The sequence below is a fragment of the Nesterenkonia alkaliphila genome (genome assembly GCF_009758175.1).
Classification (GTDB): Bacteria; Actinomycetota; Actinomycetes; order Actinomycetales; family Micrococcaceae; genus Nesterenkonia; species Nesterenkonia alkaliphila.
Map to the genome: position 1 here is coordinate 1 of NZ_WRPM01000064.1, position 40,801 is coordinate 40,801.

At 65.4% G+C, this 40,801-nt stretch carries 41 protein-coding genes and 1 pseudogene; 12 read left to right on the top strand and 30 right to left on the bottom strand.

The genetic code is table 11. The features are described from left to right. Positions 1-357: 357 nt before the first annotated feature. Positions 358-804 (top strand): SgcJ/EcaC family oxidoreductase, encoded by a 447-nt coding sequence (locus tag GNZ21_RS08690; RefSeq protein ID WP_157323365.1) that lies wholly within the window; start codon positions 358-360, stop codon positions 802-804. Between the two features lie 14 nt (positions 805-818). Here the strand turns inward: GNZ21_RS08690 and GNZ21_RS08695 are convergent, their stop codons facing one another. Both GNZ21_RS08695 and GNZ21_RS08700 read right to left on the bottom strand, forming a co-directional pair. Beyond that, on the bottom strand, positions 819-1,325 hold the full coding sequence (locus tag GNZ21_RS08695) for a mycothiol transferase (RefSeq protein ID WP_157323367.1): 507 nt from the start codon (positions 1,323-1,325) through the stop codon (positions 819-821). Between the two features lie 42 nt (positions 1,326-1,367). Next, positions 1,368-2,036, bottom strand: coding sequence for a GyrI-like domain-containing protein (locus GNZ21_RS08700; protein ID WP_157323369.1), 669 nt, complete (start codon positions 2,034-2,036; stop codon positions 1,368-1,370). A gap of 74 nt (positions 2,037-2,110) precedes the next feature. Between GNZ21_RS08700 and GNZ21_RS08705 the strand changes: the two genes are divergently transcribed. Then, positions 2,111-2,824, top strand: a complete 714-nt coding sequence (locus GNZ21_RS08705; RefSeq protein ID WP_157323371.1) for an HAD hydrolase-like protein — start codon at positions 2,111-2,113, stop codon at positions 2,822-2,824. A 96-nt stretch (positions 2,825-2,920) separates the two neighbouring features. Next, positions 2,921-3,787 carry an AraC family transcriptional regulator gene (locus GNZ21_RS08710; protein WP_157323373.1) on the top strand — a complete coding sequence of 289 codons (867 nt, stop codon included), beginning with the start codon at positions 2,921-2,923 and terminating at the stop codon, positions 3,785-3,787. Between the two features lie 9 nt (positions 3,788-3,796). Here GNZ21_RS08710 and GNZ21_RS08715 read toward each other — a convergent pair whose 3' ends face one another. The 13 genes from GNZ21_RS08715 to GNZ21_RS08775 form a co-directional block, all read right to left on the bottom strand. After that, positions 3,797-4,732, bottom strand: coding sequence for an aldo/keto reductase (locus GNZ21_RS08715; RefSeq protein ID WP_373868460.1), 936 nt, complete (start codon positions 4,730-4,732; stop codon positions 3,797-3,799). 152 nt (positions 4,733-4,884) lie between these two features. Continuing rightward, a complete protein-coding gene (locus tag GNZ21_RS08720; RefSeq protein ID WP_157323376.1) occupies positions 4,885-5,730 on the bottom strand; it encodes a YwaF family protein in 846 nt (281 codons plus the stop codon). A 40-nt stretch (positions 5,731-5,770) separates the two neighbouring features. After that, positions 5,771-6,448, bottom strand: coding sequence for a hypothetical protein (locus tag GNZ21_RS08725; protein WP_157323377.1), 678 nt, complete (start codon positions 6,446-6,448; stop codon positions 5,771-5,773). A 5-nt stretch (positions 6,449-6,453) separates the two neighbouring features. After that, the gene (locus tag GNZ21_RS08730; RefSeq protein WP_157323379.1) at positions 6,454-6,984 is read right to left on the bottom strand and encodes a GNAT family N-acetyltransferase; all 531 of its coding nucleotides are present in this window, start codon (positions 6,982-6,984) and stop codon (positions 6,454-6,456) included. Positions 6,985-7,039: 55 nt separating this feature from the next. Then, the gene (locus GNZ21_RS08735) at positions 7,040-8,500 is read right to left on the bottom strand and encodes an L-serine ammonia-lyase (protein WP_157323381.1); all 1,461 of its coding nucleotides are present in this window, start codon (positions 8,498-8,500) and stop codon (positions 7,040-7,042) included. 198 nt (positions 8,501-8,698) lie between these two features. Beyond that, positions 8,699-9,931, bottom strand: coding sequence for an amidohydrolase (locus GNZ21_RS08740; RefSeq protein WP_157323383.1), 1,233 nt, complete (start codon positions 9,929-9,931; stop codon positions 8,699-8,701). A 10-nt stretch (positions 9,932-9,941) separates the two neighbouring features. Beyond that, positions 9,942-12,359 carry an ATP-binding cassette domain-containing protein gene (locus GNZ21_RS08745; protein WP_157323385.1) on the bottom strand — a complete coding sequence of 806 codons (2,418 nt, stop codon included), beginning with the start codon at positions 12,357-12,359 and terminating at the stop codon, positions 9,942-9,944. Positions 12,360-12,399: 40 nt separating this feature from the next. Further along, entirely contained in the window at positions 12,400-12,753 is a 354-nt protein-coding gene (locus tag GNZ21_RS08750) for a VOC family protein (protein WP_157323387.1), read from the bottom strand. 19 nt (positions 12,754-12,772) lie between these two features. Beyond that, positions 12,773-13,201: a VOC family protein gene (locus GNZ21_RS08755; protein ID WP_157323389.1), complete on the bottom strand. Its 429-nt coding sequence runs from the start codon at positions 13,199-13,201 to the stop codon at positions 12,773-12,775. A gap of 24 nt (positions 13,202-13,225) precedes the next feature. Continuing rightward, on the bottom strand, positions 13,226-13,636 hold the full coding sequence (locus tag GNZ21_RS08760) for a VOC family protein (RefSeq protein WP_157323391.1): 411 nt from the start codon (positions 13,634-13,636) through the stop codon (positions 13,226-13,228). Between the two features lie 10 nt (positions 13,637-13,646). After that, complete coding sequence (locus tag GNZ21_RS08765) at positions 13,647-14,099, bottom strand: helix-turn-helix transcriptional regulator (RefSeq protein ID WP_157323393.1); 453 nt, start codon at positions 14,097-14,099, stop codon at positions 13,647-13,649. A gap of 131 nt (positions 14,100-14,230) precedes the next feature. After that, positions 14,231-15,316, bottom strand: coding sequence for a flavin-containing monooxygenase (locus GNZ21_RS08770; RefSeq protein ID WP_157323395.1), 1,086 nt, complete (start codon positions 15,314-15,316; stop codon positions 14,231-14,233). A gap of 63 nt (positions 15,317-15,379) precedes the next feature. Next, a complete protein-coding gene (locus tag GNZ21_RS08775) occupies positions 15,380-16,444 on the bottom strand; it encodes a DinB/UmuC family translesion DNA polymerase (RefSeq protein WP_198345999.1) in 1,065 nt (354 codons plus the stop codon). A gap of 224 nt (positions 16,445-16,668) precedes the next feature. Here GNZ21_RS08775 and GNZ21_RS08780 point away from each other — a divergent pair, with 224 nt between their 5' ends. The 3 genes from GNZ21_RS08780 to GNZ21_RS08790 are packed head-to-tail and all read left to right on the top strand — an operon-like array spanning position 16,669 to position 20,673. Continuing rightward, positions 16,669-17,739: a tyrosine-type recombinase/integrase gene (locus GNZ21_RS08780; RefSeq protein ID WP_229119376.1), complete on the top strand. Its 1,071-nt coding sequence runs from the start codon at positions 16,669-16,671 to the stop codon at positions 17,737-17,739. After that, positions 17,736-18,092, top strand: coding sequence for a helix-turn-helix domain-containing protein (locus tag GNZ21_RS08785; RefSeq protein ID WP_010155374.1), 357 nt, complete (start codon positions 17,736-17,738; stop codon positions 18,090-18,092). The genes GNZ21_RS08780 and GNZ21_RS08785 overlap by 4 nt, the downstream gene beginning before the upstream one ends. Continuing rightward, positions 18,085-20,673, top strand: a complete 2,589-nt coding sequence (locus GNZ21_RS08790) for a hypothetical protein (protein WP_131940745.1) — start codon at positions 18,085-18,087, stop codon at positions 20,671-20,673. Before GNZ21_RS08785 ends, GNZ21_RS08790 begins: the two co-directional genes overlap by 8 nt. A gap of 225 nt (positions 20,674-20,898) precedes the next feature. Here the strand turns inward: GNZ21_RS08790 and GNZ21_RS08795 are convergent, their stop codons facing one another. Together GNZ21_RS08795 and GNZ21_RS08800 are read right to left on the bottom strand one after the other, a co-directional pair. Beyond that, entirely contained in the window at positions 20,899-21,819 is a 921-nt protein-coding gene (locus tag GNZ21_RS08795) for a cytochrome c biogenesis CcdA family protein (RefSeq protein WP_006947554.1), read from the bottom strand. Between the two features lie 3 nt (positions 21,820-21,822). After that, entirely contained in the window at positions 21,823-22,341 is a 519-nt protein-coding gene (locus GNZ21_RS08800; protein ID WP_006947551.1) for a TlpA family protein disulfide reductase, read from the bottom strand. Between GNZ21_RS08800 and GNZ21_RS08805 the strand changes: the two genes are divergently transcribed. Beyond that, complete coding sequence (locus GNZ21_RS08805; RefSeq protein WP_044494765.1) at positions 22,341-22,598, top strand: hypothetical protein; 258 nt, start codon at positions 22,341-22,343, stop codon at positions 22,596-22,598. The genes GNZ21_RS08800 and GNZ21_RS08805 overlap by 1 nt on opposite strands. Before the next feature lie 68 nt (positions 22,599-22,666). Here GNZ21_RS08805 and merB read toward each other — a convergent pair whose 3' ends face one another. Together merB and merA are read right to left on the bottom strand one after the other, a co-directional pair. Further along, on the bottom strand, positions 22,667-23,317 hold the full coding sequence (gene merB / locus GNZ21_RS08810; RefSeq protein WP_010155369.1) for an organomercurial lyase MerB: 651 nt from the start codon (positions 23,315-23,317) through the stop codon (positions 22,667-22,669). A gap of 20 nt (positions 23,318-23,337) precedes the next feature. Continuing rightward, entirely contained in the window at positions 23,338-24,762 is a 1,425-nt protein-coding gene (gene merA / locus GNZ21_RS08815; protein ID WP_010155368.1) for a mercury(II) reductase, read from the bottom strand. A 104-nt stretch (positions 24,763-24,866) separates the two neighbouring features. On the opposite strand from merA, the gene GNZ21_RS08820 reads away from it, so the two are divergent. Beyond that, positions 24,867-25,256, top strand: a complete 390-nt coding sequence (locus tag GNZ21_RS08820; RefSeq protein WP_010155367.1) for a heavy metal-responsive transcriptional regulator — start codon at positions 24,867-24,869, stop codon at positions 25,254-25,256. Positions 25,257-25,358: 102 nt separating this feature from the next. Here GNZ21_RS08820 and GNZ21_RS08825 read toward each other — a convergent pair. From GNZ21_RS08825 to GNZ21_RS08860, 8 genes and pseudogenes are all read right to left on the bottom strand, one after another. Continuing rightward, positions 25,359-25,565: pseudogene (locus GNZ21_RS08825) on the bottom strand (Y-family DNA polymerase); the annotation flags it as partial. After that, positions 25,562-25,936 (bottom strand): LexA family protein, encoded by a 375-nt coding sequence (locus tag GNZ21_RS08830; protein WP_229659584.1) that lies wholly within the window; start codon positions 25,934-25,936, stop codon positions 25,562-25,564. The pseudogene GNZ21_RS08825 and the gene GNZ21_RS08830, both read right to left, overlap by 4 nt. Before the next feature lie 127 nt (positions 25,937-26,063). Then, entirely contained in the window at positions 26,064-27,869 is a 1,806-nt protein-coding gene (locus GNZ21_RS08835) for an L-lactate permease (protein WP_188503778.1), read from the bottom strand. Positions 27,870-28,007: 138 nt separating this feature from the next. After that, positions 28,008-29,711 (bottom strand): cytochrome b/b6 domain-containing protein, encoded by a 1,704-nt coding sequence (locus GNZ21_RS16190; protein ID WP_157323408.1) that lies wholly within the window; start codon positions 29,709-29,711, stop codon positions 28,008-28,010. After that, positions 29,708-30,685 carry an electron transfer flavoprotein subunit alpha/FixB family protein gene (locus tag GNZ21_RS08845; protein WP_157323410.1) on the bottom strand — a complete coding sequence of 326 codons (978 nt, stop codon included), beginning with the start codon at positions 30,683-30,685 and terminating at the stop codon, positions 29,708-29,710. Before GNZ21_RS08845 ends, GNZ21_RS16190 begins: the two co-directional genes overlap by 4 nt. Before the next feature lie 5 nt (positions 30,686-30,690). Continuing rightward, entirely contained in the window at positions 30,691-31,464 is a 774-nt protein-coding gene (locus GNZ21_RS08850; protein ID WP_157323412.1) for an electron transfer flavoprotein subunit beta/FixA family protein, read from the bottom strand. Positions 31,465-31,467: 3 nt separating this feature from the next. Next, positions 31,468-31,893, bottom strand: a complete 426-nt coding sequence (locus GNZ21_RS08855; RefSeq protein ID WP_157323414.1) for a GlcG/HbpS family heme-binding protein — start codon at positions 31,891-31,893, stop codon at positions 31,468-31,470. 24 nt (positions 31,894-31,917) lie between these two features. Next, positions 31,918-33,297: an FAD-binding oxidoreductase gene (locus GNZ21_RS08860; protein WP_157323417.1), complete on the bottom strand. Its 1,380-nt coding sequence runs from the start codon at positions 33,295-33,297 to the stop codon at positions 31,918-31,920. 180 nt (positions 33,298-33,477) lie between these two features. On the opposite strand from GNZ21_RS08860, the gene pheS reads away from it, so the two are divergent. Together pheS and pheT are read left to right on the top strand one after the other, a co-directional pair. Beyond that, positions 33,478-34,533 carry a phenylalanine--tRNA ligase subunit alpha gene (pheS, locus tag GNZ21_RS08865; protein WP_157323420.1) on the top strand — a complete coding sequence of 352 codons (1,056 nt, stop codon included), beginning with the start codon at positions 33,478-33,480 and terminating at the stop codon, positions 34,531-34,533. Between the two features lie 3 nt (positions 34,534-34,536). Next, positions 34,537-37,074, top strand: a complete 2,538-nt coding sequence (gene pheT / locus GNZ21_RS08870; protein WP_157323422.1) for a phenylalanine--tRNA ligase subunit beta — start codon at positions 34,537-34,539, stop codon at positions 37,072-37,074. 63 nt (positions 37,075-37,137) lie between these two features. On the opposite strand, the gene GNZ21_RS08875 is transcribed toward pheT, so the two are convergent. Beyond that, the gene (locus tag GNZ21_RS08875; RefSeq protein WP_157323424.1) at positions 37,138-37,797 is read right to left on the bottom strand and encodes a TetR/AcrR family transcriptional regulator; all 660 of its coding nucleotides are present in this window, start codon (positions 37,795-37,797) and stop codon (positions 37,138-37,140) included. An 80-nt stretch (positions 37,798-37,877) separates the two neighbouring features. On the opposite strand from GNZ21_RS08875, the gene GNZ21_RS15950 reads away from it, so the two are divergent. Further along, positions 37,878-38,309 carry a hypothetical protein gene (locus GNZ21_RS15950; protein ID WP_229659585.1) on the top strand — a complete coding sequence of 144 codons (432 nt, stop codon included), beginning with the start codon at positions 37,878-37,880 and terminating at the stop codon, positions 38,307-38,309. A 26-nt stretch (positions 38,310-38,335) separates the two neighbouring features. Then, positions 38,336-38,722: a CPBP family glutamic-type intramembrane protease gene (locus GNZ21_RS15955; RefSeq protein ID WP_232532773.1), complete on the top strand. Its 387-nt coding sequence runs from the start codon at positions 38,336-38,338 to the stop codon at positions 38,720-38,722. A 113-nt stretch (positions 38,723-38,835) separates the two neighbouring features. On the opposite strand, the gene GNZ21_RS08885 is transcribed toward GNZ21_RS15955, so the two are convergent. Together GNZ21_RS08885 and GNZ21_RS08890 are read right to left on the bottom strand one after the other, a co-directional pair. Beyond that, on the bottom strand, positions 38,836-39,474 hold the full coding sequence (locus GNZ21_RS08885; RefSeq protein WP_157323428.1) for a response regulator: 639 nt from the start codon (positions 39,472-39,474) through the stop codon (positions 38,836-38,838). After that, positions 39,471-40,700 carry a sensor histidine kinase gene (locus GNZ21_RS08890; protein WP_157323430.1) on the bottom strand — a complete coding sequence of 410 codons (1,230 nt, stop codon included), beginning with the start codon at positions 40,698-40,700 and terminating at the stop codon, positions 39,471-39,473. Before GNZ21_RS08890 ends, GNZ21_RS08885 begins: the two co-directional genes overlap by 4 nt. Positions 40,701-40,801: the final 101 nt, after the last annotated feature.

The following is a 40,801-nucleotide window of genomic DNA, read 5'->3' on the forward strand; positions in this document are numbered from 1 at the left end:
GGGGCACTTACATCCCGATCAGCCTACCCGGTCCCGTTGGCACTCAAATGGATACCCCTTTTCCTATAAGCGGAAGATACCTCCCTGTTTTATGAAGACTCTTGCTCCGTACCTGACGGCGCTCACATAGATACTCTCGGCGTACGCGATACCTTCTTTAGATTCCGCAGAGAGTTGTTTTCCCCAGTGATGTACCGGCCGCGGCCTTGGCGATGAGCTCGGAAGGGCTGAGTCTTGAATTCTTCAAGCGTCACGGTGCTCTTAGTGCTTGTTCTGCTGCGCCAGACGCTGGCAAGCCGGTCTCCTTCACCGGTGCTGTGCCAAACTGAGGGCGTGCCCTCAAATAGCGACCGCCCTATGGACGAGCCGGAAGAGATTGCTGACCGATTCGTCCAGGCGTGGAACCGGACCGATGCCGCCGCTCTGGCGGGACTGTTCGCGCAGGATGCGGACTTCGTCAACGTCGTCGGGCTCTGGTGGGAGGACCGCGAGCGTATCCGCCAGGCCCATGACTACGGGTTCCGCCGGATCTTCGGCGACTCAGAGATGAAGGTGCAGCGCACCAAGCTGCGCCGTCTGGGTGATTCCGCCGCCGTGGTGCATCTCGAGTGGACTCTGTCCGGTCAGAGTCCGCAGAACGGCGGCGAACCGGGGGAGCGGCGGGGTATCTTCAGCTTCGTTCTGCATAAGAACGACGACGCCTGGTTGGCCGTTTCTGCCCACAACACCGACAGGGTGCCCGGTTCCGAGACTCACATCGCAGGAGATAGCGGCATAGCACCGACCAGCTATCAGCAGAGCTGAGGGACGATAGTCCTCTAGTGGCCGCCGAGGCAGTCGCGGGTGATCTCGGCCTGACCCAGGTGCTGGGCGATCTCCTCCAGTACGTGGAAGAGCACGCCACGGCAGCTGGCTGTCCAGAAGTGATCCCGTCCCGGCGGCACGTGCACCGGGGCGGCGTCGAAATCTGTCTGTGTCACATCCTTCAGGAACAGCTCCCGTGTGCGTGCGGCCAGTTCTAAGGCCTCCGCAGCAGGCATTACTGCCTGGAACTCGGCCCTGCGGTCACGCGGCACCTCCATGCCCAGGTTTACTGTCGAAGACCACCGCCGCATCATCCCGCAGCAGTGCGTCACCAGCTGCACCACGGAGTTGCTGCCGTCAGCTGGAAGGGTGGCGTTCGCTTGCTCATCATCGAGCTGCCGGAGGACACCGAGCAGCTCATCAAATTTCTGCAGAATGAACTCCACGAGAATCTGGTCATCGGCAGTGAGCGCTGCGTCTGCCACGTCATGATCAGGTGCGTGTTCTCCATCAGGGGACATAGCTCAAGAGTAGCGGAGCCCGTGTCGCTGCTCCCGAAGCCCTCAACTGGCGGCGGAGACTGGTTGCCTCAGCAGGGTGCGCAGTTTTGCGGGAGAGGTTCTGCGGGGATCGCTGAAATAGACCTCGTGGTGTTCGCCAGTCATACGCAGACCCTGGGCAGGGATGAACTCCTCATGCATTCTGGCCAGGACGGGCCCCTCGTCGTCGAAGGCGCCGATATGCAGGGTCTGCACGCACCGGCCCTCCGCCAAGGTCTCCAGCCGAAGGTCTCCCAATCTTGTGGGCCTACGTTTAGTGCCGACGCTCTGCACTGCGGCCTGGACCATAGTTGTCTCGACCCATTCAGGCACCATAAGCATCATCGTCCAGTTCCACTGGGACTTATCGCGTGCGACGGTGAAAACATCCATATTCTCAGCCCACCACAGCCCCTCCAAGGGCGGGACCACATAGTCCCGGCCGAGTTCCTGCTGGCTGGCGAACTTCACCGAATATGCCACCGGGTAGAGCGCCTCGCGAGCCTGCGCGTAAGAAGTCGAGGTGTTCGGGTCGCCATGCCCATCCACCATGAGATAGCGCATAGGCGGCACATCCACTACGCGGAACGCGCCCGGCTTGGCGCGGTAGCTGTCCAGGGACCGTTTGAAATCAACCTTTGGGCGCGGAGGCGAGCCGCCCGCGTCGTCGTGCCCACAACCGCTGCGCCCCATGGGGTGATCCTACCTACCGAGGAACAGCCGGTCTGTCCCTGCTGACCAGCCGTTGGGCGTGGCAGGATGGGATCATGACTCACTCTGCCGCGATCTTTGACCTCGATGGGACACTGGTGGACCCAGCAGGTGCCATCACCGGCGGCATCGCCGCAGCACTGCGGGATCACGGGATCAGTGTGCCGGATGAGCAGATGCTGAAGAGCTTCATCGGCCCCCCGCTGGCGACCAGCCTGAAAGCACTGCCCGGGGTGACCGAGGAGCTGATTCCCAAGCTCATCGAGAACTACCGCGCCGGCTATATCCGCGAAGGCATGGCTGCCAGCAAGGTGTACCCGGGCATCGGCGAACTCCTCGGGAGGCTGCGGGACCAGGGGGTGGCGCTCGCAGTGGCCACCTCCAAGCCTGGGCCTCAGGCCAACCGGTTACTGCAGATTCAGGGGCTGAGCGGATTCTTTGACGCCGTTGCCGGATCCGACCCCGATGAGGTGATCCCGCATACCAGCAAGGGCCCCATCATCGCTGAGGCCCTGGGACAACTCGGTCTGAGCGCCGAGGACGGTGGCCGGTTGCCAGTGGTAATGATCGGTGACCGAAAATTCGACGTCGAAGGTGCTGCCCGCCACGGCATCTCCTGCATCGGCGTGGCTTGGGGATACGCCCCCGAGGGTGAACTTCAGGAAGCCGGTGCGGAGACAGTGGTGGCCTCCGCTGAGCAGCTCGACCAGGAGATCTCCCGCCTGCTGCCGCGCCTTTCCGCACGTCCCGCCGGGGCAGGGGCCCACTGACCTAGTGTTCGCCGGCGCTACCCGATCAGATCGGACCGGAGAAGTCGGGCGCACCGGGTTGGCCGCGCGGGAGAGTTGATGGCGAAGGGAGCAGCCATGATTGAGATCCTCAACCGCCTGGCCGATGAGATCGAGCATCATCTCAGGGATGAGATCGACCTCGAGGCCTTCGCCCGTACCTCTGGGACCACGGCCTACCACCTGCGCCGGATGTTCTCATCCCTGGCCGGTATGCCGGTCTCGGAGTACCTGCGGCGGCGCCGGATGACGGTAGCCGCAGCCGATGTCATCGGCAGCGAAGACCTGCTGACCATCGCAGTCCGCTATGGGTACGGGTCCACTGAAGCCTTCGGGCGTGCTCTCCGCGCAGTGCACGGCGTCAGTCACGGTGAGGTCCGCCGTCATGGTGGCCCCCTTCGCAGTCAACCACAACTCAGGTTTCGCCTGACCGTCGAAGGGAGCGCCCACATGGATGCCCGAATCACCGAACGCCCAGCCTTCCGCCTCATCGGCCACGCTGCTCGTGTGCCGCTGATCTACGAAGGCATCAACCCACATATTGCCGAACACGTAGCCTCCATCCCGAAGACCGAATACGCCCGACTCCACGAGATCAGCAACACCGAGCCCAATGGGCTGCTGCAAGTCAGCGACGACGTGGACCCTGACTACACCGAGGGCAGCCAACTGACCCATATGCAGGGTGTTGCGGTCACTGCGGACACTGCAGTACCAGAGGGACTTGACGCCATCGAGGTCGAGGCTGGTGCCTGGGCCGTGTTCCGGACCGCCGGAGAACACCCGGAAGTTCTGCAGGAGACAATGGCCGCCACGGCCACAGAATGGTTCCCCTCGAACCCCTGGCGGCTCCGGCCCGGCCCCTCCCTGGTGGCTTACCTCGAGTACTCGGAGGAAGCAGGCACCGCCACCTGCGATTACTGGCTGCCGGTGGAGCGAGTTTAGGAGGCTCTGTTAGGGCACCGGGTGGCCGGCAGCCCGCAGCAGCTGGAACCACTCGGCCCGGCTGAGCCGAATATCAGCACCCTCGGCCGCCTCGCGGACCCGGGCGGGCTGGGTAGTGCCCAGCACCACCTGGATATCCGCGGGGTGGCGGGTGATCCAGGCTGTGGCAATACCGGTTGGGGTTACTCCGTGGGTCTCAGCCAGCGACTCCAGCACTGCATTGAGCTCCGGGTATTCCGGGTTCCCGATGAAGACCCCGGTGGGGGACTGGTAGGGCGACCATGCCTGCAGGGCGATCCCGTTCATCCGGCAATATTCCACCACTCCTGCCCCGTCCGGGGAGATATGCGGTGCCGCGCCCAGCGTATTGGCCAGCAGCCCCTCAGTGAGGATGGCAGCATGCGGCAGCGAGAGCTGCACCTGGTTAACCGTCAGCGGCTGGTCCAGGTTCCGGTGCAGCAGCTCCATCTGGGCCGGTGTGTGATTGGAGACCCCAAAATGCCGCACCTTCCCCGCTGAATGCAGCTGGTTGAAAGCCCGGGCCACTTCCTCCGGCTCCACCAGCGGGTCCGGACGGTGCAGCAGCAGGACATCCACGTAGTCGGTGCCCAGCGCTCGCAGGGAACCTTCCACCGAGGAGATGATGTGCTCGTAGGAGAAGTCGTAGCGGGGGCCATCCTTGACGATGCCGACCTTGGTCTGAATAGTCAGCTGCTCCCGTTCGGCTGGGCTGAGCTGCATGGCCTGGGCGAACCGGCGCTCGCATTCGTGCACGCTCAGACCCGGGGAGTAGATATCGGCGTGGTCCACATAGTTCACCCCAGCCTCCAGCGCGGCACCGACCAGGGCACGGATCTCATCATCGGTCCGCTCGGCAATCCGCATCATCCCCAGGATCACCTGCGGGGCGCTCAACCCGGCTGCGGGCATCTGAATATGTCGCACTTGTTCACTCTACTGCGGCAGCAGACGCAGGCTGGCTTCCGGCTTGGGTTCCATGGGACTCCTGGTCATACAGAGAGATGCCCCCTGGAGTCCCAGCCAAAGTTGCAGCACGGCGCTCCTCAGCGCTGAATCTGCAACATTCGTTGGGAGTACTATGCGGCGGGTTCGGCAGATCCTGATGAATGTTGCGCGGGAGCACGGTGGGGCCCGGTGGTCGGTGTCTCGCCGCCGGATCGAGCCTGGATGCGGCGAGTGAAACCGAAGCGATCCGCCCGTGCAGTGTTCTCACGCTGGCGTGGGGTTTCCCAGGGCCAGGTCATCAACCCCCAGCCCAGAACCATCAGGCCAGCCACCGAGACCAAGTACAGGGGCCAGGGACCGAGAACATCGAGCAGCGAGGAGCCCTCAGGTCCGCCGCTGACATAGCTGTAGGTGGTACCCAGCCGACTGTTGACCACCATGGCGACGCCGCCCCACAGCCCAGTTGCTGCCAGGGTCAGGGCATAACCGCGCCAGGTGGGCCGGTACCCCAGGCCCCAGACCAGCACCGCAGGGACAATCAGTGCTGCCCCGTGGAGGAGCCAGTACATCAGGTACTCCAGGTGCTCCACCTGCCGGTAATTCAAATCCGGGGTGAGCACCGACTGCAGGTTCAGCGTGAACCCCCAGTAGTAGAGCACCGCCACGGCCCAGCCGGGACGTGCAATGAGCGAGATGGCGGTCAGGAGGCGGATGGCGTCGGAGAAGTGGAACGGCAGGGACTCATGGAGCAGAAAGTTCATCGGCAGCAGACCCCAGAGAGTCCAGGCCACTGAGACTGTCAGCAGCACCCAGCCGCAGCGCCGCAGCCACCGCTCAGCAGCATGGACATCCTCGCAGCGGCGTACCAGGATCACACTGGCTACCAGCACTGCAGCAATCACTGCCGCTGCAGCACCGTGTTCCAGTCCGTACTGAGGCATCCGCCAGGCCTCACCCTGCTCCACGAGCTGAAGCATACCGGCATCGGCTCACCTGCTGCGGTAGGCGCAGCAGTGATCAGTCAAGGTAGAAGTATTTGTCCGAGGGCGGCGGCACGAACTCGCGCAGCCCGGCGCTGACCTTGCCGCCGATCGCCTTACTCCAGCTGCCGTAGTGGTTGCGCACCGCAGGTCCTGAGGGCAGATTGGTCCGGCCCTTGCTGAGGTGGTACTTCCGCCACTCCAGATAGTTGTCGTATTTGGTGGCGAATCCGGCCTCTTTGGCGTCGCGCTTATAGTCCTCAATAGCGATGTCGAACTGTTCTGGAGTGAAAGTCGCCACCCCGAATCCTTTGGGCCGCTGCCGGGCGCTGGTGGCCAGCCCGGCCGAGTTCAGCGCCTCATTCCAGGAGCCGCCTGCCCGCTTCAACAGGGTGATAGTGCCCACCGGCCAGACCCGCCTGCCCTTGCTGGAGACGATGCCGTGATCAGCGATGAACTTCTTACGCAGCTCGGTGTACACATTAGCCGAGATCGTCGCAGACGGGTCCTGCTCCAGCCTCTGCTGCCCGGCCCGGACGCCGGCCAGCACCTGCGGAACCAACTCCGGGGTACCTTGATCCTCCAGCAGGCCGGTCACCTGCTCAACCATCTCTGCCGGCAATTCCGAGCCGCCGGAATCGGGGTCACGGCCATGCCCCAGGGCATAGAGCAGACTGGCAGTCAGAGCAGACTCAGGAAACAGCGGTGCGGCCATGTGATCTATTCTACCTTGGAGAGGGGAAGTGGGTGGGTCTGCGGCAGCGGATCTGTGGCCAGCCTGCCGTAGGTCAGCACATCCACGCGCTCGCCGCCGACAAGAAACTTCTTCCGCTCGGTGCCCTCATGGCGGAACCCTGCCGCCTGCGCCACTGCACCGGATGCCGGATTGTTCACCCGGTGGCCCAGCTCCAGGCGTTCGAATCCGCCTGAGCTCAGTGCCCAGTTGGCCACCGTGGCAGCAGCACGGGCCGTCAGCCCATACCCGCGGAACTGCGGGTGCATCCAATAGAAGAACCAGCCCAGCCGGTGCGCCGAGGCGCCGTTGATTCCAACGACGCCGCCGCACTGGGAGTCCAACTCCACGGCAAACCCGTGATTGCCCTCGTTAGGGTCGGTGATGAAGTCGATGTAGTTCTGGGCCGAGTCCAGGTCCGTGACATCGCCTTGCCGGAGCATTTCTGGATCAGCGGTGAACCCGGCCAGCACATCCGCGGCATCTTTGCGGCTCAACCGCTTCACCACTGCATGCATACGTTCAGCGTACTTGGGTGAGGCGCGCATGAAACGATGTGCAGACTTCAAAAACTCAGCATTCCACCACATTGACTGCCAGGCCGCCCAGGGCAGTCTCCTTGTACTTATGGGACATGTCCTTGCCGGTCTCGCGCATGGTGGCAATGACCTCGTCCAGGGTGACCCGATGCTCGCCGTCGCCCATCAGCGCCATCCGCGCGGCATTGACCGCTTTGGTGGCTGCGATCGCATTGCGCTCAATACAGGGCACCTGCACCAATCCGGAAATCGGGTCACAGGTCAGCCCCAGATTGTGCTCCATGGCGATCTCCGCGGCATTCTCCACCTGGGCCGGAGTCCCGCCGAGGACCTCACAGAGACCCGCTGCGGCCATCGAGGAAGCCGAGCCGACCTCCCCCTGACAGCCCACCTCCGCCCCAGAGATCGAGGCCTGCTCCTTATACAGCACCCCGATGGCCGCGGAAGTGAGCAAATAGGAGGTCACGATCCGGCGCAGATCAGTCTTCTGGGCGAAGCTGGAACCGGGGCCGTAGTGCGTGGCGTAGAAACCCACCGCCGGGATGATTCCGGCTGCCCCATTGGTAGGTGCAGTCACTACCCGGCCCCCGGAGGCATTCTCCTCATTGACCGCCAGCGCCACCAGGTTCACCCACTCCTGCCAATAGGCATGAGAGCGGTCGGGGTCATCGGCCCACATCTTGGCATGCCAGGCAGGGGCACGACGCCGCACCTTCAGCCCGCCCGGCAACGGCCCCTCCCGCTTCAGGGCAGAGTCCTTACACGCTTCCATCACTTCCCAGAGGTGCCAGATGCCGGCCAACACCTCAGACTCGGGCCGGCGGGCCGTCTCATTGGCCAGCATGATCTCCGAGACCGGCAGACCGGTGGCCGCACAATGGTCCATCAGTTCCGCCGAGGTGCGGAACGGGTAGGGGATCTGCGCATCAGCAGCATTGAGCTCAGCCTCTGGGTCGTCGCTGTCTGCCACCACGAACCCACCGCCCACCGAATAGTAGGTTTCCTCGGCCAAGAGCTCATTAGCAGCATCCACTGCGCGCAGAACCATTGCATTGGAATGCCGTTCCAGATGGGTCAGTGGCCGCTGGATGAAATCAGCTACCCGCAGGGTTATATCCCGGCGGCGCCCCAGTTGGGCTGCAACCTGTACCGTGCCGGAGGCCTCAATGGCTGCTTTGCGCTCATCGACATCCTCAGGCTGGATCTCTTCAGGAGCCCAGCCCTCCAGCCCCAATAGAATCGCGTCAAAGGTGCCATGCCCGGCGCCGGTGGCGGAGAGTGAGCCGAACAGCTCCACTTGAATCCCGGCTAGCCGGTCGATTGGTGCTGAGCGGGCAACTGCGGAGCCGCCAGTGCCAGCGGTGCCTGGGGCGGCGTCGTCATCTGCCACCAGGTGTTCGGCAACGAACCGCCGTGCGGCACGCATCGGCCCTACAGTGTGCGAGGAGGAGGGCCCCACGCCCACGCTGAACAGGTCAAACACGCTGATAGCCATCGGCTTCAGCTTACGCGGCCCTTCAGCACTGGGAAGAACTGTATGCGGGCCGCGGTGAACAACGAGTGCCGCCATGTTCTGCAGCAGGTGAAAACTCGGAGGAGGGACCGTTAACGGGAGACGCGTGCAGAAACAGTGAGGAGGGTCTCTGCACGCGTCAGCGCTTCCCATCGCGCAGTCCTTATTAGAACACGTATTCTAACCGTGCGCAATGCTTGGTGTGCTCAGCCAGTGCAGAGCGGCTGCAGCCATCGTCCGAGCTCCAGTGCTCAGCGTGGGCTCCAGCGGAGGTGCAAAGAACGGGGAATGGTTTCCTGGCGGATCAACCGCACCGGCCTCGGCACCGCCGAAGAACCAGAGCACCGAAGGCACGCCGGCCTCCTTGCCGAGCAGTCCAAAGTCCTCCGAGCCCATACGCGGCCGCTCCACACTGACCAGCTCTGCTCCAAGCGCCTGCTCAATGGCCTGATACGTCTGCTTGGCGGCATCGACATTGTTGATGGTGGGCGGAAGCTGGGAGTAGTGCTCGATCTCCGGTACTGGGGCACCGGCAACCTCTGCTTCACCTCGGACAATTCGTTTCACCGCGGCCAGCACCTGGTCCCGCACCGGTTCGGTGAGGGTGCGAATATTGACGGTGAACTCGGCCCGTTCGGGGATGATGTTCTCCTTCAGACCCCCGCGGAACACGCCCACAGTCACCACCGCCGGTTCATGGGCATCGACCTCCCGGGAAACAATGGTCTGCAGCCGGGAGATCATTGCCGCACCCAGTACGATCGGATCAATCCCCAGATGCGGCCTGGAGCCGTGAGCCTGCTTGCCGTGGACGGTCACCCGCAACGAATCTGTCCCCGCCATTGCCGGGCCGATCGCCATGGTCACCGTGCCCGAAGGCTGGTTGGAGACATGCTGGCCCAACACCACGTCAGGGCGCGGCACCCGCTCCCACAGTCCGTCCGCCACCATGGCGCGGGCACCCTGGCCGACTTCCTCACCCGGTTGGAACACGGCCACCAGAGTTCCGCTCCAATCCGTGCGCCGGCGCAGCAGCATGCGCAGCGCGGTGGTGAGACAGGCGATATGCGTGTCATGGCCGCAGCCATGCATCACCGGTACCTCAGTTCCATCGGAGGCGGTGCCGCGGTCCTGCGAGGCATAGTCCACACCGGTACGCTCCAGCATCGGCAGCCCGTCGGTATCGGCGCGCAGCGCAACCACTGGGCCCTCGCCGTTGCGTACCACAGCGACCACCCCAGTTCCGGCGCAGCGGAAGCTCTCCACCCCCATCGACTCCAGCTCCGCCTCGATCCGCTCGGCCGTACGGTACTCCTGCATGCTCAGCTCCGGGTGGGTGTGCAGCACCTTGTAGAACTGGTGCAGGTGCTGGCGTTCCTCAGGAGTGAGATCTGGAACAGGTGGTGTGGTCATGATCTGTCAGTTATTCAGCGGCGGCAGCGGGGTGACTGTGCCGGCGGCTGAGATGCAGTCCGGTCAGCGAACGGGGCACTGACATCAGGTCACCGGGGGCGCCGGAGAAGATCACTTCGCCACCGTCATGACCAGCGCCGGGGCCGATATCGATGATCCAGTCAGCCCGGGAGATCACCTCCAGGTTGTGCTCAATGACGATCACGGTCCGTCCGGAGTCCACGATCTTCTCCAGCATGCCGATCAGACGGTCAGTGTCTGCCATATGCAGGCCTGCACTCGGCTCATCCAGCACAATCACCTCAGCCGCGGCGCCGATCTCGATGGCGAGTTTCACCCGTTGGCGCTCACCGCCGGAGAGCGTGCTCAGCGGCTGCCCCAGGGTGAGGTAGCCCAGTCCCACATCGCAGAGCCGGGTGAGGATCTTCTGGGCCGCGGGCAGTTTAGCGGCCCCAGCGTGACTATTTCCGCTGAAGAAGTCCAGGGCCTCCTCCGCAGGCATGGCGAGCACCTCAGCGATGTTCTTCCCGCCCAGGGTGTACTCCAGGACCGAGGCTTGGAAACGTCTGCCCTGGCACTCCTCGCACACGGTGGAGATCCCTGCGATGATGCCCAGATCCTGGTAGATCACCCCGGCTCCACTGCAGGTGGGGCAGGCGCCCTCCGAGTTGGCGCTGAACAGGGCCGGTTTGACGCCGTTGGCCTTGGCAAATGCCTTGCGGATGGGTTCCAGCAGTCCGGTATAGGTGGCCGGGTTGGAGCGCCGGGAACCACGGATCGGTGCCTGGTCAACCGCCACCAGGCCTTCCCGACCGCCAAGCGAGCCGTGGATCAGGGAACTCTTGCCTGATCCGGCCACACCGGTGACTGCCACCAGCACCCCGGTGGGGACATCTACATCGATGTTCCTTAGATTGTGCGTAGCGGCACCACGGATCTCCAGGGAACCGGCAGCAGTGCGCGGCTGCTGCTTCAGCGGCTGTCTGGAGTCCAGATGCTCCCCGGTGAGCGTCCCTGAAGTGCGCAGTCCGGCGAAATCGCCGGTGTAAACCACCTGACCGCCGTGGCTGCCCGCTCCGGGGCCCATATCCACAATGTGATCGGCCACGGCCATCACCTCAGGATTGTGCTCCACCACCAGGACAGTATTTCCCTTATCCCGGAGCTTGATCAGCAGCTCGTTCATTCGGTCCACATCATGAGGATGCAGACCCACCGTGGGCTCGTCGAAGACATAGGTGACATCGGTCAGCGAGGAGCCCAGATGCCGGATCATCTTCACCCGCTGCGCCTCACCGCCGGAGAGGGTGCCCGATGAGCGTTCCAGCGACAGGTACCCCAGGCCGATATGCACAAAGTTCTGCAGAGTCTCAGCGACGGCGGACAGCAGCGGAGCGGATCCCCGGAGCTTCTCGGTGGAGGTGTCCAGCTGCCCGATCCACTCCAGGAGGTCACTGATCTGCATGGCGCACAGTTCGGCGATGTTCTTGTCTGCGATCTTCGAAGACAGGGTGAGCTGGGAAAGACGTGTGCCGGCGCAGTCCGGGCAGCTGGTGAAGGTCACCGCCCGGTCCACGAAGGCCCGGATATGTGGCTGCATCGCATCGCGGTCCTTGGCCAGGAAGGACTTCTGCACCGAGGGGACCAGCCCCTGGAAGGTCATATTGACCCCGCCAATCTTCACCTTGCCCGGCTCACGGTGGAAGAGGTCCTGGCGCTCCTGCTCGGTGTAGTCCTTCACCGGCTTATCGGGGTCGAAGAACCCGGATTCGCTGTAGAACCGCACCGACCAGCCGCCTACTTTGAACCCGGGGACGGTGATGGCGCCCTCATTTAGTGACTTGGACTCGTCCACCAGTTGACCCAGGTCGATGCTGTTGACCTGGCCGCGGCCCTCACAGCGGATGCACATACCGCCGGTGACGCTGAAGCCGGCGGTTTCCTCGGTACCGTCTGCCTTGGTCATTGTTCCGGACCCGGAGGCCGATGCCACATTGAAGGAGTATGCCTGCGGGGAGCCGATCTGCGGCTGGGCGAAGCGGCTGAAGAGGATGCGCAGCATGGCGTTGACATCGGTGACGGTGCCTACAGTGGAGCGCGGGTTCGGTGTCATCCGCTCCTGGTCGATGATGATAGCGGCGGTCAACCCGTCCAGCACCTCGACCGCGGGCCGGGCCATAGCAGGCATGAACCCCTGGATGAAGGCATCATAAGTCTCGTCGATCAGCCGCCGGGACTCAGCGGCGACAGTGCCGAAGACCAGGGAGGACTTCCCGGAACCGGAGACCCCGGTAAAGACGGTCAGTTTGCGCTTGGGGATGTCCACATCAATCCCGCGCAGGTTGTTCTCTTGGGCACCGCGGACGGTGATGAATTCGTGGGATGCAGTGGAGGAGGCGGAGGCAGGGCTGGAGATTGTGCTGCGCATAGTCACCAGAACATCGTACAACGTACGCCGTGGCAGCTGGTCATGCTGATGCGATCTTCCAGACGCCACCGCCGGGATCGGTGAAGTATCCCATATAGCCGCCCCACTCCTGCGCTGCTGGGGGAGCGGTGATGGCCGCCCCTACCGCTTCGGCTCTGTGCACCAGATCATCGACGTCCTGGGCAGAGGCGGCGTCGTGGCTGAGGACCAGCTGTTGGAAGCCTGAACCTGCTGCGGCGAGGCCCACGTCCTTGGCGAGGTCCTGGCGCTGCATCAGTCCCAGGCGCAGAGCCCCGCCGGTGACGGTGAAGTCGACGTACTTGGCTCCATAGTCCCGGTCAACGGCCATACCTAGAGCGGCGTAGAACCTCTTGGAGGCTTTTGGATCGGCCACACCGAGCAGGATTCCGGTTTCAGTCGGCTTCGGGGGGGGGGCTCTGCGGTGCGGCGGTGTCCTTTTTCTTATCGGAGGAGACTTTCCAGACTGCACCGTCCGGTGCTCGGAAGACTCCGGAGAAAGAGCCGAAGAGAGCTTTCTTTGCGGGTTTGAGGATCTCCGCGCCGGCTGCGGCGGCGGCCTCGATCACCGCTGAGACCTCACTGGGCTGTTCCAGCACGTAGGAGAAGATATAGCCGCGGAAGACTGTGCCCTCTGCAGAGACTCCTGTCTCAGCGGCCAGATCAGCGGAGCCGGTTACCCCTATGTCACCGGAGCCGTGCAGCGCCATCCTGGCGAAGCCGCCGTAGTCCTGCACCCCGGGGGAGAGTACCTGGGAGTAGAAGTCCCGGGCGGCTGGGACGTCAGGAGTCCCGAGTATTGCGATATTCAGAGGGAGCGTCATGGATGATTGAGTCCTTTCTGGGGCTCAGACTCGCTGGTTGATGCGCAGTAGGTTTCCGGCCGGATCGCGGAAGGCGCAGTCGCGGACTCCGTAGTCCTGGTCGATGGGCTCCTGCAGGACGTCTGCACCGGCAGCCACCAGTTTCTCGAAGAGGGCGTCGAGATCATCCACGGCGAGGGTCAGGGCGGTGAATGCGCCCTTGGCGATGAGGGTGAGAATGACGTCACGCTCCTCCTCGGTGATTCCGGGATCCACCGCCGGAGGGTGCAGCACAATGGAGGTCTCCGGCTGATTGGGCGGGCCCACGGTGATCCAGCGCATATCCTCGTAGCCGACGTCCTGACGGACTTCGAATCCCAGAGTGTCGCGGTAGAAGCCGAGTGCGGCCTCTGCATCGGTATGGGGCAGGAATGTGTAATGAATGGTGATATTCATGGGATCGAATCTACGCCTGCTCCGCGGGGCGCGCTTCTTGATTCCTGACCGGTCTGGACGCCTGCTTCGCTAGGCAGGGGGGAATGCCGCTCAGGGCGTGTGGCTGGGTCTGCTGGTATACGCTGGGCGGAACCCCCACTAACTCGGTGAATCGGGTGCTGAACGTGCCTAAGGAAGAGAACCCCACTGCAAAACAGATTTCAGTGACGCTCATATCACTATGCCGCAGCATAGCCATGGCACGCTCCACCCGTCTGGTCATCAGATAGGAGTAAGGAGACTCCCCATAGGCGAGTTTGAACTGGCGGCTGAGATGCCCTGCGGAGACGAAAATGCCGCGGGCCAGCTCTTCTACGTTCAGCGGTTGGGCGTACTCACAGTCTATCCGATCCCGCACCTTCCGCATCAGGCGCAGGGTCTCCAGCCAGTTCTGCGATCCCGGGCGAGCTGAGTGGACGGACATAGCGGACCTTTGAGGTCTATCCCTGCGCGAGGACCTGCTGCAGCAGAGCCGCACCCGAATAGCCGTAGGGACAGCCAATGTCGCTGCACATATTGATCCTCATGCCTTCATTCTTCCACCTGCCGCGTAGCTCAGGAGCGACTCAGCCGCCTGGTGAGGACTCGGACAGCGTTGCGCCCAGCCCGGTTGGCACCTACGGTGGACTGGGAGGGCCCGAACCCGATCAGATGAATGCGCGGATCGGCCCGCACCTCTGTGCCGGCCACCGCAACCCCACCCTGCTCGTTGACCAGGTTCAGCGGAGCCAGGTGGTCTAATGCGGGCCGGAACCCGGTAGCCCAGAGGATGGTATCCACAGTGGTAAGACTGCCATCAGCCTCACGCAGACCGTGGGGTTCAATCGCGGTGAACATCGGCCGCCGGTCCAGAACCCCGCGACGATGCGCGTCCCTTGCATAAGGGGTCCAGACCAAGCCGGTGTAGGAGACGATGCTGCGGGCTGGCAGGCCTGCCTCGGCAGCTGCGGTGACCTTTTCAATAGTGCGCCGGCCCTCGATCTCCGGGCGGAAGCCCTCCTCCTGGAACACTGGCTCCCGGCGGGTGTACCAGAAGGTCTTTGCAGTGCGGGATATTTCGGCCAGCAGTTGGACTGCAGAGATACCGCCTCCAACTACGGCTACTCGACGGCCGGCCAGATCCTCGGCCGAGACATAGTCCCGGGTGTGCAGGTGGCGCCCCCGGAAGCTGTCACCGCCCGGATACCGGGGCAGCACCGGGTTGTCCCAGGTGCCGGTGGCATTGATCACCGCCCGTGCTGTCCAGTTACCGCTGTCGCTGCGGACGCTGAGCTCACCGGAAGCTTTGCGGGCATACGCATTCTCGGCCTCCTCCACGGCGTGTACCCGTACCGGCCGGAGGATCGGCAGCTCCATGGCGCGCTCAAAGTCCGCGAAGTACCGGGGAATGGCGGTGCGGCTCGGCTCGGAATCATCGATGGGGGGTTTGGGGAATCCGGGCAGGTCGAAGATCCCGTTGATGGTCGCCATGCGCAGCGACTCCCATCGGTGCTGCCAGGCTCCGCCAGGGGAGTGCTCGGCGTCGAGCATTACAAACTTCAGCCCGGCGCGTCTGAGGTGGTACCCCGCTGAGAGTCCTGCCTGACCGGCACCGATGACCAAGACATCGGCCCGCGGGATGTCCTCATTCTGACTGCTCATGGGTCCATCATTTCAGCACCGAGCAGGGAATCTGACGTCAGGTCAGACCTTGAGAAGGGTCGCTCACCGGGCGTGGACGGTGAGCATCTCCTCCCAGCGAGTGGTGTAGCGCGGGCTCATCATCTCCCGGCGCATCTCCCATTCTGCCGGTGCCCTGAGTCCGCCGCGGCCCAGCCCGATGGAATCCGTTCCGGCTCTTTGGCGCACCTGCTGCAGAAGTGGGCCCAGGCTGCGTTCCTGCTGAGGCTCAGTCAGAATGTCCAGCATGGGCTGGGCGCCGGCTGGGGAGAGGTCGGTCAGGGTGATTCCGGCTTTGGTGTAGCGGGTGCCCTCAGTGATCTTCGGCAGCAGCGCCTTTGCGGCCTGCGAGAGCGTCACTGGATCATTGGTCGGACTCGGCAGGGTGAGGGTTACGGAGGGCGATTCGAGCTCCTTGCTGCCGTACCAGGAGGTCATTGCCCAGGCGGTGAGAGTGCGGGCCTGGCTGTCCCGTGTGTTCAACCGGGTGCAGGCCCGCTGGGCATAGCTGGTCAGCACCTGCTCCATCACCTCTGGAGTGGTCACCGGCGAGGAGAATGACCGGCTGAACACCAGAGAATCGTGGAAATCCCGTGAGTCCTCCAGTTCAATGCATGCCTGCCCCCGCAGCTCCAGCACAGTGCGCATCACTGGTAATCCGAACTGCCGCCGGATCATCGGCGGGTCGGCTTCACGGAGCTGCTCGGCGGTGGTGATTCCCAGGGCGGCCAGCTTTTTGGAGGTCCGGGGGCCGATGCCCCAGATCTGCTGCACCGGAAGCTGTGTGAGCAGCTGTTCGCGGTAGCTGCCCTCTAGGGCCTCCCAGATGCAGACCCCCTTCATTCCGGAGAGTTTTTTGGCAGCAAGGTTGGCCAGTTTGGCCAGGGTTTTGGTCCTGCCTGCGCCGATGCCCACCGGAAGCCCCAGTCGCTCGGCGATCGCCTGCCGCAGCCCGTGGGCCCATTGCGCGGCGTGCTGCGTGGTTCCGCTGACCAGGGCGAACGCCTCATCAATGCTGTACTTTTCCACCTCGGCGGAATGCTCCCCGATGACCTGGAGGAACCGGTGGCTCATATCTCCATAGAGCTCGTAGTTGCTGGAGCGGGCCACCAAACCTGTTTCCCCGCGGTATTGCATCAGATGCGAGATCCGAACGGGCGTCTGCGTCAGAAAGGCTATCGGTCGTTTCGATAGCCCCGCGATTTTCCGCGCGACGAGGTCTGACGGGCTGATAGATTCGCATCTAATGCACGATTAGCGCGTTATGTGGATGGATTGGGTGGTTGATGGGACGAGTTCCACACGGTGCGTCGTCACTGTATCTTGCGGGCGGGGTGTCGTTCCTCAACGCTCATGAGGCCGTGTTTGAGGCGATGATCGAGGGCTGGCGGATGCAGCAGATCGGTGGCCGACATCTCAAGGAGGATTCGGTGTCGCGCGCTTTGGGCGTGGTCCGGAGGTTCGAGTCGTACGCGGGCAAGAAGCCGTGGGAGTGGTCCGCGGGCGACTTTGACGAGTGGATGGCGCTGCTGGTGTCGCAACGGAAGGTCGAAGCGTCGACGATCCGGTCGTACCAGGGGGCGGTGCGCGCGTTCTGCGATTACATCTGCTCGCCGCACTACGGCTGGGTTGACGAGTGCATGGAGCGTTTCGGGACGCACCCGGTTCAGGTCTGCCATGAATGGAACACGCTCGCGCACCTGCAGGATTACGAGGGCAAGCCGGGGCGACGCCCGTTGACGCGGTCGGAGCTGCAGCGCTTGCTGGATCATGCTGACGCCGAGGTGACGCGGTTGCTGGACGAGCGCCGCAAGGGTGCTCTGCCTGCGTTCCGGGACGCGACGCTGTTCAAGGTCGTCTACGCATGGGGGATGCGGGCGAGCGAGGCGGTTGGGCTTGATGTGACCGACTTCTACAGGAATTCGAAGGCTCCACAGTTCGGGGAGTTCGGTGTGATGCAGATCCGGCACGGGAAGTCGTCGCGGGGCGGGCCGCCGAAACGGCGGGCGGTCGTGTCGTTGTTCGGCTGGGCGGTTGAGGCTCTTCAGGAGTATGTCGAGCAGGTGCGTCCGTTGATGGTCCGGGACGGGTCGCCGGCGCTCTGGGTCTCGGAACGCGGGACGAGGCTGCGCACGCGGGAGCTGGCGTCGAGGTTCGCCGTCTACCGGACGGCGCTGGGGCTGGATGAGGTGTTGACGCCGCACGCGCTGCGTCATTCCTACGTGACCCACCTGATCGAGTCCGGGGTCGATCCCGCGTTCGTGCAACGTCAGGTCGGGCACCTGCACCAGTCGACGACGGCGATCTATACGGGCGTGAGCGCGGACTACATGAACACGATGATGAGTCAGGCGATCGAGAAGACGCGGCACAGGCCGCGCGATGAGGAAGAGAGCGGGCGATGAGACTGATCGGGTTTGAGTGGCGGCTTCGGGAGGTGATGGCGGCGGCGGGAATGTTCTCCACGACGAAGCTGGTCCCGCTGCTGGAAGAGCGGGGCGTCTACTTGTCGACGAGCCAGGTATATCGGCTCGCCGCGGAGAAGCCGGAGCGGATGAACATGCAGGCGCTGGTCGCGCTGCTGGACATCTTCGATTGCACGTTCGAGGAGCTCGCGCCGCGGGTGGTCCTCGGCAGCGCGGTCGCAGCGACCGGGACGACCGATCCTGGGCCGGAGCGGGGCGATTCGGCGACGAACCGACTCCGGGAGTCGGGCCTGAAGCCGCGTAGGGCGCAGATTCTCCCGCCGGATGCTTGACCCGGTCTTCGCCGCGCTGACCACGCAGATCGCCGCCGTCGAGCAGGCTCTTCCGCGTGAGCGGATCGCCGAGATCGTGAACGGCTCGTTCCGGCAGCTGCCGGTTGCCCGCCGGACGCTCGACCTGGTCACGCAGGCACCCGGGCTGCTCACCGCGGCGGATCCGCAGACCACGCCGGCTCTGGCAAGTCTGTTGCTTCGCCTCCACGAGGCTGGAGCGCGGACTGTCCGACCGCCGCGTTGCGCACACTGCGGCGGGCTGCGGAAGCTGCTGCAGCGCACGCCGACCGGGCGGATCTGCGCTCCATGCGGTCGCCGTCTCGCTTCCAGGAGCGGACTCTGTGATCGTTGCGGGCACACCCGCCGCGTGCAGACAGGGCCCGGTGAGAGCGCGTACTGCAAACGATGCTGGGTCGACATGAAACCCGAAGCGGCCGAGCGCATCGTCGAGCAAGTCCGCCGCCATCGCCGTGTCGCGACCGCGACCATCCTTCGAGCGGTGGAGCAGATGGCGGCGGACGGGAGGGACCGCCGAGTGCGGCTGATGCTCGAGCTGCAGGCCCACGGCGCGGAGTGGTTCTCCGACCCGGCCGCGGGCTCTGTGCTGTTCGGCACGTTCTACGACCTTCTCCACGCGGACGGCGCGCGTCTGCCCGAACGACGCTGCGGAGGCTGCGGCACCACGCGCACGCTCACCGAACGCGTCGAGGGACGAGTGAGCTGCCGACGCTGCTACCGGATCGCGCACCATGCCCCCTGCGATGGCTGCGACGACGTCACCAACCTGGAGCGGGTGCTCTCCGACGGGCGGCGACTCTGCCAACGCTGCACGAACAAGCTCCCCGACGAGAACGCCGTCTGCGTGAGCTGCGGCAACCATCGACTGATCGCCTACCGCAGCCCGGAGGGCCCGCTGTGTTCAACGTGTCGGAGCTCCTCCCGGCTGGACACCTGCACGGACTGCGGGGAGCTTGCGCCCTGTTTGTTCCACGGCAGCGAGAAAGCGATCTGCAAACCCTGCTCCGACAAGGCCAGCGTCGACACCTGCACGATCTGCGGGAACGAGCGGCAATGCCGCTGGCCGGGAACCGCGCGCGCCGCCTGCGAGCAGTGCTCCAACCCTCGCCAGCCCTGCGTGAGCTGCGGGGAGGTCCGGCTGCGCCACAAGCGCACCGAAGACGGCTCCGGCTATCTCTGCTGGGCCTGCGTTCCGCCGATCATCGAGACCTGCACAAGCTGCGGAGACGCTCGGATAGTGAACGGCCGGATCGAGGGCCGGCCGTTCTGCCCGCTCTGCTATCCCCGCCAACCGGAGTCGTTCCGCCCCTGCACCAGCTGCGGGACCATCACACGGCTGATCGCGAAGCTCTGCCCCCGTTGCCGAGCCGATCAGATGATCCGGGAGATGGTGCCCGACGAGCTCGCCGCCTCCGATGCACGCATCGCGCATCTGCGAGAGCGGTGGTTCCAGGGTGCTCCGTCGAAGATCGTCTACGCCTTCGAACGCGGCACCGTCGCCTGCACGCTGATCACCCGAGTGCTCACCGCCCCATCCCTGCGCACTCACGCCTACCTCGACCAGGCCGGCTCGGAGTATCAGACCCGAGCGGTTCGGTCCGTGCTCATCGACCACGGGCTGCTCCCACCGCGGGACGAGCTGCTCGCCCGGTTCGAGCTCTGGCTCGACAGCGCACTTGCCGAGATCCCCGACCCGGGTGAACAGCGCACCGTCACCCAATACGCGCGATGGCGACACCTGCGCGCACTGCGCCGCAACACGATGCCGTCCCGATCAGGCCAGCTGTCCTGGCGGCGGCTCGAGATCGCGGGGATCATCGAACTGCTGGAATGGATCCATACCCGCGGAGGTTCTCTCGTGTCCCTCACCCAGGCGGATGTCGATGAATGGCTCACCGGCGGCCGACGCCCGTTCCTGCACCACTTCCTGACCTGGACCGCACGGGCCGGCGCATCCCGACCGCTCACCGCTCCACGCCCGCCATCAGGAGCCTTGAGCCCGCAAGCCATGAGCGACGAGGAACGCTGGCGGCTGCTCGCCGATGTCACCTCCGACCCGTCCATCAACCCGCACACGAAGCTCGCCGCGGGGCTGATGCTCATGTTCGGCGTCCGGGCGGCGAAGATCGTCCAGTTGCGCGCGGAAGACGTCACCGTCACGGACCAGGCCGTGGTCGTCCGCCTCGGCCAGGAACCTCTCGTGCTCCCCGCCGAGCTCGCGCCGGCGGCCGCGGGAGCCGCCAGCAACCGCACCGCGCCTCGCATGTTCGTGGAGAGCATCGAACAGGAGTGGGTCTATCCCGGAACCCGGGCCGGGCATCACATGGCCCCCGACACGCTGAATACCCGGCTCCGCGCTGCCGGCATCCCGCCGCGACTTGCCCGCACCGGCGCGCTGATAGCGCTCGCGCAGGAACTCCCACCCGTCGTTCTCAGCCGGCTGACTGGCCTGGACATCTCCTCCGCGATCGCCTGGTCCAACGCGATCGGCGCGAACAGCACCGCCTACGCCGCCGCGGTCGTCGAGCGCGTCGGCATGCCCCTCCCAGTCGTCCTGCACTGAAATCTGACGATGACGTTTCCAGGGATGTCACGTCGTGAGAATCGGGCGGCACCGATTCTGCTCGGCGGTCAACTCGTCCTGATCGTGGCCGCGCTCTCCTTCGACATAGGCCACGAACAACACCCACGCCGTGTCCGATGATCGGCGTCGGGTGGGAGGGCGTCTGGTGTCCGAGTTCGTCGTTCCGGTCAACCACGTCGTATGACCTTGACGTGCAGGAGCCGCTCAATGCCGCTCGGTCGGCACGCTCGGCCGGTCCCCGGGAGAGTGCGTCGACTGAGGGTCGCAGCAGTCCTCCTCGGTCCTCCGTCCGGAGTTCCGACGGCGTTGATGAAGGAATCCGCTTAGTAGCACGATGAGCACCACGGTGGTAGACAGGCCGGCGATGACGCCGGTGTTGCTTTGGAGCCAGTTCGATATCGTCGCCGAGACAGCGGCGACGTCGGTGCGCCCTGCGGAAGGGGCATCGCCGACGACAACTGGAAACCAGTACCAAGCCAGGTAGACGCCGGTGAGGATCAGGACGGCGGCGGTGACCTTGGGAACGAATCGTGTCAGGGCGGCGATCCGCCTGGACAGCACAGAACCGGCTACGGCGGCGACCACGGCGACAAGCAGCAGGACGGTGGCGGAGCCGGCAGCATAGATGGCGAAGACGAGGAGCAGCCCGACGAAACTGGCTGTCGCCTGGGCCTGGGCGATGACCGCGAGGAGTACGCCGAAGGTGCACGACAGCGAGGCCGCGGCGTAGCCGACGCCGAAGACGACCATGCGCACGGCGCTGGGCAGCCGTTCGATTGCGCGGCCGGGTATGCCGGGAAGCCGGAGGGACATAGAGCGTCCGGCTAGCATCGCCCCGCCGAGCAGCACCAACAGGATCCCGACGGCGAGGCCGAGGGCTGGGGCGGCCTGGATCAGGCCCCGTGCGCCGGCGCTTACCGCGACGCCAGCCAAGGCGAGCGTGCCCGCAAACCCGATCGTCAGCGCGAGGCCAGCCCGTAGGGCGCGCAGCAGGCGCACCGGGGCTGAGGAAGAGGCGGCGTCGCCCAGCGCATGGGTGATCCAGGCCGGGAGCAGCGCGAAGCCGCAGGGATTGACGGGGGCGATCATCCCGGCGGCGAAGGCAAGGGCGAGGAGTCCGCCCATCGCTCAGGCCCCGGCCTTGTGGAGCGCGGAGACGATCGTATCGGCGTCGGGGTCGGTGGCGCGGAAGGTCACCTGTCCGTCACTGTCGACGATGATCAGTGTAGACAGCGCGGCGACCCCGAAGCGCTGGGACAGCGCCGCGCCCTCGTCGATGGCGGCGGGGACATGCACGGCGTCGACGTACTCCATGAACCTCTGAATGGTCTCGGTAGGTTCGCGCGGATCCATGTCGACGGCGAGGAACTGGGCATCGATGCCGGCCTCCTCGGCCGCGGCTGCCGCCTGACCGAGGGATCGGACTCCGCCGACGCATTCGCCGCAGCCGACGGAGAAGAAGAACACCGCGGTGGGCTTCCCGGCGGCGGGCAGGCTGATCCGCTGAGCGTCGATGCTGGTCACCGTCGCGGCGGTGGCAGTCTCGGCAGAGACGGGATCCTTATCAACGGTGCCGCAGGCGGTCAGGATGAGCGAGCCTGCGAGCAGGAGGGTGGCGAGCGAACGACGGGCGCGGGAGCTGATCATTGGTTCTGTTCGCCCTTCGGGTCGGTGCGGTGAGCGGATTCGGTGGGCGGGCAGCAGTCAGGTTCGACACGGCCGCGGCGGGTTCGGCGGCGGACGACGACGAGCAGCACGATCGCGAGGAGCGCAATGCCCACGCCGATCACCCACGGGTTGCCGAGAAGGAGCCCGCCGATGCCAGTAAGCATTCCGCCGGCGATGAGCACGGGCAGCGCGCAGCAGATCGTCATGAGGAGCACGGCACCGGCTCCCAGGAGTAGGCCACCGCCTCGCGTTCGGTCGTCGTGTTTGGAGGTCATAGCGTTCTCGAATCCTTCTGTGTCGCGGGTCAACAGCAGCGGGGACAGTCGTCGGCCACCGGGGTGTCGTCCTGAAGCAGGTCGAGCAGGCTCGTTGTGAGCTCGTTGCCGATCCGGTAGGCCTCGGCCACCGACACCACCTCGGCACCGGGATGCTCAGAGAGCCACCCGGTGGCGTCGTCGACGGAGGCGAAATAGTGCACCTGGTTGCAGAAGGCCGAGCGGATCGAGGTGATCTGCTCCAGGTTCACCAGCGACACCACGGCGCTCGGGGGTGTGACGCCGGTGACACCGGCAACCGGATCGATGGTGACGCGGATCGTCTCTCCGCTGGCCGGGGAGACGGACTCCACGCGCGCTGGGCGATCGAGGAGGGCCGGGAAGATGAGGGTGTCCAGGGCGCACCAGGTGTAGAGCTCCTCACCGTCGACGGTGAACCGGTGCGGTGTAGGGCGCAGCGTGAGGCCCTGGCCGACGATTCGGCCCTGGTCGTCGTACTCGGTGTCCTGCATCGCGGCCAGTCCGAGCCGTACCTCGTCGATCGTGCGGCCCGCAGCCACGGACAGCTGTTGGACGGTGACGGGGTCACCGTCGGCGAGCAGCCGCAGCAGCGGGATGAGCAGGCCGGTCTCTCCCAGTCGGCTGAGCCGCTCGGGCAGTTGCATGCTGAGGTCAGACATCGTGGGTTCCTCCAGTTCGTTCACGCGCAGCACGACAGGAGCGACGGGTCGGTGGTGAAGGCCTTGGCGGCGATCCGGATGCCCTCGGCCATGGTCAGGTAGGGGGCCCAGGCGTCGGCGACCTCGGCGACCGTCTTGCCGAGCACGTGGACCCCGGCGGCGGCGAGCTCGCCGGCGTCCTTGGCGACGGCGGTGATGCCGAGGATCTTCCCGGTGTCGGCGTCCACGACGATCTTGACGAAGCCGCGGGTGTCGCGGTTGACCAGTGCGCGGGGCACGTGGTGCAGGGGCAGGACGCGGCAGTCGCAGCGGATCCCGGCGGCGACGACGTCCTTCTCGGTCATCCCGACCGCGCCGATCGCCGGGCCGGTGAACGTCACCCTCGGCAGTCGGGCGTAGTCCACGGCCCGATCGGCGTCGGCGAACGCGTTCTCGGCGACGAGGGTGCCGTGGTGGGCGGCGACGTAGACGAACTCGGGGTGGCCGGTCACGTCGCCCGCGGCCCAGATCCGCGGGTGGGAGGACTGCATCCGGTCGGAGACGACCACCTCGCCGAGGTCCCCGGTCTTGACCCCGACCCTGTCGAGGCCGAGCCCATCGGTGGCCGGTCGTCGTCCGAGGGCGACGAGCACCTGGTCGGCGCGGAACTCCTCCCGGCCGCCGGCGACGTCCGCGGTGACGACGGCCTGCCCGGTCGCGGCGTCGCGGGACACCCGCGTCGGGAGCGCGCGGCGGACCACCCGGATGCCCTCGTCGGCGAACACCTCCTGCAGCGTCCTGGACACCTCCGGCTCCTCCTTCGACGCGAGCCGGGACCGGACCAGCACGGTGACCTGGGAGCCGAGCCGGGCGAACAGCTGCGCCTGCTCCAGGGCGACGTAGCCGCCGCCGAGCACGAGCAGGGACTCAGGGAGTTCGGTCAGCTCCATCGCCGTGGTCGAGGTCAGGTACCCGGTCTGGTCCAGGCCGTCGATCGGCGGGGCCCACGGCCGAGAGCCGGTCGCGACCAGGTAGTGCCCGGCCTCGATCGTCTCGGTGCTCCCGTCGTCCCCGGCGACCTGGAGGACCGGTGCGTCGGGGGTGCCGGCGAACGCGGCGTCGCCGCGGCGGACGGCCCAACCGTAGGAGTCGGCGACGTCGGCGTACTTCTCGCCCCGCAGCGACTCGACCAGCGCCTGCTTCCCGGCGATCAGGGCGGGCATGTCCACTGGCCCCGCCGTCGTCGCGATCCCCGGGAACCGGTCGGCGGCGTCGGCCGCGGAGTGCCGTGCGTCGGCCGCGGCGATCAGGGCCTTCGACGGCACGCAGCCGGTGTTCACGCAGGTGCCACCGAGCGTCCCGCGCTCGATCATCACCACCGACTTGCCGAGCGTGGTCGCGCGGATCGCGGCGGCGAACGCACCACCGCCCGATCCGATGATGGCGAGGTCGTACTTCGTGGGCATCGCAGCTCCCGTCACTTGGGTTTCTCTTCTTTCTCGGCCATACTGGACCTTCCAGTGCAGGGGAAGGTCAAGAAGGCTTCTGCCGAAAGAAAAGGGGGCCTGCGATGCGCATCGGGGAACTCGCCGAGCGGGCGGGAACGACGGCGAAGACGCTGCGGTTCTACGAGGAGCAGGGCCTGCTGCCCCCGGCCGAGCGCACGCCGTCCGGATACCGCGACTACGCGCCCGAGACGGCCGCCCGGATCGACTTCGTCCACCGCGGCCAGGCCGCGGGCCTCACCCTCGCCCAGATCCGCCAGATCCTCGACATCCGCGACGGCGGCGCTGCTCCCTGCGAGCACGTGCGCGATCTCCTCGACGCGCGCCTCGCCGAGATCGAGCAGCAGATCGCCCAGCTCACAGCGCTCCGAGACACCATCGCCGAGCTCAGGCACGACGCCGCGCAGCCCGACCCCGACTCGTGCAGCGCGGACCAGGTCTGCCGGTACCTGTAGCTCACGGAAAATCCTCTCGGCTCTCCCAAGCGACGAGAACGGAAAGTCGTGCAGAATCCCCCGTCCGCCAAATAGCGCCAAATCAAATAACGCGCACTACCAATACCGGGGGGCGGTCGGAGCCAGTTTGAACCAGGGCTCGCCCACGGTGATGCCGAGCCGCTTGGCCTCCGGGCTCATGGCTACTGCGCAGCCGTCATTATTGGACAGCACCACCACCGGTTTCCCGGTCAGGGCCGGGTCGAAGATGCGCTCGCAGCTGGCGTAGAAGCTGTTGACATCGACCAGCGCCACCAAGTGCTGAGTCATCGCAGGCTGTGCAGACACATATAGGCCACACCCCAGACCGCGAGCTCGGAGAGCTCCGGCACCTGGATGTCCGGGTACTCAGGATTCGCGGCCTCCAGCAGCACCCCGTCCGCGGTGAGCCGCAGCCGCTTCACGGTGAACTGGCCGTCCAGGACAGCAACCACCACATCGCCGTCACGCGGCCGGGTTCCCTTGCGGATCAGCAGGTGGTCACCATCGCTGATCCCAGCACCGGTCATCGAATCCCCGCTGACTCTTGCGATGAAGGTAGCCGGAGGGTCGTGAATCAGGTGCTCCTGGAGATTGATGCTTTCGTGCACAAAGTCCAGGGCCGGAGAGGGGAAGCCTGCCGGCACAGCAGTAGGCATCATCGGCAGCTCCGCTGCAGCTGCCGATGATGCCACCGCTCTCAGCTCAGATACTCTCACCCGCCCAGTATGCATCGAACATAGTTACGAATACAAGGGGTGGGCGGCGTCGTCGTACCTTCCTTATTGCTCAGTGCTGTGCGGGCAGCTGTACGGCGCGGGAGTCGCCGCGGCGGACCGCCCAGTAGCCCAGGGCCACCAGCCCGGCAATCAGCAGGATCAGGGTGCCGGTGCCGAAGTTCAGGCCGAAGCCGTTGACTGCCAGGAAGGCCACTGAGCCCACCGCCATGCAGTAGTAGAGCGTGATCCACACGGTCTTACGGATGATGTCGCCCTCGCGGTTGAACAGACCCACTGTGGCCGAGGCCGCCACAATATTGTGGATGGCGATCGGGTTGCCGCCGGCACCGCCTGCGGCACCGGCCGCGGCTACGGTCTCAGGGCTGGCCCCGATGGTATTGGCCGTGGACCACTGGAACTGGGTGAACGTGAGGTTGGCCAGCGTGTTGGAACCGGCCACAAAGGCCCCCAGGGCCCCGATGAACGGAGCAAAGAACGGCCAAGTGTCACCGGCCACATTTGCCACACCCTGGGCCAGTACCACCGGCATGGACTCCAGACCGGACTCATTGGCTCCGGACTGGATAAGCACCCGGACCATCGGCACCGCAAAGAGCAGGGCCACTGCGGTGGCGGCGAGCTGCTTGGCGGAGACCTTCCAGGTGGTGGCGATCTGCCCGCCGTTCATCCGGTAGATCAGGTAGGCAATCAACGAGACCAGAATCAGGATGAACCCGGGGGAGTAGAACAGATCGACACTCGCATTGATCCCCTCAACCCCGAGAATATTGGTGAAGGCCAACTGGGTGCGGCCCGGGGTGGTGAGGAACTCATTGAGCGGTTCGATCAGCCGGGTCATCACCAGGATGGCGGCCAGCAGCACGTAGGGGGACCAAGCGCGCACCAGAGTCATCTTGGGAGCCTCACCGGTCTCCTTGACCTCGCCCGGGGCGATCCGGCCCATCCAACGCTCCTCCCAGGCGGCGCGGGGGCCGAAGTCGAAGGTCTCCTTGGGCATCAGGAAGCCCTTGGAGGAAGTGAACATCACCAGGGCCAGGCCCACCAAGCCGCCGATCAGCGAGGGGAATTCGGGGCCCAGCAAGTAGGCCACGGTGACTGAGGGGATGGTCATAGCCAGCGAGGCGTAGATCGCGAAGGGCCAGACCTTCAGGCCCAGGGCGAAGTTGCGCTTCTCGCCGAAGAATCCGGTGAGCAGGCAGACCAGGATCAGCGGAATCAGAATGCCTACCGCCATATGCAGCAGCGCGGTCTGGAAGCCGATCTGGGCCACGTATTCGGTATAGCTCAGCCCCAAGCCCTCGATATGCTCGGTCACCCCGGGGGAGGTCTCGCCCAGTCCGTTGCCCACGCCGACCACCATGGGGGTGCCCACCGCGCCGAAGCTCACTGGCGTGGATTGAATGATCAGGCCCACCGCGACTGCAGCCATGGCGGGGAACCCCATGGCCAGCAGCAGGGGGGCGACCACTGCTGCCGGAGTGCCGAAGCCGGAGGCACCCTCGATGAAGCTGCCGAAGAGCCAGCCGATGATGATCGCCTGGATGCGCCGGTCAGGGGAGATGTGGTTGAACCCAGCTTTGATGCGGTCCATGGCACCGGAGACGGTCACCGTGGAAAGCAGCAGCAGGGCCCCGAACACGATGTAGAGGAGGGTGCCGGCCACGATCAGGCCTTCCAAAGAGGCAGCGGCCAGCGCAGTGGGCTGCATCTCCCAGGCTCCCCAAGCGATAACCAGCGCCGCCACATAGCTGATCGGCATCGCGAACTTCGCCGGCCAGCGGAATCCGGCCAGCAGGATTCCGGCAATAAGTATCGGCGCAATGGCCAGAAGGCTCAGAACTGCCAAGTTATCCACGCTGATAACCGCCTTTCACGGTGCAAGCCCGCCATCGAGCTCACCAGGAAGAAATGACTCACCTCACGACATGTGGAGTGTGACACATCACAGTCCCGGTGCGGTAGGGCGAGTCCGCCATGCGGACCCGAGCCGTTGTTATCGGCCTACCCGCCCGAACAGCGAGGCGATGGGCGCTACCACCAGTGCTCGGGTGGCCAATGCCGCTGCGATGATCACTGCTAGGGAGAGTGCGAAGAGCCAGAAGCCGGCCCAGTTGGTGGCGTCCTGACCGGTGTAGATCAGGTTGAGGTTGCGCAGGGCTCCGGTGGCGAAGACTAGGATCACATGGACCAGGATGAAGGCGGTGAAGTAGATCATCACCGGGAAGTGCACCGCCCGGGCCGCCTCCACGGGGAAGGCCTTGTTCAGGGCCTGGTTATTGGCAGGCCACAGCCCGGACATCCGAACTCCGGTGAGGATCGCCAGAGGTGCGGCGATGAAGATAGTGGTGAAGTAGGCCAACTCCTGCAGGGAGTTGTAGTGGGCCCATTCGCCATGGGTGGGCCAGTCCAGGGAGGCGTACTGCAGCCCGGCGGAGAGCGCATTGGGGAAGACATCCCAGCTGGTGGGCACCACCCGCTCCCAGTAGCCGGTGGCGAAGAGCAGGATCACAAAGATGACCCCGTTGAGCACCCAGAGCAGGTCCAGGCACTGGTGGAGCCAGATGGTCAGGCTGATCTTGCGCTTCTTATTCCATTTAGGGGTCCAATACGCCTGGGGCCGGGCTTCGGTGCGGATCTGGATGCCGGTCTTGATGATCAGAATCATCAGGAACGCATTGAAGAAATGGGCCCAGTTCAGCCACCACGGATACCCCCGTGGCGCATCAGGCTGGGAATACTGACCCGGATAGGACTCCAGGAAACTGGTACCGGCGGAGGTGCCTAGGAACCACCGGGCGCTGAGCACCAGTATCACGGCCAGTACGACGACGCCGCCGGCTCCAGCAGCTGCCAGCACACCCCATTGGCGCAGGGTCCTGCCCGCAAGGGTCCGCGCCGGTGCGCGCTGGGGTTTTGGGGCGACAGAGACTCCACCACCGCCACCGGCACCGGCACTAGCCTTGGCTTCGGCCGGGGTAGGGGTAGGGGTGCCCGAGGCCAGAGCGCCGGCCGCCTCGGAAACCTTCCCAGCGGGCTTGCCGGTGAGAAGGTCCTGGGACTGTTCCGCCGCGGGCGCCGGGACAGGGGTGGCGCCCAGGCCGCGGCGCCGAGCTGGTGTTGGTGTCGGTGCAGGCGTTGATGCAGGTGCAGGTGCTTCGGCCCCGGGAGTCTCGGGCTCCGGTGCAGATCTCTGCGCCTCTGCCTTGCGGGCTTCAGCTTCTGCTTCGGACCTGGGCAGGCCCCGGCGGCGGCCGGGCCGGTGTGGGGGCAGGCCCACGGCTGTGAACGGCTGGGGCTCTGGAGTGGCCGGGGACTGCTGAGCAGAGGCCGGCCGGGCCGAGGCTGGCTGGGCAGCCTCGGCTGGCGCTGGTGCTGCTGCGACTGGTGTTGGTGCTGCAGTCTCCGGCTCCGCGGCACGTGCCGCTGCCTCGGCCTCAGTCCGGGGCAGGCCCTGGCGGCGGCGCGGAGCTGCCCCTGCTGCGCTGTGCTGGCTCGCTGCAGTGGTACTGGGCTTGGGTTCCGAAGACTGACTCACCGCAGCTTCGGCTTCGGCAGCCGGTGCGGAATTCGAATCCGCGGGATCCGGGGCTGCAGAATTCGAGGCTGGGGGAGCCGGTGCTGGTTGTGCTGCGCGGGCCTGGGCTTCGGCCTCGGTGCGGGGCAGGCCTCGGCGGCGGTGATGCGGATTGGGGGTCACTGTGCCTTGGCCTTGATGGTTTCGATCAGTTGGGGCACCACCTCGAAGGCATCGCCGACGATCCCGAAGTCCGCGATGTCAAAGATCGGAGCCTCCGGGTCCTTATTGATCGCGACAATGGTCTTGGCCGTCTGCATTCCAGCCTGGTGCTGGACTGCACCGGAGATCCCCAGGGCGATATAGAGATCCGGGGCCACACTGACTCCGGTTTGGCCCACCTGCAGCGAATACGGGGCATAGCCGGCATCCACGGCAGCCCGGGATGCGCCCAGGCCGGCACCCAGGGCATCGGCCAACTGTTCAGCCAGCCCGAACCCTTCCTTAGAGCCCAGTCCGCGCCCACCAGAGACCACAATCTTGGCGCTGCGCAGATCCGGCCGGGACGAGGCCTCCACGTTCTCAGCAAAGCCGGTGATCACAGCTGCTGCAGACTTTGGCTGCGCAGCATCCAGGGTGATTACCTCAGGCTGGGCAGCCTCAGCACGGGCCTCCACGGCGCCTTCGCGCAGCGTGATGATCAGCGCACCGTGAGTGGGAGCCGATTCCGTGGTGAACGCTGAGCCGTAGACAGAATGCTCAGCCACCACCCCCTCGGCATCGCGGTGAACGCCTACCGCATCGGCAGCCACAGCAGATGAGGTGCGCACCGCCAGCCGGGCAGCGATATCGCGGCCGTCAATGTCATTGGGCACAAGCACTGCCTCCGGGTCAGTGGCCTCCCAGGCGGCGGCCACTGCCTCCAGTGCTGGGGCAGTCAAGGTGGTGGGGGCGTCGTCGTTCTCGGTGAGATAGACCTTCGCGGCCCCGAGCTCGCCGGCGGCCTGGGCAGCGGCCTGACCCTGACCAGCACCGGCCACCAGTACACCGACTGGGGTGCCCAGCTGCGCGGCGGCTCCTAAGAGCCCGGCGGCACTGCCCACCAGTTCGCCGGAGGGCAGCACCGGAAGGAATACCAGAACATTCTGCTCAGCCATCGGTCTCAGACCACCTTCTTCTCGATCAGATACTCAGCCAACCGCTTACCGGCATCACCCTCATCTGTGATCTTCTCCCCAGCCGTGCGGGCCGGAGTCTGGGAGACCGAGAGCATAATCGAGCGCGGCACATCAGCTGAAGCGTCCACCCCTAGGTCCGCCAGGGAATAGGTCTCAAGCGGCTTCTTCTTAGCCTGCATGATTCCTTTGAAACCCGGGAACCGGGGGTCAGGCAGCCGCTCGGTCACTGAGACCACCGCAGGCAGCTGAGCCTGCACACTCACCGTACCCCCATAACCAGCACGCTCACCGGTGACCGCCTCAGCGCTGATCTGCAGGGAATCCAGACTGGTGGCATGAGCCACCCCCAGCTGCTCCGCGACCATCGCCGGGAGCAGCCCGCCAGCACCATCGGAGGAGGCATCCCCGGCGATGACCAGATCGAAGCCGATCTTCTGCACCGCAGCAGCCAGCACCTGCGCGGTCAGGGTCAGATCAGCACCCAAGAGGGCCTCATCCACTACGTGATGCGCCGAATCCCCGCCCATCGCCAGAGTCTTGCGCAGAGTGGACTCCGCTGATTCCGGACCCATGCTCAGCAGGGCGATCTCCACCTCATCAGCAGACTCTGCATAGGACACCGCTGCCTCTACAGCCCGGCCGGTGATCTCATCGAGGACCTTCTCGCTTGCCTCACGATCCGCCAGACCTGTGGTCAGATTCAGCTTCCGCTCCCCGTAGGAGTCAGGTACCTCCTTGACCAGCACCACAATCTTCATCAATCAGTCTCCTAGCGTGTCCGCGCCCAGCGCCTCCAGCACTGCCGCAGCGACTTTAGCATCCTGCGCCGGCGGGCCCCCGGCCACACCGAGGCCGCCTACCAGCACACCATCGAATACTATCGGCACCCCGCCCGGAATGCGGGTCAGCACTCCGCCGGTCCCGTTCTCCATGGCGGTGGCCAGCTCAGGGTTGACAGCTGCTGAGGGTTTTCGGGTGGAGGCCGCAGTATTGGCCTTCCGGCGGGAGGTCTCCACACTGTGCGGGGTCATCCCGTCTGCGCGGCCGTAGGCCACCAGGCCCAGGGCGGGGTCGACCACAGTGGCGCAGAGCTTCAGGCCCCGCTCGGCACCGATCTCGATGCTGTGCTGCACAGCCTCGGCGGCCTTGGTGTAGGTGATGGCGGGAATATTGGTGTAAACGGACACAGTCACTCCTTCAGGATGTCAGGGTCAGGGCGTCAGGGTGGCCGGGTCCAGCACGGCGCCCGGATTGAGAATATTGGCAGGGTCCAGGGCGCGTTTGATCCGCTGGTTCAGCTCCAGGGCGTCCTCACCGATGTAGTCGGAGAGCCAGGGCCGCTTCAGCCGGCCCACCCCGTGCTCACCGGTGATGGTGCCGCCGAGCTCAATAGCCAGGTCCATCACCTTGCCGTAGGCGGTATGCGCCCGCTGCTTCTGGTCCTCATCGGTGGGATCGAACACCAGCAGCGGGTGGGTATTGCCGTCGCCTGCATGGGCGATCACCGCGATGACAATGTCATGGGCCTCGGCAATGGATGCGATCCCACGCACTAGGTCACCCAGCCGGGGCAGCGGCACGCCCACATCCTCCAGCAGCAGGGCGCCCTTCTGCTCCACTGCGGGGATCGCCATCCGGCGGGCGACCACAAAGGCCTCGCCCTCCTCCGGGTCGGCGGTGTAGAAGACCTCATCGGCATTGTGCTCATTGCACAGCGCCTCGATCAGCTCGATCTCCTTGGTGGCGAACTCTGCCGGCTCATCGGACTGGATGACCAGCATCGCCTCGGCCTCCCGGTCCAGGCCCATCTTGGTGGCATCCTCCACGGCGTTGATGGTGGGCCTGTCCATGAACTCCAGCATAGAAGGCCGCATCTTGGAGGAGATCGCCAGGATCGCGTTGGTGGAGTCGTCCAGTGTCTTGAACGTGGCTACCAGGGTTGTCGGCGGCCGCTGGGCGGGGATCAGCCGCAGCGTGATCTCGGAGATCACCCCCAGGGTGCCCTCGGAGCCGATGAACAGTTTGGTCAGATCCAGTCCGGCCACATCCTTCAGGGTGGGCCCGCCCAGCTGCACGGCACGGCCGTCGGCCAGCACCACCTTCAGCCCCAGCACGTAATCGGTGGTCACCCCGTACTTCACACAGCACAGACCGCCGGCGTTGGTGGCGATGTTCCCGCCGATGGAGCAGAACTCAAAGCTTGAGGGGTCCGGCGGGTACCAGAGGCCATGCTCACCTGCGGCTGCCTTGACCTCGGCGTTGAATGCTCCGGGCTGGACCACCGCGGTGCGGGTCAGCGGGTCGATGCGGATCTCCCGCATCCGCTCCATCGACAGCACGATCCCCCCGTTGACCGCAGTGGAACCCCCGGAGAGTCCGGATCCTGCCCCGCGGGGCACCACCGGGATGTTGTGCTCAGCGGCAAAGCGCACCACGGTCTGGATCTCTTCGGTGGACTCGGCGCGCACCACGGCAGCCGGGGTCCCGGCATCGGGATCATTCGCCCGGTCCCACCGGTAGTTCTCCATCGTGGCCGGATCGGTGACCACTCTTCCCTCCGGAAGTGCACTGACGAGTGCCTCTACTGACATTCAGAGTCTCCTTTGTTCAGTGGTGCTGCAGCAGCGCTGCGGCCTGGACTGGATGCTTCTGAGCAACGTAGCACCGTGAGCCCAGTCACTGTGTCATCGAGTCTGCAATGCGGACTCCGAGGGCATAAACTGTGCCAGGATCACCCCGACCACCCTGAAGATCACCCACCACGGAGCAGCATGGCCCCCACCCCCGCCGAGACACCGCACCCGCTCGATGAGGCCGCTATTGAGCAGGCCGTTGCCGCAGCACTGTCAGCCTTCGACGCCGCTGCAGACCTGGAGCAGCTCAAGGAGGCCAGGCTCGCCCACACCGGGGACAAGGCCCCTATCGTGCTGGCCAACCGGCAGATCAAGGACCTGGAGAAGGACCAGAAGAAGCAGGCGGGCAGCCTGCTGGGCGCCGCTCGCGGCCGGGTGCAGAAAGCCCTGGCAGCACGGACCGAGGTCCTAGAGGCTGAGCACGCTGCCCGGGTACTGGTGGAGGAGGCGGTGGACGTCACTGCCGCCCCGCGGCGTCGCACCCTGGGTGCCCGACACCCGCTGAATCTGTTGCAGGAACGGGTGGCCGATGTCTTCACCGCCATGGGCTGGGAGATCGCCGAGGGCCCGGAGCTGGAGTCTGAATGGTTCAACTTTGATGCGCTGAACTTCGATCCCGACCATCCTGCCCGCGAGATGCAGGACACCTTCTACGTGGAGCCCCGGGACTCCCATCTGGTGCTGCGCACCCACACCTCCCCAGTGCAGGTCCGCTCCCTGCTGGAGCGCGAGCTGCCGGTCTATGTGCTCTGCCCCGGCAAGACCTTCCGCACCGATGAGCTGGACGCCACCCACACCCCGGTCTTCCACCAGTTCGAGGGTCTGGCCGTGGACAAGGGCCTGACCATGGCCGATCTCAAGGGCACCCTGGAGCACTTTGCCCGTGCGATGTTCGGCCCTGAGGCCGCCATCCGGCTGCGCCCCAGCTACTTCCCGTTCACCGAGCCCAGCGCAGAGATGGACGTCTGGGATCCGCAGGCCAAGGGCGGAGCCCGCTGGGTGGAATGGGGCGGCTGTGGCATGGTCCACCCCAATGTGCTGGCCGCCGCCGGCATCGAGGACCCCGAATACACCGGCTTCGCCTTCGGCATGGGTGTGGAGCGGACGCTGATGTTCCGCAACGGCGTGCCCGATATGCGCGACATGATCGAAGGCGATATCCGGTTCAGCCACCGATTCGGACAGGAGGTCTGAGGCATGCGTATCCCATTGTCATGGATCCGGGAGTACACCCAGTTCCCGGCCACCGGCACCGCCGAGGACCTGATGGCCGATCTGGTCAAGGTCGGCCTGGAGGAGGAGGGCGTCCACGCCGCCGAGCTCAGCGGCCCGATCGTGGTCGGTGAGGTGCTGGAGAAGACCCCTGAGCCGCAGTCCAACGGTAAAACCATCAATTGGTGCCAGGTCCGGGTGGTCCCGCAGGGCCAGCAGCAGAGTCTCACCGGGGACGGGATCGACCCTGAAGGGGTGCAGGGCATCGTCTGCGGTGCGCACAATTTCGAGGTCGGTGACAAGGTGGTGGTGACCCTGCCCGGGGCCGTGCTGCCGGGGGACTTCCGGATCAGCGCTCGCAAGACCTATGGTCACCTCTCGGCAGGGATGATCGCCTCGGTTAAGGAGCTGGGCATCGGCGAGGACCACGACGGCATCCTGGTGCTCTCCACCCTGGGGCTGGATCCCGAGCCCGGCACTGACGCCATGGAGCTGCTGGGCCTCTATGACACTGCTGCTGAGATCAATGTGACCCCTGACCGCGGCTACGCCTTCAGCATCCGCGGGGTGGCCCGGGAGTACAGCCACGCCACCGGGACCGAGTTCACTGACCCGGCATCGCTGGTCACCCTGCCCGAGAGCACTGAGCCCGGCTACCCGGTGGAGATCGACGACGCCGCCCCCATCTACTCGGTGCCAGGCTGCAGCAGTTTCGTAGCCCGCACTGTCACCGGGGTCAACGCCGCAGCACCGACCCCGGCCTGGATGGCATCCCGGCTGCGGCTGGCCGGAATGCGCCCGATCAGCCTGGCGGTGGACATCTCCAACTACGTGATGCTGGAACTGGGCCAGCCGCTGCACTTCTACGACGCCGATAAGCTCACCGGCCCCATCCGGGTTCGCCGGGCCGCAGCGGGGGAGAAGCTGACCACCCTTGATGACAAGGAGCGCCAGCTGCACCCCGAGGACCTGCTGATCACCGATGACTCCGGGCCCATCGGCATCGCAGGGGTGATGGGCGGGGCCTCCACCGAGGTCAGTGATTCCACCACGAGCATTGTGATTGAGGCCGCGCATTTCGACCCGATCACGGTGGCCCGCTCCAAGCGGCGCCATAAGCTGCCCTCCGAGGCCTCCAAGCGTTTTGAGCGCGGGGTGGACACCCAGCTGCAGGCAGTGGCCGCCCAGCGCGCCGCGGACCTGTTGGTGGAACTCGCCGGGGGCACCGACACCGGTGCGGCCACCCAGGTGGGTGAGCCGGCTCTGCCCGAGCCCATCGTCCTGGACCCGCAGCTGCCGGAGCGGATCACCGGGGTGCCCTATGGGCTCCAGCAGATCACCCAGACCCTGACTGATATCGGTGCCGAGGTTCGTGAGCAGGATGGTGCCCTGCTGGTCACCCCACCCAGCTGGCGCCCGGACATCACCATCCCCGAGGCGCTGGTGGAGGAGATCGCCCGCCTGGTCGGCTATGACCAGATCCCCTCCCGGCTGCCGGTGGCACCTGCCGGGCGTGGGCTGACTGCACAGCAGCGGCGGCGTCGTACCGTTTCTGCCGGTCTGGCCGGTGCTGGGTTTACCGAGGTGCTGAACTACCCGTTCTACTCCGTTGAGGCCAATGAGCTGTTCGGCCGAGCTGATGTTGAACAGCCGCTGCCGCTGGTCACCCTGGCGAATCCGATTGCTGCCCAGTACCCCACACTGCGCACTACTTTGCTGCCCGGGCTCCTAGACGCACTGCGTCGGAATACCTCTCGCGGCTTCAAGGATCTCGCCCTGTTCGAGACCGGGGCAGTGTTCCTGCCCGGTGATCGGCAGGGTTCCGCGGAGCTCCCGGGACTGGGCGCGCATCCGGGCGAGGCGGTGATTCAGAGCCTGAAGTCTGGAATTCCGGAGCAGCCGCTGCATATTGCAGTGGCGCTGACCGGCTCGGAACCAGCTGCGGAACTTGGTGCAGCTGGCCGGCCCCGGGACTGGGCGGATGCCTTGGAGGCTGCACATCAGGTGGCGCAGGTGCTGAATGTAGAGCTCGAGGTGGCCCAGGGTGCCCATCAGGCCTTCCACCCCGGGCGCACCGCCGAGCTGAAACTGAATGGAAGCTCTGTTGGCTATGCCGGAGAACTGCATCCCAAGGTGATTGAGGCGGAGGATCTTCCCGAGCGCACTAGCGTTATGGAACTGAATCTGCAGGAGCTGTTGTCTGCTGCAGCAGATCAGGTGACCGCTGAGCCGATCAGCACCTTCCCGCTCACCACCCAGGATGTGGCACTGGTGGTTGACCAGAGGGTGACCGCAGGAGAGCTTGAGGTCACCCTGGCTGAGGGCGCCGGTGAGCTGCTGGAGGGTATCGAACTCTTCGACGTCTACGCCGGTGAGGGCATTGGCGAGGGCAAGAAGTCCCTGGCCTTTGCCCTGCGCTTCCGCGCCGCGGACCGTACGCTCACCGCTGAGGAAGCCTCCGAGGCCCGAGCCGCTGCCGTAGCCCTGGCCGCCGAACGCCACGGAGCCGTGCAGCGCGGCTGAAATCCCGCGAATGCATTGACGAACCAGTAGTTCTGGGGAGACTCCCCGAGCTGCGCCTTCGGTTCAGCAGCCGCAGCCGATGAGCAGGTTCTCTACCGACCACCGGATGACGTCCTCAATCTCAGGAACGGGTACGGCGGCCGCCACAGTGAGTGGATTCGTCTGCGGGTCTGGTGGTGATGGCCATACGGTCCGTGCGTCGTCGGTGACCTCGATGATCGCGTGACCGAAGACCAGAGCTGTCAGAGCGTGAGCGATGCGTGCCGCAACGGGGACACTCGGCCCGCACGCATGGATCGAGCCGATTAGCGCCTCATTCAGCCGGTAGGCTCCTGGGCCGCCGATCGGGCGGTCGAACAGTACCCGGGCGATGGCTGGATGCGCACGGAGCTCGGCCAGCACGTGGGCGGCGAAATCGACCACACGCGTACGCGCCGGCACCTCCTCGTCTGAATCACCAGGCCTGGCTACGCCGGTTTCGAGAAGTGTCAGGTCGAGTCGTTGCAACGCCCTATCCGCGATGTTCTCGAGCAGATCGTCTCGCGATCGCGCGTAGGTGTAGAGCGCGTTTGGCGCGACACCGATCTCACGGGCTACACCCCGAAGGCTGAACGACGCAATCCCCTCGCGCTCAAGCAGCTCCGTGGCCGCCGCCAGCACGGTCTCGGTCGATAGGTCGCTCCGCGGGCCGGGTCTTCGCCTTCCGCCGTTTGTTCGCGGCATGAGCTCACTCTACTATTAGCACTATGGAATCTGTACAGTGTACAAACTTGTCGCCTGGGCGCCCCAGAGTGGTGCCGTTTATGATTGCATTCGCCGTCATCGTGATGGCCGCTGTGTGCCTGGCGACCGCGCCTGTCTATGCCGGTGCGGATCCTGCCTACCTCACCGTGCTGACTCCGGTGTTCCAATGGGTGCCGTTCCTGGCGATCGTGGTTCTGCACCTGATCTACCGCTCCAGGAGACCGCGCGCGGCCGCCGGCGCGGCGGACGAGCCCGGATGGGCACTGTGGGCCGCGTCCGGGGTTCGCCTTCGGGGCCGGACCCGCAGGATCGCGGCGATGTCGCTGGTGGCACTCGGTGCCCTGGCCATTACGGCGTTGGTTCCGCTGCTGGTCTCGGGCGCGGCGGGAGTCATCGAACTGCGCTGGGCACAGGGCGCTGCCCTGGCAGCGATTCTCACCCTTCCGGTCGTCATGGTGTTCATGCTCCCGGTGGCTGGAGAGAGGAGCTAGCCTGGCGGGGATACCTCACCACTCTGCTGGCACCACGCGGCTTCGCTGCGACAACCGCACTTATCGGTGGACTGTGGGCGCTATGGCACCTTCCCCTGATCCTCGCGCTCGCCTCCGCCGGGGAGCTCGACGGACGCGACGTCATGGCCAAGACCGTAGACCTGCTGCTCGCGGCTGTCCTGGTCAGCGCTCTGCGCTACCTCTCCGGCAGCGTCTGGCCTGCGGTCTTTGCCCACGCGCTGTTCAACAACCTTTTCCAGATGGTCCAGTACAACTTCATGGAACCCCTGCGTGAGATGCCGGCGGGCGGGTATTGGGGATACATGGCGATCTCCTGGACGATCTGGCTAATTGTCGACGCCGTGCTCGTCACCTGGGTCTATCGCACCACGGGTGGCCGTCTGCCTAAGTGACCGGGATGCCAGGGTGCTCAGCACAACAGCGGCGTAGGCTCAGTTCACGGAGCCTCCCACCCCGTGACGAATACCGTGGAATTCTACGTGCGCGCAGTGGCCGTGCTGCATGCTCACACTAAACCGGCGCGATGAGCCATGATGGCCAGTTCAGTTCTGTCTCGGGCATCGAGCTTGGTAAGGATCCGGCTGACATAGGTGCGGGCCGTGGCGGTGCTGAGGTACATCTCGGCGGCGATCTCTGCGTTGTTCCGGCCTTGGGCGATTGCGGTCAGCACCTCGAGCTCGCGCTCGGTCAGAGCAGAGAAGCTCTGGGCAGCCGGTTGAGGTTTCTCCTCAGCAACCCGGTCCATCAGCTTGCGCATGATCTGCGGCGAGAGCTGACTCTCTCCTGCGGCCACGGCATGAACGGCCTCCCGCAACCGGCTCCCCGGGGTGTCCTTCAGGAGATAGCCGGCAGCGCCGGCTCTCAGGGCACCGGTCACCTCCTCGTCGTCGTCGAAAGTAGTCAGAATCAGAACCGGCGGGGCGGCGTCGTCCTCCCTGATCCGGCGCGTGGCCGCCAGCCCGTCCATCCCCGGCATACGGATATCCATCAGCACCACATCCGGGTCAAGCGTCTGGACCAATTCCAGCGCCTGTTGGCCATCGGAGGCCTCGCCGACCACCTCTATCTCGGGGTCATTCTCCAACAGGGCGCATAGCCCGGCGCGGACTAGGTGCTGGTCATCTGTCAGCAGTACACGGATCATGCCGGGGCGGCCTCCTTCTGCCACGATTCTGCGCTGACCGGCAGCAGAGCTCGGACCTGGAACCCGAGGTCCTTAGGCCCGGCCTCGAGGGTTCCGCCCAGAGCAGCGACGCGTTCCTTCATCCCCAGAATACCCATGCCTGAGCTGATGCTGCCGAGCTGCCCGCGCGGGGGACCCGGGTCGCAAACCTTCACCTCGAGGCTGCTGCCCTGCGGCCGGATCTGCACCTGGACAGTGCCCGCAGTTGAATGTTTGGCCGTGTTGGTCAGGGCCTCCTGGACAATCCGGTAGGCGGCGGCCTCCACATTGTGCTGGTACTGGTGGGGAACAGCGATATCAGCATCGATCTCCAGCGGGGAGTTGGCAAAGACTGTGGTCTCCAGGGCGCGGATGGACAGCAGAGGTGGGCGCACCTCGTGCTCACGCAGGGTCTGCACCGTGTCTCTGAGCTGGCTCATCATCTGCCGACTGGTATCCGCTATCACGCTCAGCGCGCGCTGGGCAGCTTCAGGCTTGTGGGGGAGGGCCTCAGCGGCAACGTCGGTGTGCATGGAGATCACTGTGGTCTGGTGGCCCAGAGTGTCGTGAAGTTCCCGGGCGATGTCCGCGCGCTCAGTGGCTGCCACGGCCTGGGCCAGGGCACGCTCCTGCTGGGCAGTGGCCTCGATGACACGGGCTGAGCGTTCTGCCAGTTCCCGCCGCGAACGGAGGCTGTCGCCCAGGGCGATCACTGCTGCCATCAACGCGATCTCCGGGGCCAATGTGTAGATGAATAGTGAGAGCAGATGCGTGTCAGTCTCGCGCACATACGCTGCTGCCAGGCCTGCGGCGAAAATGAGGAACAGCAGCAGTCCGACGATGGTCACCGGCCAGCGCAGTCGATGCCGCTCTGCCGCGGAGTAGAGAGCAGGGGCCAATGGGATCCCCAGGCCGATATTGGGATAGCCCAGACTGCTGTAGGCCAGCAGGATGACCAAGCTCAGGAACAGCACCAGCAGCGGAAAGCTGCGCCGAAGCATCAGCAGCGCACCCAGGGCGAAAGCGCAGACATAGGCCAGAGTGTCGGGCACTCGGAACCCGCCCTGCTCAGCCTGAATCATCCACCCCAGCACCACCATCAGAGCCACAGACAGTGCGGCGTCGGCCATCCTGGGACGCTCAGTGAACCAGGTCCGCACGCGTTCCACGGCGCCAGGGGGAGCTACTGAGGTCAGTGTGATGGCCATAGCAGAAGTGTAGGGAGCCGGGGCCATAGGGGCACAGTTGTCGGTGGACGTGCGTTATTGAGGGCAGGTTTTATTCGGCGCGTTGAGCGATGTAGCCGGAC

Bases quoted from the DNA above. Each gene is read 5' to 3' on its own strand.
- GNZ21_RS08690 (WP_157323365.1), top strand. From the start codon at position 358: ATGGACGAGCCGGAAGAGATTGCTGACCGATTCGTCCAGGCGTGGAAC.
- GNZ21_RS08695 (WP_157323367.1), bottom strand. From the start codon at position 1,325: ATGTCCCCTGATGGAGAACACGCACCTGATCATGACGTGGCAGACGCA.
- GNZ21_RS08700 (WP_157323369.1), bottom strand. From the start codon at position 2,036: ATGGGGCGCAGCGGTTGTGGGCACGACGACGCGGGCGGCTCGCCTCCG.
- GNZ21_RS08705 (WP_157323371.1), top strand. From the start codon at position 2,111: ATGACTCACTCTGCCGCGATCTTTGACCTCGATGGGACACTGGTGGAC.
- GNZ21_RS08710 (WP_157323373.1), top strand. From the start codon at position 2,921: ATGATTGAGATCCTCAACCGCCTGGCCGATGAGATCGAGCATCATCTC.
- GNZ21_RS08720 (WP_157323376.1), bottom strand. From the start codon at position 5,730: ATGCTTCAGCTCGTGGAGCAGGGTGAGGCCTGGCGGATGCCTCAGTAC.
- GNZ21_RS08725 (WP_157323377.1), bottom strand. From the start codon at position 6,448: ATGGCCGCACCGCTGTTTCCTGAGTCTGCTCTGACTGCCAGTCTGCTC.
- GNZ21_RS08730 (WP_157323379.1), bottom strand. From the start codon at position 6,984: ATGCATGCAGTGGTGAAGCGGTTGAGCCGCAAAGATGCCGCGGATGTG.
- GNZ21_RS08735 (WP_157323381.1), bottom strand. From the start codon at position 8,500: ATGGCTATCAGCGTGTTTGACCTGTTCAGCGTGGGCGTGGGGCCCTCC.
- GNZ21_RS08740 (WP_157323383.1), bottom strand. From the start codon at position 9,931: ATGACCACACCACCTGTTCCAGATCTCACTCCTGAGGAACGCCAGCAC.
- GNZ21_RS08745 (WP_157323385.1), bottom strand. From the start codon at position 12,359: ATGCGCAGCACAATCTCCAGCCCTGCCTCCGCCTCCTCCACTGCATCC.
- GNZ21_RS08755 (WP_157323389.1), bottom strand. From the start codon at position 13,201: ATGACGCTCCCTCTGAATATCGCAATACTCGGGACTCCTGACGTCCCA.
- GNZ21_RS08760 (WP_157323391.1), bottom strand. From the start codon at position 13,636: ATGAATATCACCATTCATTACACATTCCTGCCCCATACCGATGCAGAG.
- GNZ21_RS08765 (WP_157323393.1), bottom strand. From the start codon at position 14,099: ATGTCCGTCCACTCAGCTCGCCCGGGATCGCAGAACTGGCTGGAGACC.
- GNZ21_RS08770 (WP_157323395.1), bottom strand. From the start codon at position 15,316: ATGAGCAGTCAGAATGAGGACATCCCGCGGGCCGATGTCTTGGTCATC.
- GNZ21_RS08785 (WP_010155374.1), top strand. From the start codon at position 17,736: ATGAGACTGATCGGGTTTGAGTGGCGGCTTCGGGAGGTGATGGCGGCG.
- GNZ21_RS08790 (WP_131940745.1), top strand. From the start codon at position 18,085: ATGCTTGACCCGGTCTTCGCCGCGCTGACCACGCAGATCGCCGCCGTC.
- GNZ21_RS08795 (WP_006947554.1), bottom strand. From the start codon at position 21,819: ATGGGCGGACTCCTCGCCCTTGCCTTCGCCGCCGGGATGATCGCCCCC.
- GNZ21_RS08800 (WP_006947551.1), bottom strand. From the start codon at position 22,341: ATGATCAGCTCCCGCGCCCGTCGTTCGCTCGCCACCCTCCTGCTCGCA.
- merB (WP_010155369.1), bottom strand. From the start codon at position 23,317: ATGTCTGACCTCAGCATGCAACTGCCCGAGCGGCTCAGCCGACTGGGA.
- merA (WP_010155368.1), bottom strand. From the start codon at position 24,762: ATGCCCACGAAGTACGACCTCGCCATCATCGGATCGGGCGGTGGTGCG.
- GNZ21_RS08820 (WP_010155367.1), top strand. From the start codon at position 24,867: ATGCGCATCGGGGAACTCGCCGAGCGGGCGGGAACGACGGCGAAGACG.
- GNZ21_RS08830 (WP_229659584.1), bottom strand. From the start codon at position 25,936: ATGATGCCTACTGCTGTGCCGGCAGGCTTCCCCTCTCCGGCCCTGGAC.
- GNZ21_RS08845 (WP_157323410.1), bottom strand. From the start codon at position 30,685: ATGGCTGAGCAGAATGTTCTGGTATTCCTTCCGGTGCTGCCCTCCGGC.
- GNZ21_RS08850 (WP_157323412.1), bottom strand. From the start codon at position 31,464: ATGAAGATTGTGGTGCTGGTCAAGGAGGTACCTGACTCCTACGGGGAG.
- GNZ21_RS08860 (WP_157323417.1), bottom strand. From the start codon at position 33,297: ATGTCAGTAGAGGCACTCGTCAGTGCACTTCCGGAGGGAAGAGTGGTC.
- pheS (WP_157323420.1), top strand. From the start codon at position 33,478: ATGGCCCCCACCCCCGCCGAGACACCGCACCCGCTCGATGAGGCCGCT.
- pheT (WP_157323422.1), top strand. From the start codon at position 34,537: ATGCGTATCCCATTGTCATGGATCCGGGAGTACACCCAGTTCCCGGCC.
- GNZ21_RS08875 (WP_157323424.1), bottom strand. From the start codon at position 37,797: ATGCCGCGAACAAACGGCGGAAGGCGAAGACCCGGCCCGCGGAGCGAC.
- GNZ21_RS15950 (WP_229659585.1), top strand. From the start codon at position 37,878: ATGATTGCATTCGCCGTCATCGTGATGGCCGCTGTGTGCCTGGCGACC.
- GNZ21_RS08885 (WP_157323428.1), bottom strand. From the start codon at position 39,474: ATGATCCGTGTACTGCTGACAGATGACCAGCACCTAGTCCGCGCCGGG.
- GNZ21_RS08890 (WP_157323430.1), bottom strand. From the start codon at position 40,700: ATGGCCATCACACTGACCTCAGTAGCTCCCCCTGGCGCCGTGGAACGC.